This window comes from Streptomyces sp. DI166, assembly GCF_900091315.1.
Classification (GTDB): Bacteria; Actinomycetota; Actinomycetes; order Streptomycetales; family Streptomycetaceae; genus Streptomyces; species Streptomyces fuscus.
The window spans coordinates 1-55,850 of the sequence record NZ_FLSP01000015.1; the positions used below are offsets into that span (position 1 = coordinate 1).

At 72.1% G+C, this 55,850-nt stretch carries 52 protein-coding genes and 3 pseudogenes (1 of these 55 running past the window's edge); 23 read left to right on the top strand and 32 right to left on the bottom strand.

What is annotated here, in order from left to right:
* A pseudogene (locus GA0115233_RS40960) lies at window positions 1-473 on the top strand (serine/threonine protein kinase); the annotation flags it as partial.
* Here GA0115233_RS40960 and GA0115233_RS09960 read toward each other — a convergent pair.
* A complete protein-coding gene (locus tag GA0115233_RS09960; RefSeq protein ID WP_369691364.1) occupies window positions 457-1,254 on the bottom strand; it encodes a peptidoglycan DD-metalloendopeptidase family protein in 798 nt (265 codons plus the stop codon). The pseudogene GA0115233_RS40960 and the gene GA0115233_RS09960 overlap by 17 nt on opposite strands.
* 156 nt (window positions 1,255-1,410) lie before the next feature.
* Between GA0115233_RS09960 and GA0115233_RS09965 the strand changes: the two genes are divergently transcribed.
* Entirely contained in the window at window positions 1,411-2,664 is a 1,254-nt protein-coding gene (locus GA0115233_RS09965; RefSeq protein WP_176711709.1) for an SH3 domain-containing protein, read from the top strand.
* On the opposite strand, the gene GA0115233_RS09970 is transcribed toward GA0115233_RS09965, so the two are convergent.
* From GA0115233_RS09970 to GA0115233_RS09990, 5 genes are read right to left on the bottom strand one after another with little or no spacing between them, the layout of a single operon-like run.
* Window positions 2,645-3,229 (bottom strand): hypothetical protein, encoded by a 585-nt coding sequence (locus GA0115233_RS09970; RefSeq protein ID WP_093719785.1) that lies wholly within the window; start codon window positions 3,227-3,229, stop codon window positions 2,645-2,647. The two genes, GA0115233_RS09965 and GA0115233_RS09970, sit on opposite strands and share 20 nt — an antisense overlap.
* Window positions 3,226-4,683, bottom strand: a complete 1,458-nt coding sequence (locus GA0115233_RS09975) for a sensor histidine kinase (RefSeq protein ID WP_093719786.1) — start codon at window positions 4,681-4,683, stop codon at window positions 3,226-3,228. The genes GA0115233_RS09970 and GA0115233_RS09975 overlap by 4 nt, the downstream gene beginning before the upstream one ends.
* Complete coding sequence (locus tag GA0115233_RS09980) at window positions 4,680-5,363, bottom strand: response regulator transcription factor (protein ID WP_093719787.1); 684 nt, start codon at window positions 5,361-5,363, stop codon at window positions 4,680-4,682. Before GA0115233_RS09980 ends, GA0115233_RS09975 begins: the two co-directional genes overlap by 4 nt.
* Before the next feature lie 20 nt (window positions 5,364-5,383).
* Window positions 5,384-7,075 (bottom strand): murein biosynthesis integral membrane protein MurJ, encoded by a 1,692-nt coding sequence (murJ, locus tag GA0115233_RS09985; protein ID WP_304363112.1) that lies wholly within the window; start codon window positions 7,073-7,075, stop codon window positions 5,384-5,386.
* Complete coding sequence (locus GA0115233_RS09990; RefSeq protein ID WP_176711714.1) at window positions 7,000-8,127, bottom strand: lipid II:glycine glycyltransferase FemX; 1,128 nt, start codon at window positions 8,125-8,127, stop codon at window positions 7,000-7,002. The genes murJ and GA0115233_RS09990 overlap by 76 nt, the downstream gene beginning before the upstream one ends.
* A gap of 270 nt (window positions 8,128-8,397) precedes the next feature.
* Here GA0115233_RS09990 and GA0115233_RS09995 point away from each other — a divergent pair, with 270 nt between their 5' ends.
* Both GA0115233_RS09995 and GA0115233_RS10000 read left to right on the top strand, forming a co-directional pair.
* On the top strand, window positions 8,398-9,606 hold the full coding sequence (locus tag GA0115233_RS09995; RefSeq protein ID WP_093719789.1) for a L,D-transpeptidase: 1,209 nt from the start codon (window positions 8,398-8,400) through the stop codon (window positions 9,604-9,606).
* 151 nt (window positions 9,607-9,757) lie between these two features.
* Window positions 9,758-10,522 (top strand): polysaccharide deacetylase family protein, encoded by a 765-nt coding sequence (locus GA0115233_RS10000; RefSeq protein ID WP_093719790.1) that lies wholly within the window; start codon window positions 9,758-9,760, stop codon window positions 10,520-10,522.
* Here the strand turns inward: GA0115233_RS10000 and GA0115233_RS10005 are convergent.
* From GA0115233_RS10005 to GA0115233_RS10020, 4 genes are all read right to left on the bottom strand, one after another.
* Entirely contained in the window at window positions 10,495-10,995 is a 501-nt protein-coding gene (locus GA0115233_RS10005; RefSeq protein ID WP_093719791.1) for a carboxymuconolactone decarboxylase family protein, read from the bottom strand. The genes GA0115233_RS10000 and GA0115233_RS10005 overlap by 28 nt on opposite strands.
* 2 nt (window positions 10,996-10,997) lie before the next feature.
* The gene (locus tag GA0115233_RS10010; RefSeq protein ID WP_093719792.1) at window positions 10,998-12,074 is read right to left on the bottom strand and encodes an NAD(P)H-dependent amine dehydrogenase family protein; all 1,077 of its coding nucleotides are present in this window, start codon (window positions 12,072-12,074) and stop codon (window positions 10,998-11,000) included.
* A 49-nt stretch (window positions 12,075-12,123) separates the two neighbouring features.
* Window positions 12,124-13,464 carry a phosphatase PAP2 family protein gene (locus GA0115233_RS10015; RefSeq protein ID WP_255310125.1) on the bottom strand — a complete coding sequence of 447 codons (1,341 nt, stop codon included), beginning with the start codon at window positions 13,462-13,464 and terminating at the stop codon, window positions 12,124-12,126.
* Window positions 13,465-13,591: 127 nt separating this feature from the next.
* Window positions 13,592-14,125 (bottom strand): GNAT family N-acetyltransferase, encoded by a 534-nt coding sequence (locus GA0115233_RS10020; protein WP_093719793.1) that lies wholly within the window; start codon window positions 14,123-14,125, stop codon window positions 13,592-13,594.
* Window positions 14,126-14,383: 258 nt separating this feature from the next.
* Here GA0115233_RS10020 and GA0115233_RS10025 point away from each other — a divergent pair, with 258 nt between their 5' ends.
* Window positions 14,384-15,358, top strand: a complete 975-nt coding sequence (locus GA0115233_RS10025) for a glycoside hydrolase family 11 protein (RefSeq protein WP_093719794.1) — start codon at window positions 14,384-14,386, stop codon at window positions 15,356-15,358.
* 28 nt (window positions 15,359-15,386) lie between these two features.
* The gene (locus tag GA0115233_RS10030; RefSeq protein WP_093719795.1) at window positions 15,387-16,067 is read left to right on the top strand and encodes a polysaccharide deacetylase family protein; all 681 of its coding nucleotides are present in this window, start codon (window positions 15,387-15,389) and stop codon (window positions 16,065-16,067) included.
* Between the two features lie 24 nt (window positions 16,068-16,091).
* Here GA0115233_RS10030 and GA0115233_RS10035 read toward each other — a convergent pair whose 3' ends face one another.
* The 7 genes from GA0115233_RS10035 to GA0115233_RS10065 all read right to left on the bottom strand — a co-directional run bounded on the left by GA0115233_RS10035 (window position 16,092) and on the right by GA0115233_RS10065 (window position 23,731).
* The gene (locus tag GA0115233_RS10035) at window positions 16,092-17,003 is read right to left on the bottom strand and encodes a LysR family transcriptional regulator (protein ID WP_176711710.1); all 912 of its coding nucleotides are present in this window, start codon (window positions 17,001-17,003) and stop codon (window positions 16,092-16,094) included.
* 22 nt (window positions 17,004-17,025) lie between these two features.
* Entirely contained in the window at window positions 17,026-17,721 is a 696-nt protein-coding gene (locus tag GA0115233_RS10040) for a type 1 glutamine amidotransferase domain-containing protein (protein WP_093719796.1), read from the bottom strand.
* Between the two features lie 181 nt (window positions 17,722-17,902).
* The gene (locus tag GA0115233_RS10045) at window positions 17,903-18,568 is read right to left on the bottom strand and encodes a response regulator transcription factor (protein ID WP_093719797.1); all 666 of its coding nucleotides are present in this window, start codon (window positions 18,566-18,568) and stop codon (window positions 17,903-17,905) included.
* Window positions 18,565-19,806 (bottom strand): sensor histidine kinase, encoded by a 1,242-nt coding sequence (locus GA0115233_RS10050; protein WP_093719798.1) that lies wholly within the window; start codon window positions 19,804-19,806, stop codon window positions 18,565-18,567. The genes GA0115233_RS10045 and GA0115233_RS10050 overlap by 4 nt, the downstream gene beginning before the upstream one ends.
* A gap of 96 nt (window positions 19,807-19,902) precedes the next feature.
* Window positions 19,903-22,116, bottom strand: a complete 2,214-nt coding sequence (locus tag GA0115233_RS10055) for an MMPL family transporter (RefSeq protein WP_176711711.1) — start codon at window positions 22,114-22,116, stop codon at window positions 19,903-19,905.
* A gap of 794 nt (window positions 22,117-22,910) precedes the next feature.
* Window positions 22,911-23,363 (bottom strand): arsenate reductase ArsC, encoded by a 453-nt coding sequence (locus GA0115233_RS10060; protein WP_093719800.1) that lies wholly within the window; start codon window positions 23,361-23,363, stop codon window positions 22,911-22,913.
* On the bottom strand, window positions 23,360-23,731 hold the full coding sequence (locus GA0115233_RS10065; RefSeq protein ID WP_093719801.1) for an ArsR/SmtB family transcription factor: 372 nt from the start codon (window positions 23,729-23,731) through the stop codon (window positions 23,360-23,362). Before GA0115233_RS10065 ends, GA0115233_RS10060 begins: the two co-directional genes overlap by 4 nt.
* Before the next feature lie 157 nt (window positions 23,732-23,888).
* On the opposite strand from GA0115233_RS10065, the gene GA0115233_RS10070 reads away from it, so the two are divergent.
* The 3 genes from GA0115233_RS10070 to GA0115233_RS10080 all read left to right on the top strand — a co-directional run bounded on the left by GA0115233_RS10070 (window position 23,889) and on the right by GA0115233_RS10080 (window position 28,018).
* On the top strand, window positions 23,889-25,286 hold the full coding sequence (locus GA0115233_RS10070) for an NAD(P)-binding domain-containing protein (protein ID WP_093719802.1): 1,398 nt from the start codon (window positions 23,889-23,891) through the stop codon (window positions 25,284-25,286).
* Entirely contained in the window at window positions 25,283-26,512 is a 1,230-nt protein-coding gene (locus GA0115233_RS10075) for an MFS transporter (RefSeq protein WP_093719803.1), read from the top strand. Before GA0115233_RS10070 ends, GA0115233_RS10075 begins: the two co-directional genes overlap by 4 nt.
* 180 nt (window positions 26,513-26,692) lie before the next feature.
* Window positions 26,693-28,018 carry a lipase family protein gene (locus GA0115233_RS10080; RefSeq protein ID WP_093719804.1) on the top strand — a complete coding sequence of 442 codons (1,326 nt, stop codon included), beginning with the start codon at window positions 26,693-26,695 and terminating at the stop codon, window positions 28,016-28,018.
* A gap of 13 nt (window positions 28,019-28,031) precedes the next feature.
* Here GA0115233_RS10080 and GA0115233_RS10085 read toward each other — a convergent pair whose 3' ends face one another.
* On the bottom strand, window positions 28,032-28,790 hold the full coding sequence (locus GA0115233_RS10085) for an MBL fold metallo-hydrolase (protein ID WP_093719805.1): 759 nt from the start codon (window positions 28,788-28,790) through the stop codon (window positions 28,032-28,034).
* A gap of 82 nt (window positions 28,791-28,872) precedes the next feature.
* On the opposite strand from GA0115233_RS10085, the gene GA0115233_RS10090 reads away from it, so the two are divergent.
* Window positions 28,873-29,484, top strand: a complete 612-nt coding sequence (locus tag GA0115233_RS10090; RefSeq protein WP_176711712.1) for a CGNR zinc finger domain-containing protein — start codon at window positions 28,873-28,875, stop codon at window positions 29,482-29,484.
* Between the two features lie 3 nt (window positions 29,485-29,487).
* On the opposite strand, the gene GA0115233_RS10095 is transcribed toward GA0115233_RS10090, so the two are convergent.
* Complete coding sequence (locus tag GA0115233_RS10095) at window positions 29,488-29,931, bottom strand: FxLYD domain-containing protein (RefSeq protein ID WP_093719807.1); 444 nt, start codon at window positions 29,929-29,931, stop codon at window positions 29,488-29,490.
* 187 nt (window positions 29,932-30,118) lie between these two features.
* On the opposite strand from GA0115233_RS10095, the gene GA0115233_RS10100 reads away from it, so the two are divergent.
* Complete coding sequence (locus GA0115233_RS10100; protein WP_093719808.1) at window positions 30,119-30,667, top strand: DUF7144 family membrane protein; 549 nt, start codon at window positions 30,119-30,121, stop codon at window positions 30,665-30,667.
* A gap of 6 nt (window positions 30,668-30,673) precedes the next feature.
* Here the strand turns inward: GA0115233_RS10100 and GA0115233_RS10105 are convergent, their stop codons facing one another.
* On the bottom strand, window positions 30,674-31,042 hold the full coding sequence (locus tag GA0115233_RS10105) for a DUF6479 family protein (protein ID WP_093719809.1): 369 nt from the start codon (window positions 31,040-31,042) through the stop codon (window positions 30,674-30,676).
* A gap of 78 nt (window positions 31,043-31,120) precedes the next feature.
* Here GA0115233_RS10105 and GA0115233_RS10110 point away from each other — a divergent pair, with 78 nt between their 5' ends.
* Window positions 31,121-32,233, top strand: a complete 1,113-nt coding sequence (locus GA0115233_RS10110) for an aminopeptidase P family protein (protein WP_093719885.1) — start codon at window positions 31,121-31,123, stop codon at window positions 32,231-32,233.
* Between the two features lie 13 nt (window positions 32,234-32,246).
* Here GA0115233_RS10110 and GA0115233_RS41680 read toward each other — a convergent pair.
* Window positions 32,247-32,348 (bottom strand): annotated as a pseudogene (locus GA0115233_RS41680) (alpha-glucosidase); the annotation flags it as partial.
* A 303-nt stretch (window positions 32,349-32,651) separates the two neighbouring features.
* Here GA0115233_RS41680 and GA0115233_RS10120 point away from each other — a divergent pair.
* Window positions 32,652-33,581 (top strand): LAETG motif-containing sortase-dependent surface protein, encoded by a 930-nt coding sequence (locus GA0115233_RS10120; protein WP_093719810.1) that lies wholly within the window; start codon window positions 32,652-32,654, stop codon window positions 33,579-33,581.
* 36 nt (window positions 33,582-33,617) lie between these two features.
* Here the strand turns inward: GA0115233_RS10120 and GA0115233_RS10125 are convergent, their stop codons facing one another.
* Window positions 33,618-34,583 carry a nucleoside hydrolase gene (locus GA0115233_RS10125; RefSeq protein ID WP_093719811.1) on the bottom strand — a complete coding sequence of 322 codons (966 nt, stop codon included), beginning with the start codon at window positions 34,581-34,583 and terminating at the stop codon, window positions 33,618-33,620.
* Between the two features lie 178 nt (window positions 34,584-34,761).
* Here GA0115233_RS10125 and GA0115233_RS10130 point away from each other — a divergent pair, with 178 nt between their 5' ends.
* Window positions 34,762-35,553, top strand: coding sequence for a hypothetical protein (locus GA0115233_RS10130; protein ID WP_093719812.1), 792 nt, complete (start codon window positions 34,762-34,764; stop codon window positions 35,551-35,553).
* A 16-nt stretch (window positions 35,554-35,569) separates the two neighbouring features.
* Here the strand turns inward: GA0115233_RS10130 and GA0115233_RS10135 are convergent, their stop codons facing one another.
* The 6 genes and pseudogenes from GA0115233_RS10135 to GA0115233_RS10160 form a co-directional block, all read right to left on the bottom strand.
* Window positions 35,570-36,304, bottom strand: a complete 735-nt coding sequence (locus tag GA0115233_RS10135) for a GAF and ANTAR domain-containing protein (protein WP_255310126.1) — start codon at window positions 36,302-36,304, stop codon at window positions 35,570-35,572.
* A gap of 88 nt (window positions 36,305-36,392) precedes the next feature.
* Window positions 36,393-37,736 (bottom strand): helix-turn-helix domain-containing protein, encoded by a 1,344-nt coding sequence (locus GA0115233_RS10140; protein ID WP_093719813.1) that lies wholly within the window; start codon window positions 37,734-37,736, stop codon window positions 36,393-36,395.
* 242 nt (window positions 37,737-37,978) lie between these two features.
* On the bottom strand, window positions 37,979-38,323 hold the full coding sequence (locus GA0115233_RS10145; protein ID WP_093719814.1) for a DUF397 domain-containing protein: 345 nt from the start codon (window positions 38,321-38,323) through the stop codon (window positions 37,979-37,981).
* Window positions 38,292-39,124: pseudogene (locus GA0115233_RS10150) on the bottom strand (helix-turn-helix transcriptional regulator). The gene GA0115233_RS10145 and the pseudogene GA0115233_RS10150 overlap by 32 nt, the downstream one beginning before the upstream one ends.
* A 42-nt stretch (window positions 39,125-39,166) precedes the next feature.
* Window positions 39,167-40,225, bottom strand: coding sequence for a hypothetical protein (locus GA0115233_RS10155; RefSeq protein ID WP_093719815.1), 1,059 nt, complete (start codon window positions 40,223-40,225; stop codon window positions 39,167-39,169).
* An 81-nt stretch (window positions 40,226-40,306) separates the two neighbouring features.
* Window positions 40,307-41,428 carry a PP2C family protein-serine/threonine phosphatase gene (locus GA0115233_RS10160; protein WP_250745137.1) on the bottom strand — a complete coding sequence of 374 codons (1,122 nt, stop codon included), beginning with the start codon at window positions 41,426-41,428 and terminating at the stop codon, window positions 40,307-40,309.
* A gap of 198 nt (window positions 41,429-41,626) precedes the next feature.
* On the opposite strand from GA0115233_RS10160, the gene GA0115233_RS10165 reads away from it, so the two are divergent.
* Entirely contained in the window at window positions 41,627-42,073 is a 447-nt protein-coding gene (locus GA0115233_RS10165; RefSeq protein WP_093719817.1) for a hypothetical protein, read from the top strand.
* An 80-nt stretch (window positions 42,074-42,153) separates the two neighbouring features.
* On the opposite strand, the gene GA0115233_RS10170 is transcribed toward GA0115233_RS10165, so the two are convergent.
* Window positions 42,154-42,633, bottom strand: coding sequence for a hypothetical protein (locus GA0115233_RS10170; RefSeq protein ID WP_093719818.1), 480 nt, complete (start codon window positions 42,631-42,633; stop codon window positions 42,154-42,156).
* Window positions 42,634-42,787: 154 nt separating this feature from the next.
* Between GA0115233_RS10170 and GA0115233_RS10175 the strand changes: the two genes are divergently transcribed.
* Both GA0115233_RS10175 and GA0115233_RS10180 read left to right on the top strand, forming a co-directional pair.
* Window positions 42,788-43,630, top strand: coding sequence for a hypothetical protein (locus tag GA0115233_RS10175; RefSeq protein ID WP_093719819.1), 843 nt, complete (start codon window positions 42,788-42,790; stop codon window positions 43,628-43,630).
* A 36-nt stretch (window positions 43,631-43,666) separates the two neighbouring features.
* The gene (locus GA0115233_RS10180; protein ID WP_255310127.1) at window positions 43,667-44,647 is read left to right on the top strand and encodes an endonuclease/exonuclease/phosphatase family protein; all 981 of its coding nucleotides are present in this window, start codon (window positions 43,667-43,669) and stop codon (window positions 44,645-44,647) included.
* A gap of 76 nt (window positions 44,648-44,723) precedes the next feature.
* On the opposite strand, the gene snpA is transcribed toward GA0115233_RS10180, so the two are convergent.
* Window positions 44,724-45,419, bottom strand: coding sequence for a snapalysin (snpA, locus tag GA0115233_RS10185; RefSeq protein ID WP_093719820.1), 696 nt, complete (start codon window positions 45,417-45,419; stop codon window positions 44,724-44,726).
* A gap of 174 nt (window positions 45,420-45,593) precedes the next feature.
* Here snpA and GA0115233_RS10190 point away from each other — a divergent pair, with 174 nt between their 5' ends.
* Entirely contained in the window at window positions 45,594-46,568 is a 975-nt protein-coding gene (locus tag GA0115233_RS10190) for a LysR substrate-binding domain-containing protein (RefSeq protein WP_093719821.1), read from the top strand.
* On the opposite strand, the gene GA0115233_RS10195 is transcribed toward GA0115233_RS10190, so the two are convergent.
* Entirely contained in the window at window positions 46,508-48,574 is a 2,067-nt protein-coding gene (locus tag GA0115233_RS10195; protein ID WP_093719822.1) for a PhoX family protein, read from the bottom strand. The genes GA0115233_RS10190 and GA0115233_RS10195 overlap by 61 nt on opposite strands.
* A gap of 225 nt (window positions 48,575-48,799) precedes the next feature.
* On the opposite strand from GA0115233_RS10195, the gene GA0115233_RS10200 reads away from it, so the two are divergent.
* The 5 genes from GA0115233_RS10200 (at window position 48,800) to GA0115233_RS10220 (ending at window position 55,713) form a co-directional block, all read left to right on the top strand.
* Entirely contained in the window at window positions 48,800-50,293 is a 1,494-nt protein-coding gene (locus GA0115233_RS10200; protein WP_093719823.1) for a VWA domain-containing protein, read from the top strand.
* 128 nt (window positions 50,294-50,421) lie between these two features.
* Entirely contained in the window at window positions 50,422-52,140 is a 1,719-nt protein-coding gene (metG, locus tag GA0115233_RS10205; protein WP_093719824.1) for a methionine--tRNA ligase, read from the top strand.
* Between the two features lie 93 nt (window positions 52,141-52,233).
* On the top strand, window positions 52,234-52,599 hold the full coding sequence (locus tag GA0115233_RS10210; RefSeq protein ID WP_093719825.1) for a PH domain-containing protein: 366 nt from the start codon (window positions 52,234-52,236) through the stop codon (window positions 52,597-52,599).
* Window positions 52,600-52,729: 130 nt separating this feature from the next.
* Window positions 52,730-54,223 carry a polysaccharide pyruvyl transferase family protein gene (locus GA0115233_RS10215; protein WP_093719826.1) on the top strand — a complete coding sequence of 498 codons (1,494 nt, stop codon included), beginning with the start codon at window positions 52,730-52,732 and terminating at the stop codon, window positions 54,221-54,223.
* A gap of 101 nt (window positions 54,224-54,324) precedes the next feature.
* Complete coding sequence (locus GA0115233_RS10220) at window positions 54,325-55,713, top strand: FG-GAP-like repeat-containing protein (RefSeq protein ID WP_093719827.1); 1,389 nt, start codon at window positions 54,325-54,327, stop codon at window positions 55,711-55,713.
* Window positions 55,714-55,734: 21 nt separating this feature from the next.
* Here the strand turns inward: GA0115233_RS10220 and GA0115233_RS40580 are convergent, their stop codons facing one another.
* On the bottom strand, window positions 55,735-55,850 hold the final stretch of the coding sequence (locus GA0115233_RS40580; protein ID WP_093719828.1) for a helix-turn-helix transcriptional regulator. 409 nt of this gene lie beyond the right edge of the window; 116 of the gene's 525 nt are visible here — the last part of the coding sequence; the start codon falls outside the window, past its right edge; it ends in the stop codon at window positions 55,735-55,737.

Below are 55,850 nucleotides of genomic sequence, written 5' to 3' on the forward strand. Positions count from 1 at the left end.
GCAAGCGGGCGGCGGCGCTGACCGCCGGGGCCGCGCTGGCCGTGCTCGGCGCGGGCGGGGTCACCTGGGAGCTGTGGGGCTTCGGCTCGGGCGGCTCCGGCGGCGGCTCCGGGCGTTCGGCGCAGCCGGTGCGGCTGGCCGTCTACAACGCCGACGACACCTGCCGGCCCCGCGACGACCAGCACCCGGAGTGCAGCCTCGGCCTGGCCGTCGACCCGACCGAGGCATACGTCCTGGACAACACGGTCCGCACCCGGGTGTGGCACGGCGACCGGCTCACCGCGGAGTGCGTGCTGGAGCGCGGGGTCCCCGTCACCGACGAGGCGGGCGTCCGCTCGTCGACGTGGTTCCGGGTGCGGCTGCCCAATCCGGAGAAGGGCGCGGAGAGCGTACGGACCACCGCCTGGCTCCCCGAGGCGCGCACCCGGGACAAACCCGCGCTCCCGGCGTGCCGTATCAGCACTGGTTCCTGACGCCGCCGGTCTCGTCGCCCTTGAGGTAGATCGCGCTGACGTAGCCGACCCCGCCCGCGTTCAGCGGCAGCCGGACCCACTTGTCGTTGGTGATGCCCTCGTCGGTGATCTTCTGGCCGGCGACCCAGCAGTGGGCGGGGTAGGTCTGGCCGGGGTAGACGGTGCTCTTGATGTCGCACGAAGTGGAGGCGCAGGCGCGGACGTTGGCCTGCGTCCACGCCGTCACCGACGTGCCACCGCCCCCGCCCCCGCCGCCGGGGGTGCAGGGCAGGCCGACGCCGCGATCGCGCAGGTAGGGCACCGGGTCGATGCCGCGCACCGAGGTGGAGGTGCCGACCCGGACCCTGAGGTGGAGGTGGGGTCCGGTGGACTCGCCCTCGGAGCCCATCAGGGCGATGCGCTGGCCGGCCGTGACGCGCTGGCCGACGGAGACGTCCCGGTGGTACATGTGCCCGTACTCGGTCACGGTGCCGTCGGGGTGCAGGATGCGGATCCACTGGCCGTAGCCCTGGGCCGGTCCGGAGGCGATGACCTCGCCGGGGCCGACCGCGTAGATGGGCGTGCCGCGGTTGTTGGCGATGTCGACGCCGTCGTGGGAGCCGCTGTAGCCCTGGGTGACGACACCGGCGGTGGGACAGGAGGCGGTGTACGCGGCGGCGGCCCGCGGTGCCGCCTGCGGTGCGGCCGCGTGACCGGGGGCGGCCGCCGCGAGGGGGAGCAGCAGGGACGCCGCGGCGGTGAGGCCGGTCCGCAGCCTTCTGCCGCGCAGACCAAGACGCATGGGTTCCTCCCGGGGGACAGCGAGTGGTGACGAGTGGTCGGCCACGGACGCTAGCGGTGCGCAAGGCCCGTACGGCATCCGGAAGTTTGCGGAGAGACGGTTTTCGGCCCGACCGGTAGTCCTGGACCGTCGTCCGCATCAACGAGGGGGGAACCCGTGCGTGTCGCATCCCTGCGTGCCCGGTGGCGTGTGCCGCTGTGGGCCGTACCGATCGTGTGTGTGCTGCTCGTCCTGACCGGCCTCGCGGCGCCGCCCGCCGACGCGCGGGAGCCGCTGGCCTGGCGGGTCGACCTGGCCGGGCCGGAGGCCGACGAGGGCAACGTCGTGCGCCGTTCCGGCGGTATCACCGTCGAGGACACCCGGCACCGCACCCCGTCCGAACCCGGCCACTCCCACGCGGTGTTCACCTCCCCCGGGCAGAGTCTCGGCCGGGAGCTGACCACGTTCACCGTGCGCACCGACGCCGGCGTTCCCCGGGGCACCAAGGTGCTGACGGAGATCCGCGGCAACGGCCGCTCGGGCACCTGGACGCAGTGGCGGACCGTGTCCGGTTCCACCGCGGTCGTGCTGCCGCAGGCCGTCTCGCTGGTCCAGGTCCGGCTCACCCTGCTCGGCGTGCCCGGCGGTGCCTCCCCGACCGTCCGCTCCGTCACCGTGAAGGCCGCCGCCGAGCAGCGGGCCGCGCCGCGCGCCCCCCGGGCCGCGTCCGGTCCGACGTACCGGCTCTTCGCCACCCGGGAGGGGCTGACCGGGCAGACCACCGCCAACGGGCATGTCATCCAGCCCCGCGACCACTTCGTGGCGCTGCCCTCGCGGCGGATGCTGGCGAGCAACGGCGGGCACGAGTACCGGGTGCGGCTGTGCTACAAGGGCCGCTGCGAGACCGCGCCGGTGTGGGACGTGGGCCCGTGGAACACCCGCGACGACTACTGGAACCCCTCCTCGCAGCGGGAGATGTGGAAGGACCTGCCGCAGGGCACGCCCGAGGCGCAGGCCGCGTATCTCAACGGGTACAACGGCGGGCGCGACGAGTTCGGGCGGCGGGCCGCCAACCCGGCCGGCATCGACGTCGCGGACGGCACCTTCTGGGACGGCCTCGGCATGACCGACAATGACTGGGTGGACGTCACCTTCATGCCGGACGGCGAGGGCGAGTCCACGACCGTGACGGCGTGGACGCAGGCCAACGTGCGTGAGTGCGCCTCCACTTCGTGCGACATCAAGAGCACGGTGTACCCCGGCCAGACCTACCCCGCGCACTGCTGGGTCGTCGGCCAGAAGATCACCGACGAGGGCATCACCAACGACAAGTGGGTCCGGCTGCCGCTGAACGCGGGCGGGGTCGGCTACGTCAGCGCGATCTACCTCAAGGGCGACGAGACCGGCGGCGTCAGGACCCGCTGCTCCTGAGGGAGGTCGGCTCGCCGACGTCGGCGGTGCCCGGGGTGAGCGCGCAGGGGTCGGTGACGGTGACGCCGTCGTTTCCGGTCAGCTCCACCTCGACGGCGCCCTTGGGGTCCTTGCTGTAGGCGATCGAGCAGATCAGCTGCTGGCGGGCGACGCGGTCCAGCGGCCCCACGTTCAAGGGCAGCCGGGCCGCGACCCGCCCGTCGATGGGTTCGCCAACCTCCGTCTTCCCCTCGAACTTGTCGGGGAGGGCGGTCGTCAGGCCGGCGGCCAGGTCCTCCTTGCGCGGCCCCAGGAGCAGATCGACGACCACGTCCTCCGTGGGCGCCCGGACCGGTTCGGGTTCCCCGGGGACGAACAGTTCCCCGTACCGGATGACGGGGTGCAGCCGTCCGTCGGGGGTGGTGAAGAAGAGCAGCTCGTCGGACCTGCTGTTGACGAAGGCGTCGATGGTGGCGGGGCCGCCCGCCTCGATGACGTCGCTCTCCTGGATGCCGCAGCCGCCCAGCAGCGCCGCGGCCGCCACGGCGACGCCGACCCCCACGCGGCGCCCGCGCGCACGCCTCATCCCCCGGCCCCCTCCGCGTGCAGCGGTATGACGACGGTGAAGACGGCGCCACCCCCGGCCCGGTTCCCGGCGGTGATGGTGCCGCCGTGCAGCTTCACGTTCTCCTGGGTGATGGCGAGCCCCAGCCCGCTGCCCGCCGAGCGGGTACGGGCCGCATCCGCCTTGTAGAAGCGGTCGAAGATGTGCGGCAGGACATCGGGGTGGATGCCGGGACCGCTGTCCGTCACCTCCAGGATCAGCGCCTTCTCCTCGGGGGCGGTCAGCCGTACGGTGACCGGGGCCTCGCCGTGCCGCAGGGCGTTGCCGACGAGGTTGGCGATCACCAGGTCGAAGCGGCGCGGGTCGAGCCGGGCGCGGATGCCGTCGGGCAGCTCGGTGACGACCCGGCCGTCGGTCCAGTGGCGGCTGAGCAGGGTCTTGCGGATGGCTTCGGCGACATCGACCTCGTCGGTGTTGAGGTCGGCGGCGCGGGCGTCGAAGCGGGAGATCTCGATCAGGTCCTCGACGAGCACGGCGAGCTTGCCGGTCTCGGCGCTGACCAGGCGTACCGCCCGCGCGGTGTCGGCGTCGAGGTGGTCGGCGTCCTCGTCGAGGACCTCCGTGACGGCGAGCATCCCGGCGAGCGGGGTGCGCAGTTCGTGGCTGACGTCGGAGGCGAAGCGGCGGGCGCGCTCCCCGGCCTCGCGCAACTCCCCGACCGTGCGCTCCAGTCGGGCCGCCGACTCGTTGAAGGTGCGGGCCAGGTCGGCGAGTTCGTCGCTGCCGCGCACCTTGATCCGGGTGTCCAGCTGTCCGCTGCCCATGCTGCGGGCGGCCTTTCTGAGTTCCCGCACCGGGCGCAGCACGCTGCGGGCGGCGATCAGACCGGGGATGAGGGCGATCACCAGGCCGGGCAGGGCGCCGTCCCGGGCGGCCAGCATCAGGGCCTCGACGTTGACCTGCTCGTCGGTCATCGGCATGACGGCGTACATGATGACGCCGCTGGGTACGGAGGTGTCCGGCCCGAACCTGGCGACGGTGGGCATGGCCATCGTCAGGTAGGGGGTGCCGTCCTTGACGACCCGCTGGAAGCTGCCGCGCGGATTGGCGCGCGCGGCGCGGCGCAGCTCCGGGGTGATGACGGTGGACTCCCGGTTCTCACCGGAGGAGGCGCGGACCGACCCGTACTCGGCGAACACCACCCAAGGGTGCGGCCGGCCCCGGCGGGCGATGCTGCGCAGCAGGTCCTCCAGGCCCTCGGGGCCCTGCAGGGGCAGCCCGAAGGCGGTCTGCTGGACCTGGTCGCGGAACGAGGAGACGGCGGTGTCCTGCGCGGTCTGGAGCACCGCGTTGCGGGCCTCGCGGTAGGTCAGCGCGGCGGTCGTGCCGGCGCTGACCGCGGCCACCACCAGGAAGGCGAGCAGCAGCCGGGTGCGCAGTCCGAAGGCGCGGGCGCGCAGCGAGCCGGGGATCACAGCGGCCCGAAGCGGTAGCCGAAGCCCCGCAGGGTCTGCACGTAGCGGGGGCGGCCGACCTCGTCCTCGATCTTGCCGCGCAGCCGGGCGACACAGGCGTCCACCAGCCGGGCGTCGGCGTGGTAGCTGTGCTCCCAGACGTGCTCCAGCAGTTGCTGTCTGCTGAACACCTGCTCCGGTGCGGAGGACAGGTGCAGCAGGAGCTTCAGCTCGGACGGGGCGAGGGCGAGCGGCCTGCCCGCCTTGGTGACGGTCAGCCCGACCCGGTCGATGGTCAGCTCCCCGTGCGTCTCCAGGGCCGAGCGGCCCGGCCCGCTGTCGACCAGGCGGCGCAGCACGGCCCGGATGCGGGCCTCGATCACCTCGGTGCGGGCGGGTTTGACGATGTAGTCGTCGGCCCCGGCCTCCAGGCCGATGACCACGTCGAAGTCGTCGCCGCGCGCGGTGAGCATGATGATCGGCAGCTGGCTGCTCTCGCGGACCTGGCGGCACACCTGCACGCCGTTCATGCCGGGCAGCATCAGGTCGAGCAGCAGCAGGTCGGGCCGGAACTCGGCCATCGCGGCGAGTCCGGCCTCGCCGGTGGCGGCGGCGCGTACGTCGTGGCCGCGGCGGCGCAGACCGAGTTCGACCCCTTCGCGTACGGAAGGGTCGTCCTCGATGAGGAGCACGCGGGGCATCTGCGGTTCTCCCTCGGTGGTCAGGTCCGGGCCGCTCTGCGGCGCGCCTTGGCGAGCAGGGCGTCGAGTTCGGCGAGCTTGAGCGGACGGGCGAGCAGGGCGAAGGTGAGGATGACGGCCAGGGCGCCGGCACCGGTGGAGACCACCGCTCCCGCCCGCTCGGTTCCCACGACCGCGAAGTGGCCCAGCGCGGTGGCGGGGACGGCGGCCACCAGCAGCCGCAGGTGGGCCGCGGCGGCGGTGGAGCGCAGCGGCCGGTCGGCGCCGAGGCGGCGGGCCAGCACCCGGGCGGTCACCGCCCAGCCGACGCACAGCGCCAGCGAGTACGCCGCCGCCATGCCGGTCACGGCCCAGCGGGCGGGCAGCAACTGGGCGGCGGCCACGGACAGTGCGGCGTTGCAGGTGACGATGACCAGGTTCAGCAGGAACGGTGTGCGGGTGTCGGAAAGCGCGTAGAAGGCGCGGGAGAGCACGTACTGGCCGGACAGGGCGATCAGGCCCGGCGCGAACGCCATCAGGATCTGGGCCATGGCCGCGGTGTCGGCGGCGCTGGTGCGGCCGTAGCCGAAGACCAGCGCCATCACCGGGTGGGCGAGCGCGAACAGGGCGCAGGCGGCCGGAACGACGGCGGAGGCGCAGACCCGCAGCGCGTGGGAGACATCGCGGCGTACGGCGCCGGTGTCGCCGTCGGTGGCGGCGGCGCTCATCCGGGGCATCAGCGCGGTCACCACGGAGACGGTGACGATGCCGTGCGGGACGACCCACAGGACGTAGGCGTTGTTGTAGGCGCCGAAGCCGGGGCCGCCGTCCAGGCCCGCGGTGGTGGCCAGCCGGGTGGTGACCCAGTACGCGGCCTGGTTGGCGAGGACGAGGAGCACCAGCCAGAACGCCGCGCGCAGCGGGCGGGTCAGTCCGCTGCCGCGCCAGTCGAAGCGGGGCCGGAAGCGGAAGCGGGCCGCGCGCAGCGCCGGGACCAGGGCGAGGGCCTGGGCGGCGATCCCGGCGGTGGTGCCCCAGCCGAGGACGGCGGTATCGGTGGCGGTGAGTCTGTCGCCGCCGCCCAGCGCGAATGCCAGGTACAGCCCGAACACGCCCATCACGACGAGGTTGTTGAGCACCGGCGCCCACATCATCGCGCCGAACCGGCCGCGCGCGTTGAGGACTTGGCCGAGCAGCGTGAACAGGCCGAGGAAGAAGATCTGCGGCAGGCAGTAGCGGGCCAGCGCGGTGGTCATGGCGGCCTGTTCGCCGGTGTAGTCGGTGTAGACGCCGACGATCGCGGGCGCCGCCCACACCGCCGTCGCCGTGATCGCGAGCAGCGCGATCACACAGACCGTGACCAGCCGGTCGGTGTACGCCCGTCCCCCGTCGGCGTGTTCCTTGGCGGCCTTGACCAGCTCGGGCACGAAGACCGCGTTGAGGGCGCCGCCGAGGAGCAGCATGTAGACGATGGTGGGCAGGGAGTTGCCCACCGCGTAGCCGTCGGCGACGGGGCCGATGGTGCCGATGGCCGCCGCGACGACGGCGGAGCGGGCGAAGCCGGTGGCGCGGGCGACGATCGAACCGGCGGCCATGACGGCGCTGCCGCGGGCGGCGGAGACCGGCTTGGCCTTCGTCTCCGTCGCTGCCGTCTGCGTCACCGGCGGTTGAGGTACGCCTGGAAGGCGCGGTAGAGCGTGTGGTTGGCGCTGCCGGCCAAAGGTTTCTCCCATTCCCCCAGCGTCTCGACGACGTGTCCCCCGGTGCCGAGCTTCCAGCGCAGCAGTCCGTACGCACGTTCGTCCGGATCGAGTGTGGAGGGTACCCCGCGCATGTCGTACACATCGGCGCCCTGGGCGTGGGCGTCCAGCAGCATGCGCCACTGAAGGGCGTTGGAGGGGCGGACCTCACGGCGGTGGTCGGCGGAGGCGCCGGTCTGGTACCAGCAGCGGCGGCCCACGGTGATCAGCGTGTGGGCGGCGAGGATCTCGCCCCGGTACCGGGCGAGGTAGAGCTTCATCCGGCCGGGCTGCTCGGCGTTGAGGGCGGCGTACTGGCGCTCGTAGTAGGCGAGCGAGCGCCCGAGCCGGAAGCCGTCGCGCTGCTCGGTGATGCCGAGCAGCCGGTAGAACTCGGGCAGGTCGGCCGCGCTGCCCACGGTCACCTCCACGCCCTCCTTCTGCGCCCGGCGGACATTGCGCCGCCACTCCTGGTTGAGCCCGGACCACAGGTCCTCGGTACTGCGCCCGGCGAGGGGGACGTGGAAGACGTGCCGGGGCTGGGCGTCGCCGTCCTTGTCCTCGCCGCAGCGCCGCCAGTCGCGGGCGCGCAGCCGTTCGGCGACGGCGGTGCCGAGCGGGTCGACCTCGCTGGCCAGCACGTCGGCCAGGCGCCGGCCCGGTCCGGTGAGCGGCTTGAGGTAGGCGGCGTCCCAGCGCCGGTAGGCGGGCGACGGGCCGATGCGCACGGCGAAGGCGCCCGCCCGGCGCAGGTGTTCCAGCAGCGGCTCAAGCCAGCCGTCGACATCGGGGTCGGTCCAGTCGGCGACCGGTCCCTCGGGCAGGTAGGCGAAGTACTTGCGGGTGCCGGGGAACTGGCGCAGCAGCACCAGCGCCACCCCGGTCAGCCGTCCGGCCTCCGGGTCGGGCCCCCAGCCGAGGAGCTGGGAGCGCCAGCCGTCCTTGACGTCGGCCCAGGACGGGCACTGGAGGAATCCGGCGCCGAGCGCGGAGCCCTCGGGGGAGGCGAGGAAGGCGCGGTAGGTGTCGGGGGTGATGGCACGCAGGACGGTGCCCGGGTTTCCCGCTCGCGGCGAGCGGCTGGGCGGAACGAGCAGTGCTGACACGACGTGAGCCTCACCTTCTCCCCGGGCCTGTCGCGGGGTCGGAAGGGATGTTCACAGCGGGCGGTGACGGCCCCGTCCGGCGAATGTGACGGGACCATGACCATTGCGCACCAGAGGCCGTCATCTTCCTCCGGAGGGAACTGACCTCGGGTTTTCCGGCTCTACAGTCACGACATCCACCGATTTCTTTCGCTCCTTGCGGAGGCCCCGTTGTCACGCATACGTGTACTCACCCATGCCCGCACCGCAGTTGTGGCCGCCGCCCTGCTGGCACCGCTCACCGCCACCGCGTGCTCCTCCGGCTCCTCCGACTCCGCCGACGGCAAGGGCGGTTCGGGCGGCGGGGCGGACCGCCCGGTCACAGTCGCCGTCACGCCGAAGGGCGAGCGGGTGCCGGCGGGCGAGCCGGTGAAGGTCACCGCGGACGGCGGCCGGATCACCTCGGTGACCGTGGCCGACGGCGAGGGCCGCAAGCTGCCCGGGAAGGTCGCCGCCGACGGCCGCACCTGGGTCTCCGCCCGCAAGGCGGTGCCCGGGGCGTCGTACACGGTGACCACGAAGACCCGCAGCGAGGGCGGCACCGTCAAAACCAGCGAGGCCGCGTTCAGCACGGCCCCGGCCGAGAAGGTCAACAAGGTCGACTGGCGGCCGGGCGCCAAAGCCACCGTGGGTGTCGCCCAGCCGATCTCCCTGGTTTTCGACCACCCGGTGAAGAACAAGGCCGAGGTGGAGAAGCAGTTGAAGATCACCACCTCCGACAACACCGAGGGCTCCTGGGGCTGGATCGAGGACTACTCCGGCCGCGACCGGGTGGACTGGCGGCCCAAGTCGTACTGGAAGCCCGGCACGAAGGTCACGCTGAAGGCCGAACTGAACGGCACCGACTCCGGCCCGGACGGCGGCTGGTTCGTCCGCGACTACGACACCAGCTTCACCGTCGGCGCCGAGCAGATCGTCAAGGTCGACCTGGACAAGCACCAGTTGACCCTTCAGCGCGACGGGAAGACCGTGCGCACCATCCCGGTCTCCGGCGGCACGCCCGGCGGCGACAAGCGCTCCTGGCGGGGCACGGCCGTGCTCATGGCCAAGGAGGGCACGATCAACATGAACTCCGAGACCGTGGGCCTCGGCAACGCCTACGACAAGATGGTCGACTACTCGATGCGCCTGACCTGGTCCGGCATGTACGCGCACGCCGCGCCGTGGAACGCCGCCTACTTCGGCAACTCCAACCACAGTTCGGGCTGCATCGGCATGAGCACCGAGAACGCCGCCTGGTTCTACGAGCAGGTGCGGCCGGGCGACCCGTTCGAGATCAGCGGCGCGGAGACCAAGGGCGTCGTCGCGCCCGGGAACGGCTTCGGCGCGTGGAACCTGTCGTGGGAGCAGTGGCAGGCCAAGAGCGCGCTGTCGTCGTAGAACCGCGCGCGTTGTCCGGGAACTCCCCCGGAATTGTCCGTGATCTGCAACGGACGGATCCTCCGGCCCTCTTTCGTCGTCCTGCCAATTGGTCGCGAGGGGGCTCGGGATCAGTGGGACATCTGACGAACATGAGGAAGGCGGGGCGGACATGGCGCGGCACGTGGCTGGACGGGGCTGGTACGGCAAGCTGGTCGGAGCGGCCCTCGGGGTGACGGTGCTGGCCACCGGCGCCTCGGTGTGGGCGGCGCAGGCCGGTGCCGCGGGGACGCCCAAGGCGAGCGCGTCGGCCACGCCCCAGAAGGTCGAGGCGGTCGACAAGAGCATCGCCCACGCCTCCGACGCCGGGCCGCGCGGCGTCAACATCACCATCGACGACGGCCCCGACCCCGTCTACACGCCCCAGGTGCTGGCCCTGCTCAAGGAGCACGGCGTGAAGGCCACCTTCTGCATGGTGGGCACCCAGGCCAAGGCCCACCCCGACCTGGTGAAGAAGGTCGTCGCCGACGGACACCGCCTGTGCGACCACTCCGTGTCCCACGACACCACCATGGACCGCCAGTCCAAGGCCTACCAGAAGCAGCAGATCCTCGACGCCGAGCGCATGATCACCGAGGCGTCCGGGGGCGTACGCCCCATGTACTACCGCGCCCCCGGCGGCGCCTTCACCCCCTACAGCCGCGGTGTCGCCGCCTCCCGCGGTATGCGCCCGCTGGGCTGGAACGTCGACACCAAGGACTTCGAGCAGCCCGGCGCGGACGCCATCGTCGCCACCGTGAAGGAGCAGGTGTCCAACGGGCCCACCATCCTGTTCCACGACGCGGGCGGCGACCGCGCCCAGACCGTGGAGGCGCTGCGCCAGTGCCTGCCCTGGCTCAAGGAGCAGGGCTACGCCTTCGGCTTCCCGGAGCGGTGAGCCGGCAGCACGCAGACGCTGTCGAGCCCCAGGACGTGGTTGAGCCGCCCGAACGCCAGCCATGAGCCGAGGCACATCGTCAGCTCGACGATCTCGGCCTGGCCGTAGTGCGCGGTCATCCGGGACCAGAAGTCCTCGTCGAGGTTGTGGTGGTCGAGGGCGTAGCGCTCGGCGTACTCGGCGGCGAGCCGGGTGCGGGCGTCGAAGGCGTCGGTGGTGCGCCAGTCGGCGACGGCGTCGAGGAAACCCTCCTCGACCTTCTCCCCGTCCCGTTCGGTGCGCCAGTCCAGGCAGAACAGACAGCCGTTGATCTGCGCGATGCGCAGCCGGGCGGCCTCGAACTCGCGCAGTTCGAGGGTGGTGTGCTCGTAGACGGCCAGGGAGAACGCCCCGGCCGCCGGGCCGATCCCGGGGACGAGTTCGCCCCAGACGTAGCCGAGCGGGTCGGCGCCCTCGGGAATGTCGATCCGCATGGTCACCTCTTCCCCAGCCGTCCCACGGCGGGCCGCAGCGGCACGTCGAGCGCGTCGTAGAGCCCCGGTTCCGCCTCGGTCAGCCAGTCGATGGCGTTGACCAGCCGCCCGGCCGCGGTCGCGTTGCCGCCCGCCGCCCGGTTCTCCCCCTCGTCCGTGGCCTCGACGGTGACCTCGATCCGGGGCCGCCCCTCGATGACCACCCGGTGCGCACCGGCCCCGCCGCCCGGCGCTACGGGCCAGTCCGGGGCGCAGGAGGGATGGATCCGCGTGACGTGCTCGACGACGATGCGCGCCTCCCCGCCCACCGTGCCGCGCACTTCGAGCCGTACGGCGCCCTGGGTGCCGGCGGCGAAGTCGCCCATGGTGCGGGTGGTCACGTCCGCCTCCAGCTCGCGCCGCTCCACGGCCTCCTCGATGCCATCGAGTTCGGCGCCCAGCGCCCGCGCGATCATCCGCAGCTGCCCGCCCCAGATCATGCTCGGAATGCCCTCGGCGAGCATCAGCGGCTGGTAGTCGAGCGGGTGCCCCATGCCGATGAGGTCGCGGACGGCGTCGGGCTGGTCGTAGGTGGAGTAGTCGAAGATCTCCTGGGCCCGGACCACGTCGATCCGCGACCCCAGCCCGCTGACCAGCACGGGCAGCACGTCATTGGCCCAGCCGGGATCGACCCCGGAGACGAACAGGGCCCCGCCCCCGGCCTCGGCGGCGGCCAGCAGGGGCCCGCGGATCTCCTCCGGGGCGCTCGCGCAGTCGTACATCCCGTACAGGGACGGCGTGACCACGACGGCACCGGCCCGCAGCGCCCGCGCGATGTCGTCGAGGGCCCCGTCGGGCCGCACGTCGCCGGAGGCGGCGTAGACGAGGGCGCGGGGCGAGCGGGCGAGCACGCCGCTTGTGTCGTCCGTGGCGACCACCCCGAGCCGCCGTCCCAGTTCCGCCAGTTCACCGGCGTCCTTGCCGACCTTGGCGGGACTGGACACCAGCACGGCCACCAGATCGAGCAGTGGATGCGCTACGACGGCCCGGATGGCCGCGCGACCGACGTTCCCCGTACCCCAGACCACGGTGGGAATCATGCGCGGAGGGTAAGGCCGGGCCGCGAAACTTCCCAGAGCCGTGCAGGTGTCAGATGAGCTCGCGCTGGGGAGCCCCGGCGTCGTCGCCCTCCGGTTCCTGCCTGGGTTCGGGCACCTCGACGCGGTCCCACCGGCCGACGACGCGCACATACCCGTACACGACGGAGGCCATGGCGAGCAGCAGCACCGGCCCGCTCAGCCAGGGCAGCTCGGCGAGCTGCACCGGGAGGAAGCGGTACGAGAGCAGGAGCGCGACGAAGACGACGGCGCCGTAGGCGGTCAGCCGGAGCCCGGAGCGGTCCCAGCCGCGGTCGTAGGTGCGCAGGGCGGCCTCGATGGTGAGGGTGAAGACGACACCGGCGAGGAGGTCGGCGCCGTAGTGGTAGCCGAAGCCCAGGGTCGCGGCGAGGGTGGCGACGAGCCAGATCGTGCCCGCCCAGCGCAGGCCGCGGGGGGCCTTGCGGGTGTGGATGAAGATCGCGGTGGCCCAGGCGGTGTGCAGGCTGGGCATGCAGTTGCGCGGGGTGATCCCGTCGAAGGGGATCGGGTGCGGGGCGCTGATGGCGGGCGCGGTGTCGGGCCAGAGGTCGGCCACGGCCCAGGGGAGGGTGGGCGGCGAGTCGGGCTGCCAGAAGCTGATGTCGGCCCACTGCTCGTTGCCGACGCCGTAGGCGTAGAGGGGTCCGACGACCGGGAAGATCATGTAGCAGGCGGGCCCGATGAGCCCGATGACGAGGAACGTCCGCACGAGATGGTGGCGCGGGAACCTGCGCTCGGTGGCGACGTTGCGCAACTGGTACAGGGCGGCGATGACGGCGGCGACGGCGAGCTGGCCGTAGACGAAGTCGAGAAGGTTGAACCCGATCTTCCCGCTCGCCACGACGACCCGTCCGACGAGCCAGGAGGGGTTGCCGAGGGCCTGGTCGGCGGCGGCGACGTACTGGTCGAGCACCGTGTGCCGGGTCTTGGAGGTGATCACCAGCCAGGTGTCACCGGTCTTGCGCCCGGCGACGAGCAGCAGCCCGAGCCCGACCCCCTTGAGCAGCAGCACGCGCTCGGCACCGGAACGCCGGGTGAAGGCGATGACGGCGTGGGCCAGGATCACCCACAGGGCACCGGTCCCGTACGGATGACCGCCCCCGGTGCCCAGATCGAAGACGAACCGCACACCGACGATGACCAGATCGATCCCGACGGCGGCAGCGAGCGAGACGAGCCGCTGGCGCCAGGTCAGCACGACCATCATCAGCGCCATACCGGCGTAGAGCAGCCCGCCCGACTTAGGGGCGAAGATCACCTCGCGCGCCTGGTTGGTGAGCGGCCCGGGCATGCCGTAGTGGCGGGCGGCGAACTCCAGCGCAACGAGGAACCCGAGGGCCACGATGCCCACGGCGGCCCAGAGTTTTGATATTCGTCCCAATTTCAGCCACTTTGCTAGTCACCGACCACACCCGCGACGCCCCTCACCCGCCCCGGTCAAGACGGAATAATCGCACCTCGCGTTGACCGCCCGCGCCTCAGTGTGTCTGGTTCCACTCCTGGGCCAGCAGTCCGAGGACAACCTCGTCCAGGAACTCGCCCATCACCCACGCCGAGTCGCGCAGGACGCCCTCGCGGGTGAAGCCGTTGTGTTCGGCGGCGCGGAGCATGGGGGTGTTGTCCGCGAGGGTTTCGATCTGGAGCCGGTGCAGGCCGCGGACGGTGAAGCCGTAGTGGCAGAGGGCGGCCACGACGTCGGTGCCGTAGCCCTTGCCGCGGCAGGACGGCAGGAGGCCGACGCCGATGTGGGCGAAGCGGTTGTGGGTGTCGATGCCCCACAGGTTCGCGCTGCCGATCAGCGTGCCGTTCTCCGGTTCCACGACGGAGAACGGGACGTGCGTCTCGTCGCTCTGGCCGTCCGTTTCCAGCCGCGGGTCCTTCGCGGACACCGGGCGCCACGGGCCGCCCTCGGCGCGCGCGGAGTTGACCACGTCGTTGTAGAGCTCGGCACGCAGGGTCGCTACGTCGTCCTCTTCGCGGGCCCTCAGCCCGACTTTGCCGCGTATCAGCATGCGAGCTTCCTATCCGCGCGGGGGGAGGGGCAGCAAGGCAATAAACGAGCGCGGGAGCGGGCTGCAACGTTCGGATTCGCTATCGAAATATTTCGCATTTGACGTTCGGAGTGCTGATCTTGATTTGGGTGGTGAAAGAAAATCTCTTGGGGTTCAGGGCCTTCAACTGGCCTGATGTTCACTTTCCCGCTTCGAATGTTTCGTAGCTCATGCCGAAACTCTTGACACTTGTCGTGCCCCGGCCAACACTCGCACCCCATGAAGAACTCACTCGCACGGTTACGACTACTCATCAGCGGCGCCTGTGCCGTGCTGCTGGTCGCGTTCGGCGGGGGTACCGCGCACGCCGACACCGTGGTCACCACGAATCAGACGGGGACCGACAACGGCTACTACTACTCGTTCTGGACGGACGCCCAGGGCACCGTCTCCATGAACCTCTCCTCCGGCGGGAACTACAGCACCCAGTGGAGGAACACCGGGAACTTCGTCGCCGGCAAGGGCTGGGCCAACGGGTCGCGGCGGACCGTGAGCTACTCCGGCACCTTCAATCCGTCCGGCAACGCCTATCTCGCGCTGTACGGATGGACCGCCAACCCGCTCGTCGAGTACTACATCGTCGACAACTGGGGCACCTACCGGCCCACCGGCACCTTCAAGGGCACGGTGACCACCGACGGCGGTACGTACGACATCTACAAGACGACCCGGTACAACGCCCCGTCCGTGGAAGGCAACAAGACCTTCGACCAGTACTGGAGCGTGCGGCAGTCCAAGCGGACCGGGGGCACCATCACCACCGGCAACCACTTCGACGCCTGGGCCCGCGCCGGCATGCCCCTCGGCAGCTTCAACTACTACATGATCATGGCGACCGAGGGTTACCAGAGCAGCGGCAGCTCCAACATCACCGTCGGCGGCACCGGCGGCGGTGACGGTGGAGGCGGGGGCGGCGGGGGCGGCGGCAACGGCTGCACCGCCACGCTCTCCGCCGGGCAGCAGTGGAGCGACCGGTACAACCTCAACGTCTCGGTCTCCGGGTCCAGCAACTGGACCGTCACCATGAACGTGCCGAGCCCCGCGAAGATCCTCTCCACCTGGAACATCAGCGCCAGTTACCCCAGTTCACAGGTCCTCACCGCCAAACCCAACGGCAGCGGCAACAACTGGGGCGTCACCATCCAGCACAACGGCAACTGGACCTGGCCATCGGTCTCCTGCACCGCGAGCTAGCGCTCCAGGGAGAGGAGACCCCGCACCCATGCGTCCCCTACTCGCGAAAGTGGCGGTCGCCGCAATGGCCGTAGCAAGCACACTCACCGTCGACACCGCGGGCGCGGCACCCGCCGCGGCCGCCACCTGCAACGGCTACGTCGCCCTCACCTTCGACGACGGACCGTCCAGCAACACCCCGGCGCTGCTCGACGCGCTCACCCGGCACGGGCTGCGCGCCACCATGTTCAACCAGGGCCAGTACGCCGCCGCCAACCCGGCGCTGGTCCGGGCCCAGGTCAACTCCGGTATGTGGGTGGGCAACCACAGCTACACGCACCCGCATCTGACCCAGCTCGGCCCGTCCCAGGTCGACTCCGAGATCGCCCGCACCCAGCAGGCGATCGCGGGCGCGGGCGGCGGCACCCCGGTGCTGTTCCGGCCGCCGTACGGCGAGACCAACGCCACCGTGCGGTCGGTCGCGGCCCGGTACGGGCTGCGGGAGGTCATCTGGGACGTCGACTCGCAGGACTGGAACGGCGCCGCTACCGACGCCATCGTGGCCGCCGCCGGACGGCTCACCAACGGCCAGGTCATCCTGATGCACGACTGGTCGGCCAACAGCCGCGCCGCCATCCCGCGCATCGCCCAGCAGCTCGCCGCCCGCAACCTGTGCACGGGGATGATCTCCCCGCAGACGGGACGCGCGGTGGCCCCGGCCAGGAGATAGGCGCACCGGTGGGCCCCGCCTGTTTCACCAGGTGGGGCCCACCCGCAGCAGCAGGTCCCGTACCTCGCGGACGTGCGGGTTCTCGGGGGTCCCGGGGCGCTGGACCAGGTAACCCGTGTTGATCGGCGCGTCCTCCGGGTCGTGCAGCAGCACCAACGCCCCCGATTCCAGCTCGGGTTGGCACAGATAGCGGGGCAGCACCGAGAACCCCGCCCCCGCGACCACCGCCGCCAGCACGCCCCGCAGGTCCGGCATCGTCACCGCGGCCCGGCAGTTCAGGCGCTGCCCGAACACATGCCGCCAGTAGCGCCGCAGGATGGGGAGGTCCTCGGCGTAGGAGATCAGCGGGACGGTGTGGAGGGCGGTGGGGAGGCCGGCGGTGCGGGAGGCCCACGCCGGGGCCGCTACCAGGACGAACTCCTCATCCAGCAGGGGGGTTGAGAGCAGGGTCCGGCCCCGGGGGCGGTGGGTGGAGATCACCAGGTCGTGGCGGCCCGAGCGCAGTTCCTCCAGCAGGGGGTCGGTCAGGCCCGGGGTGACCCGGAGCCGTACGCCCTGCGCCGTCAGCGGGGCCAGTGCGGGCAGGACGCGCAGGCAGAGGAGTTCGGCGGGGCCCGCCAGGTGGACCGGGGGCGGCGGGCCGGCCTCCGCCGGGTCGTGGCCGGTGGCCGCGAGCAGCGCGTCCAGCGGGGCGGCGACCCGGGCCGCCAGGTCATGGGCGTACGGCGTGGGCGTCACGCCCCTGGGGCGGCGGGCGAACAGCTCGCGGCCCGCCTGCCGCTCCAGGGCCTTCACCTGCGTGGTCACCGTCGGCTGGGAGATGCCCAGCAACTGCGCGGCGGCGGTGAAGGAACCGGAGCGGTACACGGCGAGGAACGTCCGGAGCAGATTCAGGTCCTGGGTCACCGGCCCGGCGCCGTCACGAAGTTCGCTCACGACCGGGACCTTAGTGGGCCGTTCAGACGAGCTTCTTCAGCAGCTCCGCGGCGGTCTCCTCGGAGGACGCCGGGTTCTGGCCGGTGACCAGGTTGCGGTCGACGACGACGTGCGACGCCCACGGCTCACCGGCCCGCACGTCCACGCCCGCCTCGGTCAGCCGGGTCTCCAGCAGCCACTTCGCCTTCGGCGCGAGCCCGGCCTGGGTCTCCTCGGCGTTGGTGAACGGCGCCACGCGGTACCCGGCGAAGGCGTTGGAGCCGTCCTCGCGGGTGGCGGCCAGCAGCGCCGCCGACCCGTGGCAGACCACGCCGAGCGGCTTGCCGGAGTCGAGGACGTCGATCAGCAGGCGGCCGGAGACGGCGTCGACCGCCAGGTCCTCCATGGGGCCGTGGCCGCCGGGGTAGAAGACGGCGGCGTAGTCGTCGAGGTCCACGTCCTCCAGCCGGACCGGCTTGTTCAGCTCGGTCATCGCGGCGAGCGCGGCGGAGATCTCGTCCGCCTTCTCCTGTCCGCCGTTGACCTCGGCGGCGAGGCTGCCCCGGTCGACGGTGGGCACGACACCGCCGGGCGTGGCGACGACGATCTCGTGGCCCTCGGCGGTGAAGCGCCGGTACGGGGCCACGGCCTCCTCGGCCCAGAAGCCGGTGGGGTGGAGGGTGCCGTCGGCGAGCGTCCAGTGGTCGGCGCCGGTCATTACGAAAAGAATCTTCGACATGGGGGGTGAACTCCCTGGGTCCGGGGATGCGTGCGATGCTGCGATGCCTCGACCGTAAGTCCGCCCACCCATTGGTTTCCAATGGGGAATCCAATCGGGTGTATTGGAATTCCTATACCGGGTTCCCCGTGACTCCTACATCGGGTTCCTCGGTGATTCCTATCGGGTTCCCCGGTGATTCCTATACCTGAACCAACCCCGTCTGGTACGCGATCACGACGAGCTGCGCCCGGTCCCGCGCGTTCAGTTTCGTCATCGCCCGGTGGATGTGCGTCCGCACCGTCAGCGGGCTGACCACCAGCAGTTCGGCGATCTCCGTGTTGGACTTCCCCTCCGCCGCCAGCGCCATCACCTCCCGTTCCCGGCCGGTGAGGTCGGCCAGCCGCTCCGGGGGCGCGAGCTGGGTGCCCGGGGCCGGGGAGGTGAGGAAGCGGGTGATGAGGGTGCGGGTGGCGCCGGGGGACAGCAGCGCCTCCCCGGAGGCCACCGTGCGGATACCGGCCAGCAGGGCGTCCGCGGTGACGTCCTTGCCGAGGAAGCCGCTGGCCCCGGCCCGCAGCGCCTGGGCGACGTAGTCCTCGGTCTCGAAGGTGGTCAGGATCAGCACCCGGGTGGCGGACAGCTCCGGGTCGGCGCAGATCGCGGCGGTGCCGGACAGGCCGTCGGTGCCGGGCATGCGGATGTCCATGAGCACCACGTCCGGGCGGTGGGCGCGGGCCAGCTCCAGCGCCTCCGCGCCGTCGGAGGCCTCGCCGACGACGTCCATATCGGGACAGGAGTCGATCAGTATCCGGAAGGTGGCCCGCAGCAGGGCCTGGTCGTCCGCGAGCAGCACCTTGACGGTCATACGGTCTCTCCCTGAACGGCGGCGGACGGCTGCAGCGGCAGCGCGGTGGTGACCTCGAAGCCGCCCTCGGGGCGGGGTCCCGCGCACAGCTCGCCGCCGATGGACTGGGCGCGCTCCCGCATGCCCCGCAGCCCGAAGCCGCCTGAGGCCGGGGCGGGGGCGGGCGCGGTGGCGGGGCCGTCGTTGCTGACGGTGATCAGGAGGCGGGAGTCGGCGTAGGTGAAGGTGACGTGGGCGGCGTGGGCGGAGGCGTGCTTGGCGACGTTGGTCAGGGCCTCCTGCACGATCCGGTACGCGGTCAGGTCCACGCCCGGCGACAGCGGTTGGCGCGCGCCCTCCTGGTGGACGGTGACCTCCAGGCCCGCCGAGCGGTAGGAGTCCACCAGCTCGGGCAGCCGGGCCAGCCCCGGCGCGGGTTCCAGGCCCTCGCCGTCGGGCCGGTCGTCCTGGCGCAGCAGGCCGAGCGTGGCCTTGAGTTCGCGCAGCGCGGAGGAGGTGGTGCCGGTGAGGTCGTCGAGGATCTTCCGGCTCTGCTCGGGGTTGCTGCGCGCGAGGTGGGCGGCGGTGCCGGCCTGGGCGTTGGCGAGGGCGAGGTGGTGGGCGACGACATCGTGCAGTTCGCGGGCGATGCGCATGCGTTCCTCGGCGACCCGCAGCCGCGCCTCCTCCTCCCGGGTGCGTTCGGCGTGCTCGGCGCGGGCCTTGACGGCCTCCAGGTAGTCCCCGCGCAGCCGGGCCAGGCTGCCGCCGACGAGCGGCAGGGCCATCCAGAACACCGGGCCGATCACGGTCAGCACCGGGGAGAGGTCGCGCATGCCGTCGGAGAACAGGTTCACGGTCAGCAGGGCCACGGTGACGACGAGCCCGTACATCCGGATCGTCCGGCGGTCGCACAGCACCGCCAGCCAGTACATCGCGGCGAGCAGCGGGGCCAGCAGCAGCGGGGTGAGCAGATAGCCGCGGGCGATCGCGGCGATGGTGACCCCGGCGACCACGACGACGACCGTGCGGGTGTGCGTGCGGTACTTCAGCAGGACGAAGCAGGACAGGCCGAGCATGACCTCCAGCGGCTTGTCCGAGTCCGGCGGGGTGACGCCGGGGAGGCTGAGCTGGGTGCCGAGGGACGCGGAGCCGATGAGGGCCAGCACCATCATCACGTCCAGGAAGCGGGGAAAGCGCGGGAAGCGGGACGCGTACTGCTCCACGCGTTCGGTGTAGCGCTCCAGACTGGTGCTCATGGTCGGCTCTCTCGGTGAGGGGGCTGGCATCCATGGTGCGTGATACGGGGCCGCCCGGGTGGGTGACGGACACCCGGGCGGCCCTGTTGTGCCTGGTCAGGCGCGGGCGAGATCCTTCTCGGCCGGTTCCTCGACGGGCTCGGCCGGACGGGTCAGGGCCTCGCCCTCGACGTCGACCCGGGGCAGGATCCGGTCCAGCCACTTCGGCAGCCACCAGGCGCGCTCGCCGAGCAGGGCGAGGACGGCCGGGACGATCGCCATCCGGACGACGAAGGCGTCGAGCAGGACGGCCGAGGCGAGTCCGAAGCCGATCATCTTGATCATGGAGTCGCTGTCCCCGATGAACCCGGAGAACACCGCGATCATGATCAGCGCGGCGGCCACGACCACCCGGGCGCTGTGCTGGAAGCCGGAGGTCACGGCCTGGGCGGGCCGCTCGCCGTGGACGTACGCCTCGCGCATCCGGGAGACCAGGAAGACCTCGTAGTCCATGGCGAGGCCGAAGACGATGCCCACCAGGAAGATCGGCATCAGGCTCATGATCGGGCCGGTGGTCTCCACGCCCAGGAGGTCCGCGCCGTGGCCCTGCTGGAAGACCACGACCACCGCGCCGAGGGAGGCGAGCACCGAGAGCAGGAAGCCGGCGGCCGCCTTCAGCGGGACCAGGATCGACCGGAAGACCACCAGCAGCAGGATCACGGCGAGTCCGACCACCACGAGCAGGTACGGCACCAGCGCGGACTGCACCTTCTCGGCGATGTCGATGTTCATCGCGGTGGTGCCGGTGACCTCGAAGGTCGCCCCGGTCTCGGACTCGATGCCGGGCCGGTCGCCGCGGATGGTGTTGACCAGGTCCTTGGTCTCCTGGTCGGTCGGCGCGGTGGCCGGGACGACGGAGAAGACGGCGGTGTCACCGGCCTCGTTGAACTGCGCCGGGGAGACCGACACCACGCCCTCGGTGCCGCCGATCTCCTCCGAGACGGTCTCGGCGGCGGCCTTCGGGTCGTCGGCGCCCTTGGCGTCCACGACGACGGTCAGCGGTCCGTTGAAGCCGGGACCGAAGCCCTCGGCGAGCGCGTCGTAGGCACGCCGCTGGGTGGTCTCCGTCGACTTGGCCTCGTCACCGGGCATACCGAGCTGGAGGTCGGTCATCGGCAGCGCCAGGGCGCCGAGGCCCGCGACGGCGGCGAGCAGCACGGGCAGCGGGCGGCGCAGCACGAAGCCCGCCCAGCGGGAGCCGCCGTTGCGCTTGGGGGTCTCGGGCTCGGTACGGCCCGCCTTGCGGGCCTTGCGGTCCTTGCGGGTCAGTACGGCGTTGGGCCAGAAGCCGAGCATGGCCGGGACCAGGGTCAGCGCGATGAGGACGCCGACGACGACCGCGCCCGCGGCGCCCAGGCCCATCTCGGTCAGCATCGGGATGCCGACGACGGAGAGACCGGCGAGCGCGATGACGACGGTGAGCCCGGCGAAGACGACGGCGGAACCGGCGGTGCCGACGGCGAGCGCGGTGGCCTCCTGGGGCGCCCGTCCCTTGCCGCGCTCCTCGCGGTAGCGGGAGACGATGAACAGGGCGTAGTCGATGCCGACGGCGAGGCCCAGCATGATCGCCAGGGTGCTGGTGGTGTCGGTGAGGCCCAGGGGGCTGGCCAGCGCGGTGATGGTCATCAGGCTGATGCCCACGCCGACGATGGCGGTGAGCAGCGGGAGTCCGGCGGCGGCCAGCGAACCGAAGGTGATCAGCAGGACGACCGCGGCGACGGAGATACCGATGGCCTCGGCCGTGCCGCTGGGTCCGCCCATGTCCTCCATGGCGTCGCCGCCCGCCTCGACGGTGAGCCCGGAGTCACGGGCGTTGTCCAGCGCCTCGTCCAGGTGGGCGCGGCTGGCGTCGGTGAGCCCGGCGGCGTCGACCTTGTACGTCACGGTCGTGTACGCGGTGGAGCCGTCGTCGCTGACCGCGTCGGCCTTGAACGGGTCCACGGTGCTCGCGACCTGCGTACCGTCGCCCAGCTCGGCTATCGCCGCCTCGACGGCCTTCTTGTTCTCGGCGGCGGTGACCTTCTGGCCGTCCGGCGCGACGAAGACGACGCGGGCGGTGGCCCCGTCGGCGGCGGCTCCGGGGAACCGCTCCTCCATCAGGTCGAACGCCTCCTGCGATTCGATCCCCGGCATGGAGAAGGGTTCGTCCTCGGCTTCCGCCGCGTTCATGCCGGCCATGGCCACAGCGGCCAGTACGGCGGCCCAGACCAGGGCGACGGACCAGCGTCGCCTGAAGGCCAGGCGGCCCATTCGATACAGGAAAGCAGCCACGGGGAGGTCTCCACATCTGGGTGTCCGAAGGTGCCTCCAGGCTCCTGAAGAAGGGGGCCCCGTGTCGTCGTCCCGCTGCCGACACTGTGCGCTACTGAATCCGCAGTACTGACCCCCTCCCGGCTCCCACCGGGGGACGAGAGCGGCTCGGTCTCAGGTGCCACCACGCGCCCGCGCCCCTACTCCCACAGCTTCCGCACACCCCACCCGGACGACCCCCACGCCGGGCCACCGAACAGGAGGGCCCCAGGCCGGGCGGCACGCCAAACGCGGTTCCGAACCCCAACCCCGCGAGCCCCCTGCCCCGGGCACGGGCGACGCGCAAAGCGCAGGCAGCCGCGGAAGGAACAGGCAGGGCGCGGGCCGAGGACCCGGGCAGGGCGCGGACCGAGGACCCAGGCAGGGCGCGGGCCGAGGACCCGGGCAAGGCGCGCGCCACGCGCGGAGCGCAAGCAGGCGCGGGAAGGCACAGGCGGGCGCGCGCCGAGGGCCCGGGCGGGGCGCGGGCCGAGGACCCGGGCAGGGCGCGGCGAGCACGGGCAGGCGGGGACCTCGCGGACGCCGGACCGGGCGGGCGACACGCAAAGCGCAAGCAGGCACGGCGAGCGCAGGCAGGCGCGGACCTCGCGGACCCCGGAGCGGGCACGGGCCTCGCGCAGAGCGCAGCCAGACGTGGAAGGCACAGGCGGGCGCGGGCCGCGAGGACCTGGGACCGGGCGCAGGTCGCGCGGGTGGAGGGGCGTATGGGGGGGCGGGCCGGGGTCAGGTGGGGAGGACGGCGTCGGGTGGCCGGGTCAGGCCGGAGGCGTCGGCTCGGACGGGGCGATCTGCGCGATCAGGTCCTCCACCAGGCGCCTGATCTCGTCGCGGATCGGGCGGACGGCCTCGACGCCCTGACCGGCGGGGTCGTCGAGCTTCCAGTCGAGGTAGCGCTTGCCCGGGAAGACGGGGCAGGTGTCGCCGCAGCCCATGGTGACGCACACGTCGGACTCCCGCACCGCGTCCACGGTGAGGATCTTGGGGACCTCGGCGGAGATGTCGACGCCGACCTCGGCCATCGCGGCGACAGCGGCCGGATTCACCCGCTCGCCCGGGCTGGACCCGGCGGAGCGGACCTCGACGCGGTCCCCGGCCAGGTGGGTCAGCCAGGCGGCGGCCATCTGGGAACGGCCGGCGTTGTGGACGCAGACGAACAGGACGGACGGCTTCCCGCGAACCGCCCGGTCTCCCTCCCCCGGCCCGGTCATACCGCGGCCGGCAGGGAGAGGAGCTTGCCCATCGCCGCCAGTACGGACGGCTCGACCCGGTAGTAGACCCAGGTACCGCGCCGCTCGGAGGTGAGCAGCCCGGCCTCCTTGAGCTTCTTCAGGTGGTGGGAGACGGTGGGCTGGGAGACGCCGACGTCGGAGATGTCGCACACGCACGCCTCGCCGCCCTCGTGGGAGGCCACGGCCGAGAACAGCCGCAGCCGCACCGGGTCGCCCAGCGCCTTGAACATCCGCGCCGCGGTCTCGGCCTCCTCGGCGGTCATCGGGCGCTCGGTCAGTGGCGGGCAGCACGGCGCCACTCCCTGGCCGTCGGCCCCGAGCAGTGGCAGCACCTTCGCGTTCGACATACGTCTATGTTGACACATGTCGAATCAGGGCGGCAGTAGTCGGTAGCGAGTCCACGGCAGGCTAATTAGATGGCCATCTATGTTGACGTCCATCGATACAGCTGCCATGCTGACCCCACAAGCCATCGACAGATGTCGAAATACGCGAGGAGTCGCCGTGAACGCGCCCGCCACCGCCCAGCTGCCCGTCATCGTGATCGGCGCCGGACCCACCGGTCTGGCCGCCGCCGCCCACCTGGTCGAGCGCGGCATCGAACCCCTGGTCCTGGAGGCCGGCCCGGCGGCCGGCGCGGCGGTGCGCGAGTGGTCCCACGTGCGGCTGTTCTCCACCTGGGGCGAGGTCGTCGACCCGGCCGCCGAGAAGCTCCTCGCCCCGACGGGCTGGACCAGGCCGGACCCTGGGTCCTACCCCTCCGGCGGCGACTGGGCCGAGCGCTACCTGCAGCCGCTCGCCGACGCCCTCGGCGAGCGCGTGCGCACCGGCGCCCGGGTCACCGGGGTCTCCCGGGCGGGCCGGGACCGTATCGTCGACGCCGAACGCGAGCAGCAGCCCTTCGTCGTCCACGTCACCCGAACCGACGGCCGCGAGGAGCGCCTCTTCGCCCGCGCGGTCATCGACGCCTCCGGCACCTGGACCACCCCCGGTCCGGCAGGCGCCGGCGGACTGCCCGCCCTCGGTGAGCGCGCGGCAGCCGACCACGTCACCTACCGCGTCCCCGACCTGAAGGACCCCGCCGTCCGCGCCCGCTACGCCGGCAGGCGCACCGCCGTCATCGGCTCCGGCGCCTCCGCCTTCACCGCCCTCGCCTACCTCGCCGACCTCGCCAAGGCCGACGACGGGACCGGTACGAAGGCCGTGTGGATCCTGCGCCGCGGCCTCTCCGGCTCCACCTTCGGCGGCGGGGAGGCCGACCAGCTCCCCGCCCGCGGCGCCCTGGGCCTGGCCGCCAAGGCCGCCGTCGACGAGGGATACGCCGACGCCGTCACGGGTTTCCGCACCGAGGCGATCGAGCGCGACGGCGAGCGGCTCGTCCTCGTGGCCGAGGACGGCCGCCGCCTCGACGCGGTCGACGAGGTGATCGTGCTGACCGGCTTCCGGCCCGACCTGTCCTTCCTCTCCGAGATCCGCCTCGGCCTCGACGAACGCCTCCAGGCCCCCGTCGCCCTCGCCCCGCTGATCGACCCCAACCAGCACTCCTGCGGCACCGTCTACCCGCACGGCCACCGCGAGCTGGCCCACCCCGAACCCGGCGTCTACCTGGTCGGCATGAAGTCCTACGGCCGCGCCCCCACCTTCCTCGCGATGACCGGCTACGAGCAGGTCCGATCCGTCGTCGCCGCCATCGCGGGCGACCTCGAAGCGGCCGACCGCGTCGAACTCACCCTCCCCGAGACCGGGGTGTGCGGCGGCGCCGGCCTCTTCGACGCGCCCGACGCCGCCGAAACCGAAGGCGGCTGCTGCGCGCCCGCGCCCCAACTCGTGCAGTTCGGCGCTCCCGCCACGGTCGGCGCGGCGGCCGACGAGGCTCCGGCGGGCGGCTGCTGCGGCTCGTGACCGGACTCGGCACCTCCGCCCGCGGGGCCGCGACCGGATCGGGGGACCGGTCGCGGCCCCGCGCCGCCCTGCCCGCCCTCTGCCTCACCCAGATCACCAGCTGGGGCATCGTCTACTACGCGTTCCCCGTCCTGAACCCCGGGATCACCCACGCGACCGGCTGGCCGGCCGGGGCGACCACCGCGGCCTTCTCCCTCGCGCTCGTCGTCTCCGCCCTCGCCGGTATCCGCGTGGGCCGGATCCTGGACCGGCGCGGCCCCCGCGCCGTCATGACCACCGGTTCCGTCATCGGCACCGCCGGTCTGCTGCTCGTGTCCGCCGCCCCCAACCTGCCGGTCTTCTTCGCCGGTTGGGCCCTGACCGGACTCGCGATGGCCACCACGTTCTACCAGCCCGCCTTCGCCGCCCTCACCCGCTGGTGGGCCCCCGACCACGTGCGCGCGCTCACCGTCGTCACCCTCGCCGGCGGACTCGCCTCCACCGTCTTCGCGCCCCTGACCGCCCTGCTCGCCGAGCACCTGTCCTGGCGCCACACCTACCTGGTCCTCGCCGCACTGCTCGCGGTCCTGACCGTCCCCGCGCACGCGCTGGCGCTGCGCGCGCCCTGGCCGCCCGCACCGACCCCCGCGCGGGACAAGGCCGACGGCGCCGCGACCGACGCCGGGAGCCGCCCGTTCCGGCTCCTCGCCGTGGCGTTCACCCTGTCGGCGTTCGCGATGTACGCCGTGGTCGTCGCGGTCGTCCCGCTGCTGCTCGAACGCGGCTACTCGACCGCCCAGGCCGCCTGGATCCTCGGCATCGGCGGCGCGGGACAGACCCTCGGCCGCACCCTGTACGCCGCGCTCGCGCGCCGCACCACCCCAACGGCCCGCACCACGACCCTGATCGCGCTCGGCGCCCTGACCACGGCCGCCTTCGCCGCCGTCCCCGGGCCGTACGCGCTGCTGGTCGCCGTGTCGGTCGTGGCCGGCATGGTCCGCGGCAACCTCACCCTGCTGCAGGCCACCGCCGTCACCGACCGCTGGGGCACCGCCCACTACGGACGCCTCTCCGGGCTCCTCGCCGCACCGTCCACCACGGCGGCGGCCCTCGCGCCGTTCGCGGGCGCCGCGCTGGCGGTCCCCCTCGGCGGTTACGGGCCGCTGTTCCTCCTCCTGGCGACGGTCTCCGTGGCCGCCGCGCTCGTCTCGCCGTGGACGGCCCCGGGAGCCCACCGGTCTCCGTGATGACATCCAACACCCGGCGTGTATACGACTTCTGTGACTGATGAGACGTCAGTGAAGCTGGTGGGACTTTAAATTACTGAACCGTAACCTACCGACCGGTATCGATCAGCCGGTTACCGCCAGTACGGTCCTGGCGAACCGTTCCCGCACTCCTGCCAGCCGCTTCACAGGAGGTTCGCCATGCCCGTACGCAGACGGCTCCTGGCCGCGAGCGTTGTCACCGCCGCCTGCCTGGGCGCCCAGGCCCTGTGCGGAACCGCCGCCACCGCCACCGACGAGGTCGTGTCCCGGGGCATCACGATCCCGGCCTTCTACAACCCGCCCACCACCCTGCCCGCCGCGGACGGCGCCCTCGTGCGCAGCGAGCCGCTGAAGCTGGCCCTGAGCCTGCCGAGCCTGAACGGACCCCTGCCGGGGAAGGCGACCCGGCTGATGTACAAGTCCACGGATTCCAATGGCAGGCCCGTCGCCGTGACCGGCGCGTACATCGAGCCCTCCGCCGCCTGGAAGGGCGACGGTCCGCGTCCGCTGGTCGTGGTCGCGCCCGGCACGATGGGGCAGGGCGACCAGTGCTCGGCCTCCATGGGACTTGAGCACCCGATCCGGTTCAACGGCGAGACGGTGTCCGTCGGTTACGAGGACCTGACGATCTACCGGCTGCTCGCCAAGGGCACGGCGGTCGTCGTCACCGACTACGTCGGACTCGGCGCCACCGACCGGCTGCACACCTACGTCAACCGCGTCGACGAGGCGCACGCCGTACTGAACGCCGTCCGCGCCGCCCGCCAGGTGGCCGGGGCCTCGGTGACCGCGGAGTCGCGGGTCGGCCTGTTCGGGTACAGCCAGGGCGGCGGGGCGAGCGCGGCGGCGGCGGAGCTGCAGCCGTCGTACGCCCCGGACGTGAACCTCGTCGGCGCGTACGCCGGTGCCCCGCCCGCCGATCTGGACAAGGTCACGCGGGCCATCGACGGCAAGGAGCTGGCCGGGGCGCTGGGCTGGTCGCTCAACGGCTTCGTGCAGTCCGACCCGAGTCTGAAGCCGATCGCCGACGCGCATTTGAACAGCAAGGGCCGGGCGGCGATGACCGACCTGTCGACGATGTGCGTGGGCGACGCGATCCTCAAGTACGCGGGCGCGGACAGCGAGGACTGGACGAAGGACGGCCGCTCGATCAGCGAGATCATCGCGGTCTACCCGAATCTGACGGCGTTCATCGACAGCCAGCGCATCGGGAAGCTGAAGCCGAAGGCGCCGGTGCGGGTGGTGACGGGCATCAGCGACAACCTGGTCCCGCACGGCCAGGCCCGGCAGCTCGCCAAGGACTGGTGCGCCAAGGGCGCGAACGTGACCTACCAGGCCGAGCTGGTCCCGCCGCTGGGCAGCTCGCTGCTCAACCACATGACGCCGCTGCTGACCGACCAGGGCGAGGCGGTCGACTGGATCGTCGACCGGCTCAAGGGCCGCGGCGTCTCCTCCAACTGCTGGAGCATGCCGCTGCAGCCCTGACGAAAAGCGCGCCTCAGTCCAGGCGGTCGGCGAGCCCGGCCGCCTGGAACGCGGCCACCACGTCCTCGCGGGTCTCGGTGAAGTGGGCCCAGCTGTCGCAGTGCACCGGCACGACCCTGCGGGCGTCGAGGACGCGGGCGGCCTCGGCGGCCCCGGCACTGTCCAGGACCAGCGCGGCGCCGTCGAAGAAGTGCGGGGAGCGAGGGGCCCCGGCGAACAGGATCGCGGTGTCGACCGGACCGAAGCGGTCGGCGATCTCCTTGACCGCGTCCAGGGAGGCGTTGTCGCCGCTGACGTAGACCGAGGGCAGGCCCTCGCCGGTCAGGACGAAGCCGGCCACCTCACCGAGGACGCCTTCCACCGCCTCGCGCGGACCGGGCCCGTGGATCGCCGGTACGGCGGTGACGGTGACCGTGCCGCCGCCGGGGCGCTCCAGCTCCACGCTCTCCCAGTCCGCCAGGCCCTGGGCGGTGCCGCCGAGGCGGGTACCGCCGCCCGGGGTGGTCAGGGTGAGCGGGACGTCGGCGAGCAGGGCGCGGCCGGAGTCGTCGAGGTTGTCGGCGTGCTCGTCGTGGGAGAGCAGGACCACGTCGATCCGGCCCAGTTCCGCGGGCTGGGCGCTCGGCGGGGCCAGCTTGCGCTGGGTCGGGCGGCCCGGCCGCACGTACTCGCGGGGGGTGTCGAAGGTGGGGTCGGTGAGGAAGTTCAGACCGCCGTAGTCGAAGAAGGCGGTGGGGCCGCCGAGGACGCGGATGGACAGGTTGCTGGACATAAACCTGGACTCCTCACGGATAGAAGGTGGTTTATCCGTGAGAGACACTACCCCTTTCTCATGGATAGGTGCAACGCCTACCATGAGAAGCATGAACGGAACCGTGGCCTCCGACAGCACCCCGCCGCCGCCCGCGCCCGGCGCGGAGCAGTACCCGGCGCTGGACTTCGCCAACAGCGTGTACGCCGTGCCCGGCGGGCACTACGTGGACCTGCTCGGCACACCCGAGGGCGCCGAGCAGTGGCTGGTGGAGCGCGGGCTGGCCCCCGCCGACGCGGGCATCCGGGAGCAGTGCGCGGCACAGCTCAGGTCCCTGCGCGAACAGGTCCGCGCCCTGCTGGCGGCCCACATGGACGGCACCCCGGCCCCGTCCGGCGCCCTGGCCGCGGTGAACGACGCCCTCACCCGCGCCCCGGCCGCCGCACTCCTGCACTGGGACCCGGCACGGGGCCTGCACCGCCGGGCGGCCCACCCCACCGACCAGATCCTCGACCACGCCCTGGCGGCCCTGGCCACCAACGCCGCCGACCTGCTGACCGGCCCCGACGCCCCCCGCCTCACCCCCTGCGCCTCCCCGCCCTGCATCCGCTACTTCCTCCGCCACGGCCGCCGCCAGTGGTGCTCGACGCGCTGCGGGGACCGGGTACGGGCGGCCCGGGCGTACGCGCGGAAGACGGGCGCGCGGGAGGACTGAGCCTCAGTACCGCAGCGCCCTGGCCACCTTCGCCTGTACGTCCCCCGACAGGTCGCGCCGGCTGCGGGCCGTGGCGTCCTTCGTGGCGCCCGCTCCGACGTCCGAGACGGTGACGACGGTCGTGTCGAGGCGGTTGCCGTTCTCGTCGGTGAAGTCGATCTGGACGAGGAAGGACTTGGTCGAGTCGGCGGTGTTCTTCGCGGTGAGCGTCACCTCCGCCTTGCCGCCGGACGTGGACGGCTTGCCCAGGGTCACCTCGTCCTTGGCGTTCACGCCGTTCTTGACGTCCTGGAACCTGCGGTCCGCCTCCGAGGCGAGCGACTCCGCCGCCGACTGGGCCCGGCTCACCACGCTCGACGGGGTGTCGTCGTCGGAGCAGGACGTCAGGGCCGCCGAGGCCGCCAGCGCGGCGGCGGACAGCAGGCAGAGGGTCCGGTGGCGGGACATGCGGGCCTCCAGGGTCGGCGGATTCCTTCATTGAAGGTCCGGGCAACCGCTCCCGCACCTCGGCGCCTCACCCGTACGGCCCACTCCCGTGGTGGGCGGCCGTGCCCCGTCGGAACGTGGAGCCGACGACCCACCGGCGGGCGGCGCCCCCGCGCCGGCCGCCCCGGAGAAGACGGGACGACGGCCCATGACACAGCAGCCGCAGTCACACCCCCAGCAGTCGCAGCAGACCGGTGAGGGGGCGCGGGGGCAGCAGCCGCCCCCCGTGTGGGACGAGGCCCACCGGCCCTCGGGGCCCACGCCCGGAACCACCGGCTGGGCCGGGCCCGTGCCCGGGGCCACCCCCTGGCAGACCGGAGGGCTCGTCTTCGCCGGTGTGCTGATGATGGTCAACGGCGTGGTCGCCGTGCTCCAGGGCATCTCGGCCATCGCCACGGACGACGTGTACGAGCGGATCAACGACTACGTCTACAAGATCAGCCTCACCGGCTGGGGCGTCATCCTGCTCTGCCTCGGCGCCGTCGCGCTGGTCGTCGGCTGGGGCATCCTCCAGGGCGCCTGGTGGGCCCGGATCACCGGTATCTTCCTGGCCTCCCTGAGCCTGGTGGCCAACTTCCTCTTCCTGCCGTACCAGCCCGTCTGGTCGGTTCTCATGGTCGCGCTGGACTTCTTCGTGATCTGGGCCCTCGCCACCGCTCCCGACCGGGAGAAGAAGACGAGGGCCAAGACGTCCTGACCGGCCTCACACGTGTCCCAGGCCACCACTCCCGAAGGACCCGCTCGATCCGGGCAGCCAGCGTTTGCGCCGCTGATCCTTTCCGGTTCTGCTGCCCGCGTGCCGGAGCTGGTACGGCATCAACCGTTCCCCGCCCTCCGCGCGCGGCAGCTCATCGGGCTCCCGCATCTCCCGCATCTCGTGGACCGGCCCGCCCTCGGGCATCTTGGGATGGTCCTCGGGAGAGGGATGCGGCAGCTCACGGTCCATGACCCGCATGCCGAACTGCACGGCCCACACCAGTGCACCGGCGATGATCAGGCCGCCCACAAAGGCCGCGACCACGTTGAGTACTTCGCTCGACGTGGCCGCCAGAACAACCGTCGTCGTACTCATATCCCAATTATCACCCAATCGGACGATTAGGCTCTTCCTGTGCATGGCGAGACCACCGAGCGCTCCACCGAGCCGGTCATGGGGCGCTTCACCGAACAGGACCACGCGGACCGTATGGAACGAGCCACCCGGGACGCCATCACCGCCGGGCTGGCGGGCCTGCTGATCACCCCGGGTCCCGACATGACCTGGCTGTGCGGCTACCGCCCGCCCGCGCTCACCGAACGGCTGACGCTGCTCGTCCTGACCCCCGAGTCCGAGCCCCGGCTCCTGGTGCCCGCGCTGGAACGCGGGGACGCCGAGGCCTGCCCAGGCGCGGGCGCGCTGCGGATCTCCGCGTGGAGCGACGGCCAGGACCCCTACGCCGCCGCGGCCGGACTGCTGCGCCCGCAGGGTCACTACGGCGTCTCCGACTCCACCTGGGCCCTGCACCTGCTGGGCCTCCAGGAGGCCCTGCCGCTGACCTCGTACCGCGCGCTGACGACCGTGCTGCCGATGCTGCGCGCGGTGAAGGACGCCCACGAGCTGGACCGGCTGGCGGCGGCGGGCGCGGCGGCCGACGCCACGTACGAGGAGATCCTCTCCGTGCGCTTCTCCGGGCGCCGCGAGCGGGAGGTGGCCGACGACCTGACCCGGCTGCTGCTCAAGCACGGACACTCCCAGGTCGACTTCACGGTCGTCGGCTCGGGCCCCAACGGCGCCGACCCGCACCACGAGGCCGGTGACCGGGTCATCGAGCACGGCGACATGGTGGTCCTGGACTTCGGCGGCCTGCGCGACGGCTACGGCTCCGACACCACCCGCACCGTGCACGTCGGCGAGCCCACCGAGGAGGAGATCCGGGTCCACGAGACCGTGCGCACGGCCCAGCAGGCGGCCTTCGAGGCGGTGCGCCCCGGCGTGCCCTGCCAGGAGATCGACCGGATGGCGCGCACGGTCATCGAGACCGCCGGGTACGGCGAGCACTTCGTCCACCGCACCGGCCACGGCATCGGGGTCACCACGCACGAGCCGCCGTACCTGGTGACCGGCGAGGAGGCGCCGCTGGTGCCGGGCATGTGCTTCTCGATCGAGCCGGGCATCTATCTGCCGGGCCGCTTCGGGGTGCGCATCGAGGACATCGTGACCTGCACCGAGGACGGCGGCCGCCGCCTGAACAACACCTCCCGGAAACTGGCCCTGGTGGAGTGAGGCTCCCGGACAGCTCCGCGCTCCACTGCGGCTGCGGCAGCCAGGCGCCACCCGCGCCGAAGCCGTAAAAGGGACCGCTGCGCGTCCACGGCAGCGGCACCCGCCAGCCGTCGCGATCTCCTCTGCGGTGCGGTTCTCCACCATCCCTGCCACCGCGTCCGCGCCCTCAACCGGACCCGGTCCGGAGCACGGGATTCCCCGTGTGAGGGAATTGTGACGGAGCCTTGAACTCCACAACCGTTGCCGCAGGTTGACAGGGGATCAGGCCCCCACCACCATGGGTTTCGCGCTGGGGCCCATGTGACCAATGAGCCCAGTGTTTCTTCGACCACCACCCCGGTACGGCACGGCCCGCCGTCGCTGTGCGCTGCCCGCCTGCCGTCGCCCGGGTTCTGCTCACGCCAAGATGGGGATTCGCATGTCCATAGCGAGACGTGTCATCGCGCGGCGCCTGCTGGGGACGGGCGCCGTGTCGCTCGCCCTGTGCGCCGCCACGGTCGCCGCCGCGTCCGGCGCCCACGCCACCGGCACTCCGGGCGGGGACGGCTGGAAGACGGGGGGCCACTACAAGCCCGGTACCGGGCCGGGCACCGAGACCGCCACCGAGCGGTGCCAGTTCTCGCTGGACGGGGTCACCTTCCAGGACTCGGTCAAGGTCGACGGCGAGAACCTGAAGCCGGACGAGAACGGCAAGGTGCACATCAAGGTCCGTACCGCGGGCGACGCGGCGACCTGCACCGCCTCCCTCGCCTCCTACCTGGCGCACGGCCCGACGTTCGCCACCTCCGGCCTGCAGGTCCTGGTCGGCTTCGACACGGTCACCGTGAAGCAGGGCGAGACCGACTCCCTCGACATCCCGGTGCCGGACAAGGGCTGCTTCGGGCAGATCGACCTCTACCGGGGCGCCGTCAAGTACGACGGCGACTACAACTCCGACGACGGCTTCGAGCACGGTGACGCGCCCAAGGGCCCGGACCGCCCGGTCATCAAGGACAAGCTGATCGCGGCCTGGAACGGCGGCACGTCGGACTGCACGATCGACTCCCCGCCCCCGACCACCCCGGAGGAATCCACCCCGCCGGAGGAGTCCACCCCGCCGTCGGAGCCCCCGGCGAGCGAGCCGCCCGCGAGCGAACCCCCGGCGAGCGAGACGCCCGAGGAGCCGACCCCCTCGGACTCCACCACGCCCCCGGCCCCGACCCCGAACGGCGGCGACGGCGGCAACCTCGCCGAGACGGGCGCCGACAGCAGCACGCTCCCCGTCACCATCGGCGCGGCGGTGCTCCTGGCGGGCGGCGCGGCCATCGTCCTGACCACCCGCAGGCGCCGCACGCAGTCGGGGTCGTAAGCCCGGCCGGTACGTGAGGCGCTCTGGGTAGGGCGCTTAGGAGCCCTCCACGGCCCCCAGCCACAGCTTCACGTACCGCTCCACGTCCACGTCCAGCGCCACGTCGACCAGGGCCTGCTCCCGCTCCCCGTGATGGATCTCCGCCTCACCGGGGCGGGCGCGGCGGTCGACGACGGTCTGGCCGCGCGTGGGGCCGGGCGCGAGGGAGACCTCGACCGGCAGCAGCGCGGTGGTGAGCCCCCCGGGGTCCACCACCGCGCACACGGCCCCGGCGTCCCCCAGCCCGCCCGACGGATCGTCCCCGTCCGGATCGGGCGCCGAGGGGCGGTGGGCGAGCAGTTCGCCCGCCAGCCGCACCCGGGGCTCGGAACTGGCCCGCAGCCGCTCCACGTCCCCGGCGGGAACCAGCACCCGCTGGAACACGTCGAGCCCGTACATGGTGATCGGCACCCCGGCGGTGAGCAGGACCGCCGCGGCCTCCGGGTCGTGCCAGACGTTGAACTCGGCGACCGGGGTGGCGTTCCCGGTGGCCACCGCCCCGCCCATGAACACGATCCGCGAGATGTTCCGCACCACCTCCGGATACGTCCGCAGCAGCAGCGCGATGTTGGTGAGCGGCGCCGTGGGAATGAGGGTGACCGGCGTCGGCGAGGCGAGGATCTCCCGGCGCAGCAGGGTCACCGCGTCCACGTCCACCGGACGCCGGGTGGGCGCCGGCAGCCCCAGGTCCCCCATCCCGTCCACCCCGTGCACATGACTGGCCGGCCGCGCCGGTTCGATCAGCGGCCGCTCGGCGCCCCGCGCCACCGGGATGTCCCCGGCCCCGGCCGTCTCCAGCACGGTGAGCGTGTTCCGGACCACCCCGTCGACATCGGTGTTCCCGGCCACACAGGTCACCGCCCGGACATCGAGCCCCGGATGCCGTACGGCGAACAGCAGGGCGAGTGCGTCGTCGACCCCGGTGTCGCAGTCGATGATCACCGGAATGGGCTGACCGGCCATGGGGGCTCCCTCTCCAACACGCGTCGTTACCACGACCTTACGCAGCGGCCTCGCGGATTTCCCGGTGGTGCCGCGCTCACCCGGACGGACCGTCGCGCTGGCCGTGGGGCGCGGGGGGTGGTGCCTTGAAGGCACGTCCTTTGATCTTGGGAAGCGTCTGAGCGTCTGGAGGTCCGTGATGGCCCGCTCCAAGGCCCGTGTGCCCGTCGGTCCGGTTCTCGCCCTGGGGGTGCTGGTGGCGGTGAGTGGGTGCGGGAGTGGCGGTGCGCAGGGGGGTGCCGCGGAGTCGGGCGCGCCCCGGCCCGCCCGGAGCAGCGCGCCGCCCTCGCCGGTGTCCGCGCCGGGTCTCACCGAGGCGCAGGCGCACGCGGCGCTGATCACCGAGCAGGATCTCGGGGAGCCCTGGTCCCCCACCAAGGGGGCCGCGACCTGGCGGGACGGGATGCTCAAGGCCACCGTCGAGCAGCAGGACTGCCGGCGCCTGATGGACGCGCTGTACACCGAGGAGTTCTTCGGGCCGGACGTGCGCCCCCGGGCCGTGACCGGGCTCGACGACGACTGGGACGGGGCGCAGATCCGCTACCAGATCCTGGCGCCCCCGCCGCAGGACGTGGACCGGACGCTGGAGTGGCTGGCCTCGCTGCCGTCGAAGTGCGCCGAGTTCACCGCCGTCACCGCGACCGGGGCACGGCAGCACGTCTGGGTGAGCGCGTTCGACGAGCTGCCCGAGGCCGGGGATGCCCGGCAGGGGCTGCGGATCGTCCTCACCGCTCCCGGCGGCGAGGACGGCGAGGACGGCGAGGAGAGCGCACTCACCGTCGATCTCGTCGCCGTGCGCGTCGGGGAGGACGCCCTGGTGTTCACCAACGGCGGCCTCGGCGAGGTCCCCGCGGAGGCGACCTGGGCCACCGCGGACATCGGCGCGCGGCGGCTGGAAGAGGTGCGCAAGCAGGGGCGGGCCCAGGTCTGAGCCCGGCCGTTCCGGCCTACTCCGGCGGGAAGCGCAGTTCGTGCGCGACCACCGCGCGGGCCGCCTCGGTGACCGTACGGCCGTCGGCGAAGGCGCGGGCGCGCAGCAGCGCCAGGGACTCGGGCGCGGAGGCGTCCGTCTGGGCCATGACCATGCCGACGGCCTGGTAGACGCAGTCATGGCCCTCGACCAGCGTGTCCAGCCAGTCGGCACGGCCGGACTCCTGATCGAGTTCCTCCGTGTTCCGGGCCAGCGCCATCAGCGCCGTCGTCACCGCTTCGGCCAGCGCCCGCGCGGTGTGCTGCTCGGCGGCGGTGAGCGCGCCGGGGGTGTCGCGGTACAGGTCGAGCGTGCCCACGCACGTCTCGTCGTCGCCCAGCGGCAGCGAGTACGTCGCCCGCACCCCCGCCTCGGTCGCCTCCTCCGCGAAGACCGGCCACCGCTCCGCGTCCCGCCCTTCCGTCAGATCGCACGCGTACACCGCCTGCCCGCTGCGCGCCGCGCTCTGACAAGGTCCCTCGCCGAGCGTGGCCTGGATGTCCGTCACGTACGCCGCCTGCGCCCCGCTCTCGCACAGCCGCACCGGCATGTCCTCGTCGTGCAGGGAGACGCTGGCGCTGGTCACCGGCAGCAACTCCACGGCGAGGGCGCACAGTCGGCGTGGGATGTCACCGGGTCCCCCCGCCGAGGCGGGCACGGCGGTCCCGTTGGTCCCCCGACCGTCTCCGTTGCCTTGCCGCACGGTCACCACCTCCGAAGCGGCGCGCCTGTCCTGCCGCGCATCCGGGTTCCGGCCCCCGACTACCCGAGGGCCCCGGCGCGAAACCGGATCCGGCCGGTCACACCGGGGGCTGGGCGGGCGCGGGCCCCAGGGTGGTGGTGCCGGGCGCCGTACGGTGGCCCAGCCCCGTCCGGTACGCGTCCAGCGCCGCCTCCACCCGTCCGGTACGGCGGAACAGATCGCCCAGCAGACGGCACAGGTCGGCCAGGTCACCGGCCGCGCCCGCCCGCTCCAGCAGGCTAAGCGCGCGCACGTAGTGCTCCTCGGCGGCCTCGGTGTCCCGCGCGTCCTCCGCGATGATGCCGAGCAGCCGGTGCGCGGCGGCGGAGTGCAGGGCGCCGCGCTCGGGGCTGAGGTCGCTGAGCACCTCGCGCAGCAGGCCCGCCGCCTCCTCGGACTTGCCGCGCCGGTGCAGTACGTCCGCCAGCTCCACGGCGACCTGGCTGGTGTAGAGCGCGGCACGCTTGGCCGACAGCATCGCCCGCGCCTCCCGCAGCTCCTCCTCGGCCCGCTCCAGATCGCCGTTCTGCGCGCACACGTACCCGCGCATCCAGTGGCAGTGGGCCAGTTCGGTGCGGATCTGAAGTCCCCGGTACAGCTCGGCCGCCTTCGCCAGGGACGCGTCGGCCTCCGCGATCCGGCCCTCGGCGAGCAGGGTCCGCGCCACCGACCTGTGCATACGGGCCACCAGCGCCGGGTCCCCGGCCTGCGGCGCCAGCGCCAGGGCGAGTTCGGCGGCCTGCGCGGCGCGCGCGTGGGCGCCCAGGTCCATGTACGGGCCGATCGCGCTGGCGTACAGCAACAGCAGCGCGTCCGGGTCGTGCAGACCACTGCGGTTCAGCTCGTCGATCGTCGATTCCAGCAGGTAGACGGCATACCGCAGCTCACCGGCCAGGTAGTGCGCGAGCGCTCGTCCCCTCAGCGCCGGGACCCTAGCCGTCAGCGGCGCCCCGCGCAGGGCGGCCTCCGCCAGCTCGAAACGGCTCCGGGCCTCGTCCAGGTCCCCGGTGTCGATCCCGCACTCGCCGAGCCCGATCAGCGCGGCCACCCGCTCCTCGACCAGCCCCGCCGCCTCGGCCTGCGCCAGCACGGCCGAGAACGCCGTCACGGCCGCCTCGGTGTCCCCCGTCGCCAACGTCCGCTGCGCGTCGGTCAGTTGCAGCCGCAGTTCCGTCGCCACACGGGCCGAACGGCCGGTCACCAGCTCGTCGTACGCCACGCCCAGCCGTTCGGCGATGTGCTTCAGCGCCTCGTCGGAGGGGCGGACCCGGCCGGCCTCCAGGGTGGAGATGTAGGCGGGCGTGTACGCGGGCTCCGCGAGCTGCTTCTGCGTCAGCCCGCGCTCGGCACGCCACCGCTGCACCCGGCGACCGATGGTCAACGGGTCGTCGCGCTCCGACATGGCCCAACTCCCCTAGTGCCTCTTGCCGTTCGACTCCGACAGCCCCTAGGTTAAACCCGGAGTTAAGCCTGATTACCGAGGTCGCTTAATACATTTTGTCAATACACCGCTTGCGAGGTCGCCGTGCTCGAACGAACCAGCACAAGCGTGCGCTATGTCCGGGGTGTGGCCGCGGCGATCGTGGCCGTGGCCACGCTGGTGCTAGCCGCCAACACCGGACCGGCGAAGGCCGCGGAGTCGGTTCAGGAACCGGCAACCACGGCGTTGACGAAGGCGGAGTAGGCCTCCGGGGAGAGGGCGACCACTCCGTGGTCGGGGTTCTTCGAGTCGCGGATGGCGATGTGGGGGGTGAGGTCGGCGACTTCTACGCACTCGCCGCCGCTGCTTCCGCTGTGGCTCGACTTGCGCCACGAGACGGAGCCGACGGCGGCGCACTCGACGCAATCACCGCCGCTGGTTCCGCTGTAGCTCGACTTACGCCACGAGACAGAGCCGACGGTGACGCACTCCACGCAGTCACCCCCGGTGTTGCCGCTGTACGAGGACCTACGCCACTCAGCTCGTGCCAGTTCCAGGCTGCTCTCCATAGCGTTCCTCCATGACGCGAGCGATCAGGTCGGCCGAGTCCTCCATAGAGAGGGCGGCGGCCTGCAAGCGAGCGTATCCGACTGAACGCTCCCTGATCACTTGTGGGTTGGCGGTCATGTGCCCCTGGTCGTAGCTCTCACAGTAGAAGAGGTCAGGGTGGTCGTCGAAGCGCAGGAGATTAAATGAGCCCATCATCCCAGGGTGTGCTCCGACCATGTATGGCAGCACTTGGACGTGCACCCACGGGTTCTCCCGGAAGCTCAAGAGGTGGGCGAGTTGACCCCGCATGACCTCGCGGTCGCCGACGAGCTGGTACAGCACCGACTCATCCAGAACCACCCACAGCGCAGGCGGCTCCTCGCGCTCCAGGATGCGCTGCCGATCCATGCGGGCGGCCACCATCTCGTCGACCCTGTCCGGATGGTCGAAGGTCAGCAGGGCAGCCGCGTAGTCCCGCGTCTGCAGAAGCCCGTACACCAGCTGGCACTGGTACGCGGAGATATACGAAGCCGACGCCTCCATCTCCGCATACGGCTGGAACCAGCTAGGCAACTGGCTCCGTAAGACCAGCCCCACCAACCGCGTGAACATCCCGTCCGTCATCAGCGCCGCGTCCGCCCGCTCGGCGAACTCCCGTGTCGGCACCTTCAGGGTCGTCTCGATCTGAGCGAACCGGTACAGAAGATGACGTCCCCCAGCTCCCGCTGGGTCAGCCCCGCTTCCTCGCGCTTCCTTCGCAGTTCGTACCCGAAGTAGTCCAACGGAGAGGCACTCGGGTCCAGTTCACGAATGTTCGCCATGTAGCCGAGAGTAACGACGCGACTACTCTCGCGTGACCCAAATCACGAAACTGACGCCAGTGAAGTCAGCCGTTGCTGCACATGATCCAGCGCCCCCTGTCGACGGCCTGGCACCCGTGCCCTCAACTCGGCCAGGGCGGAGCCCAGTTCACGCGCCGCCCGAGGGTCGCTGATCCGCCCCCACTGGTGGTGCGCCCGGTCCACCGCCGACTCCACTTCGGGGTGCTGCGGCGGCTGCCCGGCGCCGAGGCGGGCGGAGGCGACCCCCAGCCAGGCACGGCAACTGCGCACCGCGTCCCCGGCGAACATCGCGAGGTCGGCCCGGACCTCCGCCCAGTGCAGGGCCTCCGCGGAACCGGGGCCGTGGGCGGCCAGCGCGAGCCGTTCGTGGTGTGCGGCGAGCGCGTCCGCGTCGCCGTGGCGGCCGGCGTTGACGGCCTCACGGATCGTGGTGTGCGGGTCGGGCGCCGGACCGGCCGACGCGCCGAGGACGATGTCCCGCATCACCTCTCCGCCCAGCCGCGCCAACGCCTGCTGGTGCAATTCCGCCAGCTCCGGACGCCGCCCGCTGCGCAGGATCGTCGCGACGGTCTTCATGTACGAGGGGACAGCGACGGTCCGTCTCCCCGGCGGCGGCGCGATACGGCCGTAGACGGCGGTCTCCCGGCCGGACTCCAGCGGGCGCGTCCGCAGGAGTTCCCAGGTCTCGGCGTCCGCGTGCAGGTCGAGGATCAGAGTGGTGGTGCCCGGTGCGCGCAGCCGCAGTTCGTCGCGGATCCAGTGCCAGGGCAGGGCGGTGTAGCGGACCGTGGACGGGGTGGTGCGGGCCAGGGCGAGGTGCACCTGGCGCTGTCTGCGGTCGAGTTGGAGCTGGCCGGTGACGAAGACGGTGAGGGGTCCGGGGGCGGTCGCGGCGGCGCGCAGGCGGGTGAGGACGGCCTGCGGTTCGAGGGGGTCGGCGAGTTCGAAGACGTTGGCGGTGTCGGTTCCGGCCAGGACGGCGGGCGGTACGGCGGCGAGGACGGGGAGCACGGACGCCGCGTCCACCAGACAGCCCTTGCCCGCCGGAGCGGCGGCGAGCAGCAGCACGGTTCCGGGCATCGGTCCCTCCCCATCCCCCGGCGATCACATACGGCAGCACCGTAACCTCTGCGGCTGCAAAGAGGGGCCCCGGTGGCCGGATCACGACGGCCGTCCGGTCGGCCCCGCGCGCCGTACCGCGAACACCGTGGTGTCGTCGGCGAGGAGGCCGCCGCAGTGGTGCAGGGTGCCGTCACGGACGTAGGCGACCAGGCGGTGCGGGTCGGTGAGGCCGGGGTCGGCGGCCACGGCCTCGCTCAGCCTCTCGACCAGCGGGTAGAAGGCGCCGCCGCCGTCACGGGCCTCGGTGACCCCGTCGGTGGTCACCAGCACCGTCTCGTCGGGCGCGAGCGGGGTGCGCAGCGCCGGGGGCGGGCCGGTGCTGCCGCCGAGCCAGCCGAGGCCCAGCGGCAGTCCGTCGGTCACGGGGAGTTGCCGTACGCCCGAGGGGCCGACGATGAGCGGCGGGTCGTGGCCGAGGACGATCGACTCCACGATGCCGGTGCCGGTGCCGCGGTCGCCCGCGGGGAAGTTCAGCAGCACCGCCGTGGCGAAGCGGTCGGAGTCGGGCCGGCCGAGGGCGGCGATATGCCCCGAGTGCCGGACCATACGGGTCTCCAGGCGCTCGGCGACCACCGCGAGGTCCTCCTCGTGGTAGGCGGCCTCGCGGAAGGTGCCGAGCAGCGCGGCGGCGGTCTCCACCGCGCCGATGCCCTTGCCCTGCACATCGCCGACCAGGACGCGGGTTCCGTGTGGGCCGGGCTGGACGTCGTAGAAGTCGCCGCCGACCGCCTCCACGTCGGCGGTGAGGTACACGGCGGCGTGGTCCAGGCCGCCCCAGACCGGCGGCAGCGGGCGCAGCACGGTGCGGCGGATGGCGTCGGTGACGTCCCGCATGTGCAGCATGCGCTGCTCGCCGCTGACCCGTACCGCGCAGGCCAGCGTGGCGAGGACACCGCCGATCGCGGAGAGCATCAGGTCACCGGGCCCGGCCTGGTACTCGTTGGGCAGGAAGCCGTCGGCGACGGCGTAGGTGGTGGTGGACAGCACCGCGAACGCGGCCGTGCCCCACACCCCGCAGATCGCGGCGGCGATACCGGGGACGAGGACCAGCCAGGAGATGATCCGGAAGTCCTTGCCGGTGTAGAAGTCGACCCAGGTGATCCCGACGAGCAGCACCAGCGGCGGCAGCCAGGCCACGCTCCGGCCGCCCACCCGCAGCATCTGATGACGCTGGACGGGGTTTTCGGTGGCGTCGAGCGCCGAGCGGCGGGCGGGCCGGCCGCTCACCGGTCCGAGTGCGCGCCGCCCGCTCATGCCGCCAGCGAAACACGGGGGTGTGCGGCCCGCATCTCCGACTTGCCAGGGTGCACGCCCCGGGTGTGCTCTGGATGTCGGGGGCGAGGAGGAAGGAGTGCTCTCATGGCTCACGCGGCACCCACACCCGGACGCCCGATGGCCAGGACGACCATCACACCGGACATCTTCAGCGAGCGCACCCACAAGATGGCGCGCTACGGCATCCCCGTCGTCCTCGGTCTGATCTACGGCCTCTGGGCCGCGGCCAACCGGCGCGACGGCGGTGAGATCACCGGCTGGAACGTCCTGTTCGGGTTCGTCACCGCCATCGTGTTCATGGTGCTGTGCATCGCGGTGGCCGAGCTGGCGCCCAAGCTGAAGCGGGAACTGCACTCGCTGACGAAGTCCGCCTTCGCCGGCGCCGCCATCGGCTTCCTCTACAGCCAGACCGGCGCGAGCGTGCTCAGCTCGGCGGGGCTGGGCCTGGTGGTGACGGCGGGCGTGTTCATGGTGTTCTTCTACCGCTACTACACGCACGAGGACGGCGAGGGGAACCCGCTCCCGCGCTGAGCGGCCCCCGCCGGTACGGGCGCACACACGCGTGGGCCCCGGCTTCGCGGCCGGGGCCCACGCGCTCCCTCACCTTCCCCTCACCAGCCGCCCAGCAGGCTCCAGTCGCTGGACGACGTTCGCGGGTCCTCCCAGTTGGTCCAGTGGCCGTCCTTCCACTCCGGACACGGGTCCGAGCAGGTCGGCACATGGGCCCGGCCGACGTCCACGAACGCGGCGGCGGCCCAGCCCTGGGCGCCCTTGAGCCAGTACCAGTACGGGTTGCCGTTGACGCTCTGGCCGCGCACCTTGCACTCCACGCGGTCCTGGCTGCCCGGCGAGAGCCAGGTGACGGCGGGCGAGTGCGTGGTCGGCGCCAGCCGGACGTTGAGCTTCGTGTGGGAAATGACGGTGCCCCAGATCGGACCGTGACGACCGCCGCCGCTGTCGCTACCGCTTCCGTCGGCGTATGTCGGCGGGGTGGCCGGCGCTGCCGCCGTCGCGCCCGCTGTCGCGGCGACCAGGGAGCCGCCGGTGAGCAGGGCCACGGCCAGGGTCCGCAGGGCCGGAGTGGTGCGCATGATCGGCCTCCTTCTCCCCAGCACCAGGAAACACCCGTTCGGGTGAACCCTCCACCGGAGCGCCGACGCCCCAGGTCACCCCAGGGGTACGGCCCCTCGGCCAACCGGCGGCGCCCCGCTGGCGGCGCGGGCGGGCCGGGCCTTGCCTGGAGCCGTGTCCACCCGTCTGCGGAACGCCCTGTCGGCCGCGCTGATCGCGCTGGCCTGTCTGCTGGTGCCGTTCGGGGCGCTGGCCGCCTGGGCGTCGTACGGGCTGGCCGACACCGGCCGCTACGTCACCGCGATGGCGCCGCTGGCCTCCGACCCGGCCGTGCGGGAGGCGGTGGCGGACACCGTCGGCGACCAGGTCGTGGCCGAGACGGGCGCCGGTCCGCCGCTGCGGCCCTTCGTACGGGACGCGGTGCGCTCCTTCACCGCCACCGACGCCTTCCGCACCGCCTGGGACAGCGCCAACCGCGCCGTCCACGACGCCGTCCTGCGCGCCGTGCGCGACGGCACCGGGGGCGACGTACACGTCGACCTGGCGCCGGTGGCCGCGCAGGTGAAGGCGCGCCTCGCCGCCGACCACGTGCCGATCGCCCGGCACATCCCGGTGCGGCACACCGAGGTCGCGGTGCTGCCCGGAAACGAACTGGAACGGCTGCGCAGGGGGTTCACGGTGCTGGAGGTCGCCGGTTTCTGGCTGCCGGTGTCGGCGGCGGTCCTCGCCCTCGCCGGGATCGCGGTGGCGGCCTGCCGTCGGCGGGCGGTGACCGCGATCTCGCTGGGGACCGCGCTGGGCGGCGCCCTCCTCGCCCTGGCCGTGGCGATCGGCCGCCGGCTGACCCTGGCCGACCTGCCGGACGACGTGCACCGTCCGGCGGCGGGCGCGGTGTACGACGCGCTCACCGGGACCCTGCGCACGGTGTCCTGGCTGCTGGTCGCGGTGGGCCTCACGGTCGCCCTGGGTACCTGGCTGCTGACGAGGCGGCGGCAACCATCGGCGCCCCGTCCCTGAGAGAGTGGTCCCGCACCGGCAGGGAGGGGCTGGGAGTTGAGCGCTGCGGTCGAGGAGCGGGCGGGACCACGCGCGCGCGGACGGGGGGTGCTGTCCTGGTTCGCGGGGCTGCTGCTGGCCGTGGTGAGCGTGGTGATGGGCTGCCGGGCCACCGACTCCGACGGAGTCACCCCCGTACCGCAACTGCTGGCCTTCCTGCCCTGGCTGCTCGTGCCCACGGGCGTGGCGCTGGGCTGCACGCTGCTCGCCCGCTGGTGGGCGGGGCTGGTGTGGGGCGTGCTGGTGCTCGGCCTGCTGGCCTGGTTCATCGAGCCGTACGGCAAGGTCGACGAGCCCCGCACCCCGCCGCTGGCCTCCTTCCGGGTGCTCACCGCGAACGTCGAGTTCGGGCAGGGCACCGACGCCCTGGCCGCCGTGGTGCGCCGGGAGAACCCGGACCTGGTGTTCATCGCCGAGTGCGACCGGGAGTGCGCCGAGCGGCTGCCGACGGACGGCTACCCGCACCGGGTGGCCGAGGTGGCGGCCGGGTCCGAGGGCTCGGTGATCCTCAGCCGCTTCCCGCTGCGCGCCGCCGAAGGCGTCCCGGGCACCCTGCGCATGCCCGGCGCGGTCGCCGACGTGCGCGGCACCGACGTACGGCTGCAACTGGCGCACCCCATGCCGCCGTTGCCGGACCAGGTCGGCCTGTGGCGCCGTGAGCTGGGCGCCCTGCGGGACTTCGCCGCCGGACACGACACCACGCCGCTGATCCTCGCCGGGGACTTCAACGCCTCCCAGGACCACGCGGCCTTCCGCGGCATCCTCGACACCGGCCTGCGCGACGCGGCCCGCCTCACCGGCGAGGCCCGCACCCCGACCTGGCCCGCGCGCACGGCGCCGACCCTGGGCGCGCAGATCGACCACGTCCTGCTGTCCGAGGACTTCTCGGCCCGCCGGACCCGCTTCCTGGACCTGGCCGGGAGCGACCACCGGGCGGTGCTGGCGGACATCACCCTGCACGAGAGCCGCCGCGGATGAGTACTGAGGCGCATGAGTACGGCCGCCCTGTGCAGGAGGGCGGCCGTACCAGTGGGGGGTGGAGCCGGGCCGGAGGCTAACGGCCCGACTTCTCCAGCACCTTGTCCGCCGTGACCTTCTCCATCGCGGCGGCGAGACCGTTGGCCCACAGCTGGTTGACGCGGGCCCGCTCCCGGGAGTCCGGGTAGGCGTTGGTGCAGGACGTGCCGGGACCGCCGCCCGACATCAGCTCGCTGCACGGACCCGTGTAGTGGTCCGGCAGACCGAGCACATGGCCGGTCTCGTGGGCGGTGACGCGAGTGGAGTCGTACTGCTGGTTCTGCCGGTAGTCGAGGAAGATGTAGCCCCGGCCGTGGCCGTCGGTCGAGGCGTACGACCCACGCGAGTCGTTGCCCTCGTAGTACCGGAAGTCGGCGTTCGAGCCCGGCTGGAGCCGGACGTTGGACACCGAGCTGTTCCATATCTGGGTGCTGCGGGCTATCTGCGCGCTGAACGACGGGGCCCGGGACGCGTCGTAGACGACGGTGACCGCGGCCGTGCTGGTGGGGTTGGCCGCCCGCTTCTGCGCGACGGACTCCAGGACGGCCTGGAAGAACGCGCGGTTGGCGGCGGCTTCTGCGGAGGCGCCGGAGTGGCCGGAATAGCCGGCGACCTCGGTCCCGTGGGGGGAGGCGGCGGCGGGCGCCGCGGTGGACAGCCCGAGCGCCGCCAGGGTGACGGCGACGGCCGCGGCCGTGCGGGCGGACCGGGACATGGGCAGGGATCTACGCATCGATGACTCCATTGGTGGGGGGTGAGTCGTCATCGGTGAGTGTCGGGGTCCGCGGGGGCGGCTGTGATGATGGCAACCGGCGATAGCACCGGCCTATCGGGCGCCCAATTCGCGCGCCTCGGAAGGGGTTTGTGCGTCTGGTGCAACCACCGGTTCCGTTTTAGCTTCAAGGACATGGAGCTTGAGGTCCGGCACCTCCGCGCGCTGTGCGCCATCGCCGACACCGGCAGCCTGCACCGGGCCGCCCGGCAACTCGGTGTCGCCCAGCCGTCGCTGAGCACCCAGCTGCGCCGTATCGAGCAGGAGCTCGGCGGCGCGCTGTTCCTGCGCGCGCGCACCGGCTGCCGTCCCACGCCGCTGGGCCGCCTGGTCCTCAGCCGGGCCCGTCCGCTGGTGGCCGAAATGCGCTCCCTGGTCGCCGAGGCCCGCTCGGCCGCCGTGGCCGGTCCCCGGCTGCGGGTCGGCTCCACCGCGAGCCGGGCCCTCGCGGGCTGGCTGCGCCGCCTGCGCGGCGGCGGCCAGGAACCCGCCCTGCACATGGACGTCTCCGCCAACACCCTGCTGCGCATGGTCGCCGCCGGGCAGCTCGACGTGGCCTTCGTCCACGAGGTCGAGGGCACGCCCCTGCGCATCCCCGCCGAACTGCGCCTGCGCGTCCTGCTGGAACGCGAGCCGCAGTTCGTCCTGCTCCCCGCCGACCATCCGGCGACCGCGAAGACCGAGGTCGAGCTGTACGACCTGGCGGGCGACCGCTGGATGATCGACCCGAGCGTGGACGGCGAGTGGGACGGGGTGCGCCGGATGTTCCGCGCGGCCGGGGTCGAGCCGGACGTCCTGCACGGCGACTACCACACGGCGAGCGCCCTGGTGGCGACCGGCGAGGTGGTCACGGTCTGCCAGCCCACCGCCCTGCCCCGCCCCGACCTGGCGGTACGCCGGTTGCGCGGCGACCCCCTGGGCGTACGCCTGCTGCTGGCGGCCCGTACGGACACGGACCTGGACGGGGTGTTCCCCGCGCTGGCGGAGGCGTACTGGGAGGCGGCCCGCCAGGCCCCGGCGTACCGGACCTGGCTGGACCGCGAGCAGCCTCAGACCCCGATGTCCCGCCCGTCCTCCCGCCACACGGCGACCACAGCGGGCCGGACGTAACACCCGGGCCCGTCGGGCCAGGTGGAGGCGGGGTTCTCGACGTCCGCGCCGTCGATCTCCCCGGGATGCTGTACGGCCACCAGCACCCGCCGCTCCTGCACGAGCGGCCCGCAGGTCTCGGCGCCCCGCGGCACGGTGAGGAACTGCTTCAGCTCCCCGCGCCGTTCCCCGCGCGTGGCGACCCCGAAGAGCCCGTCGTGCGAGCCGAGCTGGGAGCCGTCGGTGGAGATCCACAGGTTGCCGTGCGGGTCGAAGGCCACGTTGTCCGGGCAGGAGATCGGGCTGACCCGGTCCTTGGGGAACCCGGCGAAGTAGGTGGCGGGGTCGTCCGGGTCGCCGGCGACGAGGAAGAGGCTCCACCCGAACTTCGTACTGTCCGCCCGATTGCGGTGCTCGGTGAGCTCCAGGACCTGCCCGTGCTTGTTGGCGTTGCGCGGATTGGCCTCGTCGGCTGCGGCGTACCCGGCCTTGCCGCGGTTGCTGTTGTTGGTGAGCGCCACGTACACCTTGCCGGTGTGCGGGTTGGGCTCGATGTCCTCGGGCCGGTCCATCTTGGTGGCGCCGACCTTGTCCCCGGCGAGCCGGGTGAAGACGAACACCTCCTCGGCGGACATCCCCTCGACATGGCTGACGGCACCCTTCGCGGTGGCGGTGGCCAGCGGAATCCACTCACCGGAGCCGTCGAACTCCCCGTCGGCGGGAAGCCGCCCGCTGCCGTCGACCTCGATGGCGGGGGAGTCCCCGGTGAGCTTGGCGACGTAGAGCGTGCCTTCGTCGAGCAGCGACAGATTGTGCTCACGGACGCCGCGGCCGTTGCCCTTCCGCATCCGCTTACTTCCGACGAACTTGTAGAAGTAGTCGAACCGCTCGTCGTCCCCGCTGTAGACGACGGGCCGCCCGTCCGGGGTCAGCCGCACGGTCGCCCCCTCGTGCTTGAACCGGCCGAGCGCGGTGTGCTTGCGGGGCGTGGAGTGCGGGTCGTACGGGTCCAGCTCGACGACGTACCCGAACCGGTGCACCTCGTTGGGCTCACGGCCGACATCGAACCGCGGGTCGAACAGCTCCCACTTCCTCTCACTCGCCCCGCCGCCGATCCCGTACCGCTTGTCGGTGTCCCGGTGGGCATGGGCGAAGTACTGATTGAAGTTCTCCTCGCCGTGCAGGGTCGTGCCCCACGGGGTGGTGCCGCCCGCGCAGTTGTTGAGGGTGCCGAGCACCTTGGTGCCGGTGGGGTCGGCGGAGGTCCTGAGCAGATCGGACCCGGCGGCGGGCCCGGTGATCCGGAACGGTGTGGTGGCGGTGACGCGCCGATTGAGGGGATGCCGGGGTACGGGCCTGAGCCGGCCGTCCTTCCTGTTGCCCTCCACCACAACGGCGGAGAGCCCGTGCGCGGCCCAGGCGATCTCGACGTGCTGCCGGGTGGGACTGTCGGGGTCGTACCCGCGGAACATGAGGATTTCGTCGGTGTACTCATGATTAGCGACGAGAATCTGCCGGTTGTCCTCACCGGGGAGCGGCAGCAGGGCGAGGAAGTCGCAGTTGTACCCGAACTGCTGGGCCTGCGCCTCGGCGGTCTGCCGCTCGGGGTCGAAGGCGGGCGCACCACGCAGAATGGGCTCACCCCAGCGGATCACGACATTCTGGCCGTACCCCTCGGGGACGGTGACGGCGTCGCGGGTGTTGGGGGCGACGGGGGTGAAGCGCAGGCCGCGGGCACCGCGCTCGGGGCCCGGCTTGTGGGGGTGCGGGTGCTTCGGCGCGGCGGCGGCCGGGGCGGCGGCACCGGCGGCGCCGACGGCGGTCGCCGCGGTCACGACAGCGGCGGCGCGCATGACACCGCGGCGGCTGAGGGCACCGGCGATGACGTCACCGACGTACGGGTTGGCGGTGGTGTTGGGCACCTCGTGGAAACAGGCGTCACCACACCGGAAACGGCAGGTCATGGCGGAACGGCCACCGGGGTGGGAACCGTCGGAGGTGCGGATGAGCGGCAGTGGAATGCGCACGGTTGTTTCTCCCCTTGGATGCCCTGGGATGCGGCGTCTCGGACGGTAGGGGGGCGCATGTGCGAAAACGGGGACGCGCGGTGAATTGCGAATGAACTGGAGCGGTAGGAAACCCGGTTCGTCCGGTAGGCGGTCCCCGCCGAAGATCGCGGACTCGGGCGGCTAACCTTACGTGTCCGTCCTGGCCAGGGATTGACGGAACAACTCATGCGAAGGGTTGCGCACATGGGCATTCTCACTCTCCTGCGGAACGCATTCGGCCGCTCCCGAAAGGAGCGCACGGCCGAGGCAGAGGGTGCGACGGAGACGTCGACGCCCATTTCGTCCACGCCCGAACAGGCTTCGGCTCCGGCTCCGGCTCCGGCTCCGACGGTCCCGGACCCCCGCCCGTCTACGGACGAGCCGGACGACGAACACGAACTGGTAGCAGCAGCCTTCGACAACGTCACGGTCCCCAAGCAGTCGTCCCCGACGGACGAGCCGGTCACCGAGCCGGCGGCAAAGGCCGACCCCGAGCCGGCGGCGGAAGAGCCGAAGCCGGAGCCGGTGGCCGAGCAGCCCAAGCCGGTCGTGGAAGCGGCACCGGAGCCGGCGGTCGAGCCCGAGCCCGAGCCGGAGCCCGTGGTCGAGGAGCCGGTGGCCGCGGATGCCGCGCCTGCGGCGGAGCCGGTAGCGGAGCCTGCCGCGGAGGCGGAGCCGGTCGCGGCGGAGGTTGCCAAGCCGGTCGCGGAGCCGACCCTGGACGAGCCCGCGGCCGCCGACGGCGAGGAAGCCCCGCAGGGGCCACCCGCACCCGACAACGAAAGTGACACGGGCGGTGCGGGTGGGAACACCCCGGCCGAAGGCGAAGCCGAGGCCGAACCGCAGGCCGCCGAGCCGGTGGCGGAGCCGGTCGCGGAGCCGACCCCGGACGAGCCCGCAGCCGCCGACGGCGAGGAAGCCCCGCAGGGGCCACCCGCACCCGACAACGAAAGTGACACGGGCGGTGCGGGTGGGAACACCCCGGCCGAAGGCGAAGCCGAGGCCGAACCCCCCGCCAACGAACCCGCGGCCGGGCCCGCAACAACCCTCGCCCGCGTCAAGACCCGCGCCCCCGGCCTGGCCACCGCCTACAAGGCCGCCACCACCACCCTCAAGAAGCACAACCTCACCGGCACCCGCGCCAAGACCTACCTCGTCCTCGACCGCTCCGCGAGCATGCGCCCGTACTACAAGGACGGCTCCGCCCAGGCCCTCGCCGAGCAGACCCTCGCCCTCGCCGCCCACCTCGACGAGGACCCCACCCTCCACGTCACCTTCTTCTCCACCGAACTCGACGGCACCGGCGAACTCACCCTCGCCGACCACGAGAACAAGATCGACGAGCTGCACGCGAGCCTCGGCCGCATGGGCCGCACCAGCTACCACGTGGCGATCGAGGACGTCATCGCCGCCCACGAGAAGACGGGCACCCCGGAAACCCCCGCCCTGGTGATCTTCCAGACGGACGGCGCCCCGGACGCGAAGACCCCGGCCACGCAGGCCCTCACCGAGGCGGCCAAGACCCACCCCCACATCCACTTCGCCTTCGTCGCCTTCGGCGAGCACGACAACAAGGCGTTCGACTACCTCCGCAAGCTGAAGACGGGCAACACGTCCTTCTTCCACGCGGGCCCGACCCCCCGAGAACTGACGGACGCGGAGCTGTACCAGGGCGTACTCGAAAACTGGCGCCCGTAGAAACACCAGGCACCGGCCGCCCCCTTCCACCCCGTAAAACGGAAGGCGGGCGGCCCACCCATGTCGGCTACGATTTCAAGGTTCGTATCCAAGGCTCGTATATCGACCCGACCCGGGAGCAGCCACACATGGCTCGACACCTCATCACCAGCGCCCTTCCGTACATCAACGGGATCAAGCACCTGGGCAACATGGTGGGGTCCATGCTCCCGGCGGACGTGTACTCCCGGTACCTCCGCCAGCGCGGCCACGACGTCCTGTACATCTGCGCGACCGACGAGCACGGCACCCCCGCCGAGCTGGCCGCGAAGGAGCAGGGCCTGCCGGTGGACGAGTTCTGCGCGCAGGCGCACGACGCGCAGAAGGCGGTCTACGACGGCTTCGCGCTGGCCTTCGACTACTTCGGCCGCAGCTCCAGCCCGGAGAACCGGGACATCACCCAGCACTTCGCCCGCAAGCTGAACGAGAACGGCTTCATCGAGGAGCGGGCGATCCGCCAGGTCTACAGCCCGGCCGACGGCCGCTTCCTGCCGGACCGCTATGTCGAGGGCACCTGCCCGCACTGCGGCTACGACAAGGCCCGCGGCGACCAGTGCGAGAACTGCACCCGCGTGCTGGACCCGACCGACCTGATCAACCCGCGCTCGGCGATCTCCGGCTCCACGGACCTGGAGGTCCGCGAGACCAAGCACCTCTTCCTGCTCCAGTCCAAGCTGCAGCACGAGGTCGAGGCGTGGGTCGCCCGCCACGAGGACGACTGGCCGCAGCTGGCCTCCTCCATCGCCCGCAAGTGGCTGAACGAGGGCCTGCACGACCGCGCCATCACCCGTGACCTGGACTGGGGCGTGCCGGTCCCGGCGGACACCTGGCCGGAGCTGGCCGCCGAGGGCAAGGTCTTCTACGTCTGGTTCGACGCCCCGATCGAGTACATCGGCGCGACGAAGGAGTGGGCGGACCAGGACCCGGACAACCGCGACTGGAAGTCGTGGTGGTACGACGTGGACGACTCGGTCCGCTACACCGAGTTCATGGCGAAGGACAACGTCCCGTTCCACACGGTGATGTTCCCGGCCACCGAGCTGGGTGTGCGCGAGCCGTGGAAGAAGGTCGACTACGTCAAGGCGTTCAACTGGCTGACGTACTACGGCGGCAAGTTCTCCACCTCCCAGAAGCGCGGTGTCTTCACCGACCAGGCGCTGGAGATCCTGCCCGCCGACTACTGGCGCTACTTCCTGATCGCCAACGCCCCCGAGTCGGACGACTCCTCCTTCACCTGGGAGCACTTCACGGCGACGGTCAACAAGGACCTCGCCGACACGCTCGGCAACTTCGTCAACCGCGTGCTGTCCTTCTCCAAGAAGCGCTTCGGCGAGGAGGTCCCGGCGGGCGGCACCCCCGGTGAGGCGGAGACGCGGCTCGGCGAGGAGATCGCCCGGCTGCTGGCGGAGTACGAGGAGCACATGGAGGCCCTCCAGTTCCGCAAGGCCGCGGCCGCGCTGCGCGCGCTGTGGTCCGCGGGCAACTCCTACCTGGAGGAGAAGGCCCCCTGGCTGGAGATCAAGACCGACAAGGACGCCGCGGCGCTGACGCTGCGCACCGCGATGAACCTGATCCACCTGTACGCGGTGGTCTCCGAGCCGTTCATCCCGGCGACGTCGGCCGCCATGCGCACCGCCTTCTCCCTCACCGACGACACCGCGACCTGGGTGACGGAGGCCGAGGCCAAGTCCCTGACCTCGGTCCCGGCCGGTACGCCCTTCACGGTGCCGCCGGTGCTGTTCGCCAAGCTCACGGACGAGGACCTCGAAACGTACAAGGAGCGCTTCGGCGGGGAAACAGCGGCGTAACAGCCCTTCTCGGACCCCTCACTCGCCAGGTATATCTGGCCATGATCACGCGGCCGACCGAGGCCGCGTGACCTACGAGTGGGGGGTCCTCTCATGGCTCTTTTCGGTAACGCGCACCCGATCGACCCGGCGCAGGCGGCGCAGGACTACGCCAAGCTGCTCGGCCAGGGCGAGACGGTGCACACCGCCTACCTGCTGATCCGCGACACCATCCTGTTCACCGACCGTCGCCTGATCCTGATCGACAAGCAGGGCATCACCGGTAAGAAGACCGAGTACCACTCCATCCCCTACCGCAGCATCACGCACTTCGCGGTGGAGACGGCCGGCACCTTCGACCTCGACGCGGAGCTGAAGATCTGGGTCTCCGGCACCCAGCTCCCGATCACCAAGACCTTCACCAAGGGCGTCGACATCTACGAGGTCCAGGCGATCCTCACGCAGTACGTAGCGCGGTAGTCATGCCGCACTGACCCGCGGTCCGGCGGGCGATGACACTTACCTTCACTGTTCAGTTACTTCCGTATAGTGTTCGATTTCCACATTCATCGCCCGCCTCGCAGGAGGCGCAGTCGCCTCTAGGACCGTCGTGAAGCGCATATTGATCCGCTCCGGCAAGAGCCCCCTCCGGGTCGCCAGCCCCACCGAGTTCATCCACCAGGACCTCATCGGGACCAACACGGGCAATCTGCTCTTCAGTGACTCCGCCCACAAGATGCTGACCACGCCGGACACCGAGGTCACCTCCAACGGCATCCGCACCAACCACTCCGCCGAGCGCGCCGCGGAGATCAACGAGCAGTACGACGCCTTCGTCGTTCCCCTCGCCAACGCCTTCCGCCCCCAGTTCCAGGCGTCCCTGGACCGGCTCTCCAAGCTGATCGAACAGCTCACGATCCCGGTGGTCGTGTTCGGCGTCGGCGCCCAGGCGACCGACGACTACGCCACCGAGATGCTCAAGCCGATGGAAGCCTCCGTGAAGCGCTTCACCCGGGCCGTCCTGGACCGCTCCGCGTCCATCGGTGTCCGCGGCGAACTCACCGCCCGCTACCTGCGCGACCACGGCGTCCCGGCCGACCGCATCGACATCATCGGCTGCCCGTCGATGTTCCTGTACGGCGACACCTTCCCCGAGATCCGCGCGACCGAGATCACCGCCGACTCGCGCATCACCATCAACATGTCGCCCGACGCCGTCCCGGTCGGCGACATCGCGGGCATCGCCGCGTACGGCCACGCGCACTACCCGCACTTCACCTACTACGCGCAGAACACCGTGGACGCGGAGCTGCTGCTGTGGGGCGACACCAGCCGGGAGTCCGGCGCCACGGACCCCTTCCCCCAGCTGCTCAGCCACGCCCTGCTGCGCGAGAACAAGGTCCGCATGCCGCTGGACCCGAAGACCTGGATCGACGAGCTGCGCGGCTACGACTTCGCCTACGGCACCCGGATCCACGGCAACATCGCCGCCCTGCTCGCCGGTACGCCCGCGGTCGTGCTCACCCACGACTCCCGCACCCTGGAGCTGTGCCGGTACTTCGACATCCCGCACCGCCCGCTGTCCGGGCTGCCCGCCGACACCGACCCGCGGGACCTGTACGAGGCCGCCGACTTCTCGGCGATGATCAAGGGACACGGCGAGCGGTTCGAGCGCATCACCGCGTTCCTCACCCGCAACGGCCTGGACAACGCCTACCAGCACGGCGACGGCGGCGCCGCCTTCGACGCACGGCTGGCCGCGCTGGACCTGCCCGCCTCGATGGAGGTCTGGGACGGCACCGAGGACGGCCGCAACCGCTACCGCATGAGCAGGCTGCGCGAGCGGATCACCGTCTCCGAGACCAAGCTCGCCACGGTCACCAGGAAGAACACCGAGCTGCGCGCCAAGCTGTCCGCTGCCGAGAAGCGCGCCAAGGAAACCGGCGAGCGGCTCGACGCCGCGGTCGAGCAGCTGGAGGCCACCCGCAAGCAGCTCGCGTCGATGGAGCGACGCCTCGCGGGCGTCGAGAAGCGCGTCCTGGTCCGCCTCGGCCCGGCCCTGCGCCGCCGCAGCCGCAAGCTCACCGGCGTCGGAAAGCACTGACGCCCCACTGACCCGGGTGATCAAGCGCTGATAGCATCCGGCCACTTGTGCGAGGGCGGGGGCCGGTTCCTGCCCGGGTCTTTGTCCCGGAGGACGTTCTGATGCGCAGATGGGCCGTGGTCGGGTTGCTGGCGGCGGGGCTGACCGTGGGGACGCTGGGGCCCGCTCGGGCCGTGCACGGCGGGACGCCGGGTGACTTCAACGGGGACGGCTACCGGGACGCCGTGGTGCCCGCGCCGGGGGCGGATGTCTCCGGCAAGGAGGCGGCGGGGGCCGTGGTCGTGCTGTACGGCTCCAAGTCGGGGCTGTCCGCGAGCAACCGGAAGACGATCACGCAGAACACCTCCGGGGTGCCGGGCTCGGCGGAGGCGTACGACCGGTTCGGGGCGGCCACCGCGACGGCCGACCTGAACCGGGACGGGTACGCCGACCTGCTGGTGGGCTCGCCGTACGAGGACACCACACAGGGCGAGGACGCGGGCACGGTCACGGTCCTGTGGGGCAGCAAGAGCGGGCTGACCAGCGCGACCAACCTGCGCTCGCCGAGCGACGGCCCGCGCCGCTACGGCCTGGACGTGGCCGCGCTCAGCACCGGCGCCGGGGCGAGGACCCAGATCCTCGTCGCCGGGTACGACGGGCTGGTCCGCGTCACCGGCCCGTTCACCAGGAGCGGCGGCATCGGCTCCGCCGAGTGGAGCCAGAACACCCCCTCCGTCGGGTCCGTCGCCCTCGGCGACCTCAACGGCGACGGCGTACCGGACCCGGCCGTCGCCACCGTCCGGCTGCACGACATCAGCGGCGGCGAGATCTACACCGAACCCGCCTACGGCAAGCAGCTCCGGGGCAACGGCCTGATCACCGCCTCCGGTGACATCAACGGCGACGGCTACGCCGACCTCGTGGCCGGTGACCCCGACGAGCCCCTGGCCGCGGGCCAGGACGGCGCCAAGGGCGGGCGGATCCTGGTCTGGTACGGCTCGGCGGACGGCATCACGGGCGAGACGCAGCCCGGGGAGATCACGCAGGACACCCCGGGCGTACCCGGCGGCAGCGAGAAGGGCGACGCCTTCGGCGCCGGGCTCGCCGTGGCCGACCTCGACCGGGACGGCAGGGCGGACATCCTGGTCGGCGCGCCGTACGAGGCCGTCGGCAGCGCGCGAGGCGCGGGCATGGTCACCGTGATCCCCGGCCGTCCCTCCGGCACGCTCGGCACCGGCTCGTACTCCTTCACCCAGAACACCTCCGGCGTCCCCGGCGGTTCGGAGACCGACGACTTCTTCGGCGCGACGGTCGCCGCGGGCGACGTGAACAAGGACGGCAAGCCCGACCTGTTCATCGGCGGCCCCGGCGAGAACAACCACACCGGCGCGGTCTGGACCCTCCCCGCCGCCACCCCCACCGGCAGCAAAATGCACACAGCCTCCGCCCTCGGCCTCACCCAGTCCTCCAGCACCCTCCTGAGCGGCCCCGGCCTCCTCTGGACCATCTGACCCTCCGCCCCGGCTGGCCTTTCAGGCCGCCAGGACCTCGATTCCGTGGGCGAAGAGGGCTGCCTGGACCCGGTTGTCGACGCCGCACTTGGCGTAGACGGCGCTGATGTACGACTTCACCGTGCCCGCGCTGAGGC

Coding starts and splice junctions, on each gene's coding strand:
- GA0115233_RS09960 (WP_369691364.1), bottom strand. CDS start 1,254: ATGCGTCTTGGTCTGCGCGGCAGAAGGCTGCGGACCGGCCTCACCGCC.
- GA0115233_RS09970 (WP_093719785.1), bottom strand. CDS start 3,229: ATGAGGCGTGCGCGCGGGCGCCGCGTGGGGGTCGGCGTCGCCGTGGCG.
- GA0115233_RS09980 (WP_093719787.1), bottom strand. CDS start 5,363: ATGCCCCGCGTGCTCCTCATCGAGGACGACCCTTCCGTACGCGAAGGG.
- murJ (WP_304363112.1), bottom strand. CDS start 7,075: ATGGGAGAAACCTTTGGCCGGCAGCGCCAACCACACGCTCTACCGCGC.
- GA0115233_RS10000 (WP_093719790.1), top strand. CDS start 9,758: ATGGCGCGGCACGTGGCTGGACGGGGCTGGTACGGCAAGCTGGTCGGA.
- GA0115233_RS10005 (WP_093719791.1), bottom strand. CDS start 10,995: ATGCGGATCGACATTCCCGAGGGCGCCGACCCGCTCGGCTACGTCTGG.
- GA0115233_RS10010 (WP_093719792.1), bottom strand. CDS start 12,074: ATGATTCCCACCGTGGTCTGGGGTACGGGGAACGTCGGTCGCGCGGCC.
- GA0115233_RS10020 (WP_093719793.1), bottom strand. CDS start 14,125: ATGCTGATACGCGGCAAAGTCGGGCTGAGGGCCCGCGAAGAGGACGAC.
- GA0115233_RS10025 (WP_093719794.1), top strand. CDS start 14,384: ATGAAGAACTCACTCGCACGGTTACGACTACTCATCAGCGGCGCCTGT.
- GA0115233_RS10030 (WP_093719795.1), top strand. CDS start 15,387: ATGCGTCCCCTACTCGCGAAAGTGGCGGTCGCCGCAATGGCCGTAGCA.
- GA0115233_RS10040 (WP_093719796.1), bottom strand. CDS start 17,721: ATGTCGAAGATTCTTTTCGTAATGACCGGCGCCGACCACTGGACGCTC.
- GA0115233_RS10045 (WP_093719797.1), bottom strand. CDS start 18,568: ATGACCGTCAAGGTGCTGCTCGCGGACGACCAGGCCCTGCTGCGGGCC.
- GA0115233_RS10050 (WP_093719798.1), bottom strand. CDS start 19,806: ATGAGCACCAGTCTGGAGCGCTACACCGAACGCGTGGAGCAGTACGCG.
- GA0115233_RS10060 (WP_093719800.1), bottom strand. CDS start 23,363: ATGACCGGGCCGGGGGAGGGAGACCGGGCGGTTCGCGGGAAGCCGTCC.
- GA0115233_RS10065 (WP_093719801.1), bottom strand. CDS start 23,731: ATGTCGAACGCGAAGGTGCTGCCACTGCTCGGGGCCGACGGCCAGGGA.
- GA0115233_RS10080 (WP_093719804.1), top strand. CDS start 26,693: ATGCCCGTACGCAGACGGCTCCTGGCCGCGAGCGTTGTCACCGCCGCC.
- GA0115233_RS10085 (WP_093719805.1), bottom strand. CDS start 28,790: ATGTCCAGCAACCTGTCCATCCGCGTCCTCGGCGGCCCCACCGCCTTC.
- GA0115233_RS10090 (WP_176711712.1), top strand. CDS start 28,873: ATGAGAAGCATGAACGGAACCGTGGCCTCCGACAGCACCCCGCCGCCG.
- GA0115233_RS10095 (WP_093719807.1), bottom strand. CDS start 29,931: ATGTCCCGCCACCGGACCCTCTGCCTGCTGTCCGCCGCCGCGCTGGCG.
- GA0115233_RS10100 (WP_093719808.1), top strand. CDS start 30,119: ATGACACAGCAGCCGCAGTCACACCCCCAGCAGTCGCAGCAGACCGGT.
- GA0115233_RS10105 (WP_093719809.1), bottom strand. CDS start 31,042: ATGAGTACGACGACGGTTGTTCTGGCGGCCACGTCGAGCGAAGTACTC.
- GA0115233_RS10110 (WP_093719885.1), top strand. CDS start 31,121: ATGGGGCGCTTCACCGAACAGGACCACGCGGACCGTATGGAACGAGCC.
- GA0115233_RS10120 (WP_093719810.1), top strand. CDS start 32,652: ATGTCCATAGCGAGACGTGTCATCGCGCGGCGCCTGCTGGGGACGGGC.
- GA0115233_RS10125 (WP_093719811.1), bottom strand. CDS start 34,583: ATGGCCGGTCAGCCCATTCCGGTGATCATCGACTGCGACACCGGGGTC.
- GA0115233_RS10130 (WP_093719812.1), top strand. CDS start 34,762: ATGGCCCGCTCCAAGGCCCGTGTGCCCGTCGGTCCGGTTCTCGCCCTG.
- GA0115233_RS10140 (WP_093719813.1), bottom strand. CDS start 37,736: ATGTCGGAGCGCGACGACCCGTTGACCATCGGTCGCCGGGTGCAGCGG.
- GA0115233_RS10145 (WP_093719814.1), bottom strand. CDS start 38,323: ATGGAGAGCAGCCTGGAACTGGCACGAGCTGAGTGGCGTAGGTCCTCG.
- GA0115233_RS10155 (WP_093719815.1), bottom strand. CDS start 40,225: ATGCCCGGAACCGTGCTGCTGCTCGCCGCCGCTCCGGCGGGCAAGGGC.
- GA0115233_RS10160 (WP_250745137.1), bottom strand. CDS start 41,428: ATGCTGCGGGTGGGCGGCCGGAGCGTGGCCTGGCTGCCGCCGCTGGTG.
- GA0115233_RS10165 (WP_093719817.1), top strand. CDS start 41,627: ATGGCTCACGCGGCACCCACACCCGGACGCCCGATGGCCAGGACGACC.
- GA0115233_RS10170 (WP_093719818.1), bottom strand. CDS start 42,633: ATGCGCACCACTCCGGCCCTGCGGACCCTGGCCGTGGCCCTGCTCACC.
- snpA (WP_093719820.1), bottom strand. CDS start 45,419: ATGCGTAGATCCCTGCCCATGTCCCGGTCCGCCCGCACGGCCGCGGCC.
- GA0115233_RS10190 (WP_093719821.1), top strand. CDS start 45,594: ATGGAGCTTGAGGTCCGGCACCTCCGCGCGCTGTGCGCCATCGCCGAC.
- GA0115233_RS10200 (WP_093719823.1), top strand. CDS start 48,800: ATGGGCATTCTCACTCTCCTGCGGAACGCATTCGGCCGCTCCCGAAAG.
- metG (WP_093719824.1), top strand. CDS start 50,422: ATGGCTCGACACCTCATCACCAGCGCCCTTCCGTACATCAACGGGATC.
- GA0115233_RS10210 (WP_093719825.1), top strand. CDS start 52,234: ATGGCTCTTTTCGGTAACGCGCACCCGATCGACCCGGCGCAGGCGGCG.
- GA0115233_RS10220 (WP_093719827.1), top strand. CDS start 54,325: ATGCGCAGATGGGCCGTGGTCGGGTTGCTGGCGGCGGGGCTGACCGTG.